This is a genomic window from Leisingera sp. ANG-M6 (assembly GCF_000813905.1).
Taxonomy (GTDB): Bacteria; Pseudomonadota; Alphaproteobacteria; order Rhodobacterales; family Rhodobacteraceae; genus Leisingera.
In genome coordinates this window covers 113,113-168,927 of sequence record NZ_JWLG01000017.1, presented here as the reverse complement: position 1 = coordinate 168,927, position 55,815 = coordinate 113,113, and the positions used below count along the sequence as shown (strand labels likewise).

The window sequence follows — 55,815 nt, the reverse complement described above, 5'->3', positions numbered from 1 at the left end:
CTGCCAGCCTCGACCAGATCCCGGCAGAGCTGTCTTTGAAAGTGCCGCTTGGCCGGGCCTTGGAACTGGCGCCGGAAATCAGCCCCTACGTCCAGGCCGGCACCAAGGTGTCGATTGTTGAGACACCCTCCGCAGGCGTGACCTCGCTGCGGTCCGGAGAGGGAAGCGCCCTCAGCCTCAGCTATGCGCCCAAGCTGACTGAGCTGCCCGCCCGCAAGGACGGCGGCCAGGTCCGCAAGGACCGGATGGTGCTGCGGCTGGCGCAGGCAGACACGGTGCGCGACGTCACCGTCAACCTGGAGATGATTGCCCGCCAATGCGATCTTGAAGCAGGCGACCTGCTGGATCCGCAAGGCGTCGGCCTGTTCCGCTTTCCCAATGAAATCGACCTCAAGGCAGCGGAAACCGCCTGCCGCGAGGCCGTCGAGGCGGCGCCAGACCTCGGGCGGCTGCATTATCAGCTGGGCCGCGCCCTGCAGGGCCAGGGCCGCCTGATGGAGGCCTACGAAGCCTTTGAGAAGGCAGCGGAACTGGGCCATGTCCGCGCCTATAACGCGGTCGCCTACCTGCATGTCACGCCGAATGTCGACCGCGAAACCGTGCCGATCCCCTACAATCCTGACAAGGCATTTTCCCTGTGGGACAAGGGGATCGAGGCCGGCGACCCGTTTTCGATGCATGCCCGCGGCAAGCGGCTCCTGCGCAAGAACGGAACGGCGGAGGAGAAACAGCGCGGCTTTGACCTGCTCAGCCGCGCGGTTGAACTGGGCCATACCTATGCGCTGAACGAACTGGGGGTGTTCTTCCTGTGGAGCGGCGATGAACTGGCGCAGCCGGAGCGCGGGCTGACCTATCTGGAAGCCTCCGCCGGGCGCGGCGACATCTACGGCACGGCCAACCTGGGCTATGTCTACCGGGATGGCGGCGCTGGCAAGGCGGTGGACAAGGAAAAAGCCCGCGCGCTGTTTGCCGAGGCCGCCCAGCTGGGCCATCCGCATGCCCCGGGTGAGATCGGCAGGATGATCATGAACGGCGATCTGCCCGGCAGCGATGCCGCCGAGGCGCTGGAATGGTATGACATGGGGCTTGCCCGCGGCGACGCTTGGGGCGGCGCCAACGGTGCTTGGGTTGCGCTGAACCGGCTGGGAGACCGCATTCCGGCCCATGCCGCTGCGGCGCGGGCCGGCAAAGCAATGGCGCTGAACGACCCGGATGCACGTGCCGCCGCACGGGAGCTGCTGGCGGGTATGAGCGCGGCTGACGTCGCCGCCGCTACCCAGTCCGTCCTGCGCGGGCTCGGCTCCAGCATTGCCGTTGACGGCCAGTTCGGCCCGGCCTCACGCCGGGAACTGGCCAACTGGGCCCGCCAGGCTGGTCTGCCCGCAACGGTTCCGGAGGACGCCATCAGCCAGCTTCAACTGGCAGCACAGGTCCATTTCGCACTGAACCCGATCCGCCAGGACCTGTTCTGATACCAAAGCGCGCCCGGAGCTTTCCGGGCGCGCGGGGGCCATTCTTAGGCCTGTTCTTCTTCGGCTTCCACATGCGCCACCCGGGCGCCCGCCTTGTTGGAAGTGACCACCCCCAGCGACTTCAGCTTGCGGTGCAGTGCTGAGCGTTCCATGCCGACAAAAGACGCCGTGCGGCTGATGTTGCCGCCAAAGCGGTTGATCTGGGTCAGCAGGTATTCGCGTTCAAACGCCTCCCGCGCCTCGCGCAGCGGCAGGGTCGCCAGCGCGCCGGACAGCACCACCCGGCCTTCCTCCTGCGGCTTTTCTTCCTCGCGCGGCAGATCCTTGGCCTCAATCGGGCCGCTGCCGTCACCCAGGATCAGCACCCGCTCCACCAGGTTTTTCAGCTGGCGCACATTGCCCGGCCACAGCATGGTCTGCATCAGCGCCACGGCCTCATCTGTCAGCTCGCGCAACGGCAGGCCCTGGGCCTCGTTGAACTGGGCGATGAAATGGCCCGCCAGCAACGGGATATCCTCGCGCCGGTCCGCCAGCGAGGGCACCGCCACCGGCACCACGTTCAGCCGGTGATACAGCTCCTGGCGGAACGTGCCGGCCTCGATCTCGGCATCCAGATCCTTGTTGGTGGAGGACACCACCCGAAGGTCGACTTTGATCTTGTCCGAACCGCCGACCCGCTGGAACTGCTGGTCCACCAGCACCCGCAGGATCTTGGACTGGGTGCCCAGCGGCATGTCAGCAACCTCGTCAAAGAACATCACGCCGCCATGCGCCTGCTCCAGCAGCCCCGGCTCCACACCGCGCTCCGAGGATTCGCGGCCGAACAGAACCTCTTCCATCCGGTCCGGTTCAATGCTGGCGCAGTTCACGGTGACAAAGGGCGCAGAGGCGCGGTTTGAATTGGCGTGGATATAGCGCGCTGCAATCTCCTTGCCGCTGCCCGCCGGGCCGGTCAGCATCACCCGGCCATTGGATTTCGTCACCTTGTCGAGCTGGCTGGTCAGGGTGCGGAACGCCGCAGAGGTACCGATCATCTCTGCCGGCCCGGTGTCCTTGCGCTTCAGATCGGTATTCTCCCGGCGCAGGCGCGAGGTTTCCATCGCACGCCGGATCACCACCATCAGCTGGTCGATGTTGAAGGGCTTCTCGATGAAGTCATAGGCGCCCTGCTTGATCGCCGCGACCGCGATTTCAATGTTGCCATGGCCGGAAATGATCACCACCGGAATATCCGGCGTGTCCCGCTTCACCGCCTTCAGGATGTCGATCCCGTCCATCTGGCTGTCCTTCAGCCAGATATCCAGGATCATCAGGGCCGGCTGGGACTCTTCCAGCCGTGCCATGCATTCGTCGGAACTGCCCGCCTTGCGGGTGGCATAGCCTTCGTCCTCAAGAATGTCCGAGACCAGTTCGCGGATGTCGCGCTCATCATCTACAATCAGAATGTCACTCATGTCAGACCTGCTTTCACTGTGCTCTTGTTAGGCGCCGCCGCTTTCTGGGCTGCGGCGGGCAGGCGGATCACCGCCATTGCGCCGTTATGCGCGTGTCCCTCGAACACCGGGGCATCTTCCAGCGTCAGCGTGCCCCCGTGCTCTTCGATGATTTTCTTGACGATCGGCAGCCCCAGCCCGGTGCCAGCATCCCGCGTGGTCACATAAGGCTCGAACAGCCGCGCCCGGTCTTCCGGCAGACCGATGCCATTGTCCGCAATCCGGACCTCATAGGCAGTGCCTGCCTGTTGGACCGACACCCGGATTTCCGGCACCAGCCCCTCCGGAGCGCCCTTTTGCTGCAGGCTTTCAATGGCTTCACCTGCGTTCTTGATCAGATTGGTCAGCGCTTGGCCAATCATGGTGGCATCCAGATCCGAGGGCATCTCCGCCTTGGGCAGATCCGCCTTGATCAGGACATCCGGCTGGCCCTGCTGCTGCAGGATCACCGCGTCCCGCACCAGTTTCACCAGATCCTCCTCGCGCCGTTCCGGTTCCGGCATGCGGGCGAATTTCGAAAACTCATCGACGATCCTGCGCAGATCATTGGTCTGGCGCACGATCACGTCAGTCATGGATTGGAGCTGATCGCTGTTCTCCTCGCCCAGCTTGGGGGCGAACTTGCGCTTGATGCGTTCGGCGCTCAGCTGGATCGGGGTCAGCGGGTTCTTGATCTCATGGGCAATGCGGCGGGCCACATCACCCCAGGCCGCCATCCGCTGGGCGCTGACCAGATCGGTCACATCATCAAAGGCCACCACATAACCTTCCAGCCTGCCCTCGCCGGAGCGGCGCGGCGACATTCTGACCAGCAGGTTCTCCAACTGGCCTTGGCGGGTCACCTTGATCTCTTCCTGTACCACCTCGGCACCGGTCTCGATCAGCTCTGCAAACAGCGGTCCGAACTCAGGCACCGCAACGGCCAGCGCCAGCGATTGCTGATCCTCCTGCCAGTCCAGCAGCCGTTCGGCAGAGCGGTTCACGAAGGTCACCCGGCCGTCAGCATCAAGGCCAACCACGCCGGAGGTCACGGAGGACAGAACCGAGTCGAACAGCCGCCGCCGCCGTTCAATCTGGCGGGTGTTGTCCAAGAGCCTGCCGTGCTGGGCCTTCAACTCCCGGGTCATCTGGTTGAAGTACTGGCCGAGCTGGGAAATCTCGTCACCGCCGTCCTCAATCGGCACCTGCACATCCAGATTGCCGGCCCCGACCCGCTGCGCCGCCACTGTCAGCCGCCCGACCGGGCGCGACAGCCGTTCTGCAAACCACATGCCCAGCCACATCGCGGCCAGGATCAGGATCACCGCAAACCCAATATACAAGAGCGCAAATTCAAACAGCACCCTTCCCCGTTCGCTTTCCAGCTGCTGGTACAGATGCGCAGTTTCCTGGGTGTCATCCAGCAGGTTCAGCAGCTCGCCGTCCACGTCCCGGCTGATATACAGGAACCGGTCGACAAAAGCGTCCAGCCGCACCAGTGCGCGAAACTCGCTGTTGTCCCAGTCCTCGATCAGCAGCAGACCGTCTTCGCGGGCAGCCCCGAGCTGCCGCTCGCTGGGCTTTTCGAAATCGAACTCATAAGACCGCTCGCCGCGCGCACGGATCAGCCCTGCGCTGTCAACAATATAGGCCTCGCGCAGTCCCCGCTGAACCTGCAACTGGCCTTGGGCCAGCACCAGCCGCAGTTCGGCATCGTTGATGAAAAAACTGCGCGACCGGCTGCTGTCGAGGTAGCGTGCCAGCGCTCGGGCATCCTCGGTCAGATCACCTTTCTGCTGCGACTGATAGGCTTCTGCAGCCTCCAGCGAGCTGCCAATCACCTGCCGCACCCGCTGCGAGAACCAGCCCTCAAGCCCGACATTCACGGTCAGCACCGCAAAGACCGCGACGATCACAGTGGGGATCAGCGCCAGGAACCCAAAGGCCCCGATCAGCCGCAGGTGCAGCCGGGAGCCCGCCGATTTCGACCGCCGCGCTGCAAACAGGCGCACGATCTGCGCCATCACCAGCGCTGCAATGGTCAGGATGTAAACGAGGTCGGCCAGCAGAATCAGCCGCAGCGACCTGGACGAGGCCCCCTGCCCCAGCGGGCCGATGATAAGAAACGTCGCCAAGGCCAGCACCGGACCCAGCAGAACCAGTCCGATGGTGCCGATATTGCGCGCCCGGCGGGTTCTCCGCCACCGGTCCAAGGCCGCAAACGGCCCGTATGCCGCCCTCAGATGTGACTTATGCGCCACTTACTGCCCTCATCCTGATGTGCGACTCTTTGCGAGTCACCGCCATATCTCGTGGTCCTGCCTAGGAAATTTACAGCAGGGCCACATTTCTGTGGCGATATTACATCAGTTTGCGGCGGCGTGTCACCTCAATATCCAGATCGGTAATCTTCTTACGCAGGGTATTCCGGTTGATCCCCAGCAAATCCGCGCATTTTGCCTGGTTTCCACCAGTCGCCGCCAGAGCAATTTCGATCAGCGGCGTCTCCACCTCGCGCAGCAGTCGCATATACAATCCCGGCGGCGGCAGCATATCGCCATGCAGGTCAAAATACCTCTGCAAGTGGCGGCCCACTGCTTCCGACAGCTTCTCATTTGTAAACCCTGCCGCTTCCGGCTGCGGTCCGGCTTGCGGCCCAAGCACCGCCTCGGCATCCGCCTTGGTGATTTCTTCGCTGCGCGAAGTCAGCGCCAGGCGGCGGACAGTGTTTTCAAGCTGCCGCACATTGCCGGGCCAGGAGAACCGGCGCAGCACCTCGCGCGCAGCTTCGCTCAGCACCCGGTGCGGCGCGCCTTCGTTTTCAGCCTTGATCAGGAAATGCTCCGCCAGCAGCGGAATATCCTCGACCCGTTCCCGCAGCGCCGGCACATGCAGTTCCGAGCCGCAGATCCGGTAGTAGAGATCCTGACGCAACCCGCCGCCTTCCATCGCCGCGCCCAGATCCTTCTGACTGGAGGCAATGAACCGCGGCGCGTGATCGCCCGGCACATCCATCATCCGCACCAGCCGCGCCTGTGCCTCTTCCGGCAGGTCGGCCAGTTCATCAATCACCAGTGTGCCGCCCTTCACTTGCGCCAGCAGCCGCGACGGGCCTTCCAGCGCGATCAGATCCGCCGCATCCGCGTGCACAAAGGGCAAGGTGCGGCGGTCCGAAAAATCATGAATTGCCTGCGCAATCAGCGACTTGCCGGTGCCGCTTTCACCGGTGATCAAGAGCGGCAGATCGGTGTTCATCACCCGTGCAATGAGCCGGTACAGCGCCTGCATTACCTCGCTGCGGCCAATCAGCGGCAGCTCCTCGGGGCGTTCCGCTGTATCCGGACGCGCAGCAGGCGCCACCCGCTTGGCCGCCAGCGCCTTGGCGGTGCGCTTCATCAGTTCCGGCAGGTCAAAGGGCTTGGGCAGGTAATCATAGGCCTCCGCCTCCTCCGCCTTGATCGCTGTCATGATGGTGTTCTGCGCCGAGATCACGATCACTGGCAGCCCGGGCCTGTCCGCCTGGATCTTGGGAAGCATCTCCAGCCCGTTCCCGTCCGGCATCATCACATCGGAGATGACGACATCGCCCTTGCCCTCTCCCACCCAGCGCATCAGCGTCGTCAGTGAAGAGGTCGCATGCACCTTGCAGCCCGCGCGCGTCAGCGCCTGGGTCAGAACGGTGCGGATGGTGCGGTCGTCATCAGCGACCAGAACGGTGCCGTCCATGGATCAGCTCTCCTGCGGTTTGGCGTCACGCGGCACGCGCGACAGCGACAGCCGGAACACCGTGCGCCCGGGAACCGAGCTTACGGAAATCCAGCCATTATGCTCCGAGACGATCTTGCTCACCAAAGCAAGGCCGAGCCCGGTGCCGTTCTCCCGGCCCGAAACAAACGGGTCGAAAATATCGTCCTTGATCTTGTCCGGCAGCCCCGGCCCGTCATCGGTGATCTCGATCTGAAGGGGCAGCAGCTTGCCGGTCCCGTCACTGCGGCGCAGCCGGAAGGAATGTTCATAGAAAGTACGTATCTGAATATTTCCGCCTTTTGGATCAGCAGCTTCCGAGGCATTCCTCAACAAATTCAGCACCACCTGCAGCAGCTGGTCCGCATCGCCCCAGGCCATCGGAAGCGAGGGATCGTAGCTCTCGGTGATGGTCATATGGGCACCAAAACCCAAGAGCGCAGACCGCCGCGCGCGGTCCAGAACATCATGCAGGTTCACCGGCTGGAACGCCGGTTCAGTCAGGTTGCCAAACTGCTCCACCTGCTCCAGCAGTTTCACGATGCGGCGGCTTTCGCTGACGATCAGGTCGGTCAGCTCCAGGTCCTCCGGTCCCAGCCCCATGCTCAGAAGCTGCGCTGCGCCGGTGATGCCCGCCAGCGGGTTCTTGATCTCATGCGCCAGCATTTCTGCCATACCGATGGCAGAGGCAGCCGCGGATTTGGCGGAATGGGTCTGGGTCATCCGCCCGGCCAGCTCTCGCGGGGTGACCATCAGCAGCATCACCCCCTCCTGCCCCTGCAACGGCGCGATCTGCACCCCGCATTGCAGCGGCGCCCGGCTGCCGGAGCCGACGTCGATATCGTTCACAAACAGCGGTGTGCTCTGCACCCGGGCCCGGGCAAAGGCCTCCTCGATCGGCGCGTCGATGGCCAGCGTGTCCCACACCGGCTGCCCCAGCAGCGCCTTGCGCGAGGTGTTGAGGAACCCTTCGCCGGCGGCGTTCACATCTGCAATCTTGTCCCAAGCGTCGATCAGAAACGCCGGCACCGGCAAAGAGGCCCAGAGAGCTGCGCTGTCCATCATGCGGCGGCCTCCGGTCTTTCGGCGCTCAGCGCCTCCGGCAGCAGCGCCAGAACTTCTTCCGGGTTCTTCTCCGTCAGCACCGCCCTGCGCATGGCGGGGGTGGTTCCGGCCTCATCCATGTACCAGCCCAGGTGCTTGCGTGCGACACGGACGCCAAGATCCTGCCCGTAGAAATCCAGCATTGCCCGGTAATGCTCTGAAACCATTTGAATAAACGCATCTCCTTGCGGAATCTCCGGCGCCGGTGTGCCCCACAGGTGATGCGCCACGTCTGCCAGCAGCCAAGGCTTTCCTTCGGCCCCGCGCCCGATCATCACGCCATCTGCGCCAGAAAGCTCCAGCGCCTGCCGGGCAGAGGCGGTATCAACGATGTCGCCATTTGCCAGCAGCGGCACAGTCACCGCGTCCTTGACGCCCCGGATCGCCGCCCAATCGGCAGAGCCCTTGTAGAACTGGCAGCGGGTGCGGCCGTGGATCGTCACCATCTGCACCCCCGCCTCGCAGGCGCGGCGCGCCACATCCGGCGCGTTCAGGCAGTTGTCGTCCCAACCCAGCCGGGTCTTCAGCGTCACCGGCACGTCGACGGCGCCGACCACCGCCTCGATCAGCTTCAGCGCATGGTCCGGCGTCTTCAGCAGGGCAGAGCCGGAATAGCCGTTGGTCACCTTCTTGGCCGGGCAGCCCATGTTGATGTCGATGATCCGCGCGCCCTGCCCGGCGACCTGTTTCGCCGCCTCGGCAATCCAGTACTCGTCCCGCCCGGCCAACTGCACCGCGGTGTTCTCCACATCCGCGCTCAGCTCAGCCCGCTCGCGCACGCCGGGCTTGGCCTGAACCATCTCCTGGCTTGCCACCATCTCGCTCACCATCAGCCCAACGCCGAAGGAGCGGACAAGATCCCGGAACGGCCGGTCGGTGATTCCCGCCATCGGCGCCAAGGCGATGGGCGGGGACATGGAGGTGGTTCCAAGCGTGAAGGACAATTGCCTAATCCTTGTGCAACTGAGAGGTTTTTACCCGAAGCTTCTGCTATGCAGCAATGAATTGCGCCTCTGCAAGCCGCTCTCGATCTTCATTTGCCTATTTTTTAATCACATTCCGCCGGGTGATTGCCACTTCCCGCGCCACCTCATAAACAATGCGGGACCTACCGGACGAGGACCGCATGACCACAGCCGCCCTGATCGTCGCCGCCGGCCGCGGCACCCGCGCAGGCGGCGGCACGCCCAAGCAATGGCGCCCGCTGAAGGGCCGCCGGGTGATCGACTGGACCCTCGAAGCCTTTGCGAATGCGGGCGTGGACCTGATCGCACTGGTCCTTTCCCCGGACGACACCGCCGCCTGGGAAGAATTCTCCGGCCGCTCCGGCCTGATCCTCGCTGAAGGCGGCGCAGAGCGGGCCGCCTCTGTCCTGAACGGGCTGAAGGCACTCAAGCCGCATGGTGTAGACAAGGTGCTGATCCATGACGCGGCACGGCCTTGTGTCAGCCCCGCCTTGATCAACAGCATTCTCAATGCCTTGGACGAAACACCTGCTGCAGCCCCGGCGCTGGCGGTAACGGACGCGCTGTGGACCGGGGCAGACGGCACCGTCACCGGCACCCAGGACCGCAATGGCCTGTTTGCCGCGCAGACGCCCCAGGGTTTCCGGTTTCAGGACATTCTGGCGGCACATCTTGCCCACCCCGGCGGAGCCGCCGATGATGTCGAGGTGGCACGCGCTGCCGGGCTTGACGTCCGCATTATCCCGGGGGAGCCGGACAATATCAAAATCACCCGCCCCGAGGACTTCACCCGGGCGGAGCGTATTCTGGGAGCAGACATGGATATCAGGCTTGGCAACGGCTACGACGTGCACCGCTTTGGCCCCGGCGACAGCGTGATCCTGTGCGGGGTGGAAATCCCGCATGAGAAAACCCTGCAGGGCCACTCTGACGCCGATGTTGGTATGCACGCCGTCACTGACGCCATCTATGGCGCGCTGGCGCAGGGCGACATCGGCCAGCACTTCCCGCCCTCGGACCCGCAGTGGAAAGGCGCGGCCAGCGAGATTTTCCTGCGCCACGCCGCCAATCTGGCGCGCGAGATGGGGTTCACCCTGTCGAACGTCGATTGCACCCTGGTCTGCGAATACCCCAAGGTTGGCCCCCACGCCGCCAAAATGCGTGCGGTGATGGCTGAGATCCTGGGCATTGATGCAGACCGTGTGTCAATCAAGGCCACCACGTCGGAACGCCTGGGCTTCACCGGCCGTGGCGAGGGGATTGCCGCCATCGCCACCGCAGCACTGGTGAAACCATGAAGAGACAACGCCTGGCCTTCCTGATCGGCACTGTCGGCGGCATCGGCTACCTGCGTCCGGCCCCCGGCACCTGGGGCTCGCTTGCCGCCCTGCCCATGGCTTATGTGCTGCATCAGCTTGGCGGGTTCCTGCTGCTGGCGCTGGCGACCGTGATCTGCATGGTGGTGGGCGTCTGGGCGGCGGAAGCGATGACCCGCAACCGCGAGAACATGGACCCCTCGGAATTTGTCCTGGACGAGGTCGCTGGCCAGTTCACCGCGCTCTGGGCGGTGTCCTACCCGGCCTGGGCACATGATATCGAGATCACCGCGCTGTGGCCGGGCTGGATCGCCGCCTTTGTGCTGTTCCGCCTGTTCGACATCCTGAAACCCGGCCCCGTCGGCTGGGCCGACCGGCAGAAGGGCGCAACCGGTGTGATGATGGACGACATCATCGCGGGCATCCTGGCCGCCATCTGCGTGGCTGCGCTCGCCTTCCTGTCGCACGGCGTCTTGGGGATGTGACCATGGACGCGGATGAGCTGATCAGACGCGCAACCGCCGCAGGCATCACCATCGCCACGGCCGAAAGCTGCACCGGCGGCATGATTGCCGCGGCGCTGACGGATATCCCGGGCTCCTCCGCCGTGGTCGACCGCGGCTTTGTCACCTATTCCAACGCCGCCAAGATGCAGATGCTGGGGGTGAAGGCAGAAACTCTGGACGCCGTGGGCGCGGTCAGCGAGGAGGTCGCCGCGGAAATGGCGGCAGGCGCGGTGCGGAACGCTGGCGTCACCCTGGCCGTCTCCGTCACCGGCATCGCAGGCCCCGGCGGCTCAGAATTCAAGCCAGAGGGCCGCGTCTGCTTTGGCCTGGCCCGCGCAGGCCAGACTGCCACAACAGAAATCGTGGAATTCGGCGCCATCGGCCGCGCCAATGTTCGCGCCGCCACCCGTGACCACGCGCTGGAGCTGCTGGCGCAGGCCGTTTCCCAAATCGAACGCGAAACGGGCAGCTGACCCGCAACGGCGCTCAATTTTTCAGCACTTGCAAAAAAGCCCCGTTTTTGTGCGCCTCCCGCACCCCTGCCGCTTTTTTCTGCGCGCAACCTGCGCTTTCTCCTGACCTCACCGGTTTTTGAGGGGAAGGAACAATCGGATGAACGGAGCGGATACCGCATGGATCATAGTGGCCACGGCCCTGGTCCTCTTCATGACACTGCCAGGGCTGGCCCTGTTTTACGGCGGCCTGGTGCGTGCCCGCAATGTGCTCAGCGTCTTCATGCATTGCTACGCCATTGCCTGTTTGATGAGCGTTCTGTGGCTGGCCTTCGGCTACACCATTGCCTTCGGAAGCGGCACCTCCGGTATCTGGGGCGGTCTGGACAAGATGTTCCTGAACGGCATCACCGCTGACAGCCTGTCCGGCACCCTGCCCGAGGTTCTGTTCTTTGCCTTCCAGATGACATTCGCCATCATCACGCCTGCTCTGATAGTCGGCGCCTATGTGGAGCGTGTGGGATTTGGCTTTGTGCTGGTGTTCTCCGGCCTCTGGATGCTCTTGTGCTATGCGCCGGTGGTGCACTGGATTTGGGGCGGCGGTTTCCTAGCGGATGGCGGCATCTTTGGCGACGTGGGCGTCAAGGACTTTGCCGGCGGCATCGTGGTGCATGAGACCGCAGGCCTCGCAGCCTTGATCATCGCCTTCTTCCTGGGCCCGCGCAAAAACCGCACCATCCCGCCGCATAACCCCGGCTATGTGATGATCGGCGCCGCAATGCTGTGGGTCGGCTGGTTCGGCTTCAACGGCGGCTCCCAGCTGGCCGCAGACGGCGGCGCGGCAATGGCACTGACCGTGACCCATATCTCCGCTGCCACCGCGTCGCTCAGCTGGGCGCTGTGGGAAAAGATCAAATACGGCAAGGCCTCCCTTGTGGGCCTGGTCACTGGCACCATTGCAGGCCTCGCCTCGATCACCCCGGCGTCAGGCTTTGTCGGCCCGATGGAAGCGCTGATCATCGGTGCCATTGCCGGCGTGCTGTGCCAGGAGATGGTCAACCTGGTGCGCAACAAAATGCAGATCGACGACACCCTGGATGTCTTTGCCGTGCACGGCGTCGGCGGCATCTTCGGCACCCTTATGATCGCCGTCTTCGGCGCTGGCGCCTGGGCCGCGCAGCTGGGTGCGCTGGTGATCGTCGGCATCTTCACCGTGGTGGTAACCATCGCGCTGGTGAAGATCTCCGCTTTGATCACATCCCTGCGCGTGGATCTTGAAAGCGAGACCAATGGCCTCGATCTTTCTGTACACGGTGAGCGCGCATACGACATGAACAGCTGACCCCGGCTATGACGGATGCCACCACTCACGGCAGACGGTGCCATTTCGCACCGGACGGGTCCCCTTGGGGGACCCGTTTTCTGTTTCAGGAGAAGGGAGTTAGCAGCCAGGCCTGTTCCAGCGCATTGCAGCGTTCGCCGATCCGGCCGTCCGCGGCGCGTTCCTCGATCAGACTGATTTCATGGCTGCCCTGATAGAGCGCCTCTACCACTGATCCCGGCACCGAAAACGGCGGCCCGTCCATCAGGGATTGATCGTAGTCGAACCCGATCAGCAGTTGTTTCGCGGTGCCGGTGATCCGGTTCAAATGCGCCGCATAGGCCTGCCGGTCCTCTGGTTTCACCGCGACCAGCGCCGCCCGGTCATAGACCGCGTCAACCGCGCCAAGATGTGCCGGGGCAAGGGCAAAGAAATCACCTGCGTAAAGGGCCAGCTCGCCTGACTGATAGCGGATTAGCCCTTCTGCTTGGGAGACGTCCGGTGTCAGCCCCAGCCGGGCAAAGACCTCCTCCACCGCGCCTTGATTGAACTCCACACCGGTCACACGCAGTCCCAGTGACAGCAGCCAGTCCAGGTCCAGCGCCTTGCCGCAAAGAGGGAGGAACACGCTTTGGCCGGCCGAAATCCCGAGCCGGGAAAAATGCTTGATCAGCAATGAGTTCGGCGCCGCTTCGTGAAAGCCGATGCGGTTCTCGCGCCAGCGCGCCTGCCAGAATTCCTGTTCCATTGCAGCTTCCCTTTCAGCTGGAAGTATCATTTCCAAAAAGTGATACGACTTGAAGCGCGCTTGAGGTCAACAGCTATCTCGCGCGGCAGTGCCTCAGCTGTACAGCTCCGCAGCGCGGCGTTCGAACGCGCGCACGATGCGCTGCATCGCCTCGTTGAAGACAACGCCGATGATGCCCTGCAGAACCGCATTCTTGAATTCGAAATCGACGAAGAAGTCGACGTCGCAGCTGCCATCCTCGCGCGGGGTGAAAATCCAGTGGGATTTCATGTAGCGGAACGGGCCATCCAGATACTCAGTATCGATTTTTCTCTCGCCCGGATAAAGGGTTACCCGGCTGCCGAACCGTTCGCGGAAGACCTTGAAGGAGATCACCAGATCCGCCTCCATCACCTCCGCCTCGCCCATCGGCGCGCGGCTGCGGATACGGGCCGCGGCGCACCAGGGCAGGAATTTCGGGTACTGCGCGACATCGGCCACCAGATCGTACATCTGCTGTGCCGAATAGGGCATCTGGCGGGTTTCCGAGTGTGTGGGCATCTGTCCGCTGATTTTCTGCTACAATTACCGGGCGTGATGTCCTATGTACGCGCGGGAAATTCAAGGGGGCAGCCATGACACAGCGTCCATATGTCATTGATGTGATGATCTCGGCCAAGGCAATCGCCGCGCGGATCGAGGAGCTTTGCGAGGAAATCCAGAAGGAATTCGGCAATACCGACAAGCTGGTCGTGGTTGGCCTCTTGCGCGGCAGTTTCGTATTCATCGCCGATCTGGTGCGGGAGCTGGATCTGCCGATCGAGGTCGATTTCCTGGAGGCGTCCTCTTACGGCGACTCGATGGAAAGCAGCCGGGAAGTGCGTATTCTCAAGGACTTGCGCGGTGCCATTGAAGGGCGCGATGTGCTGGTCGTGGAAGATATCGTCGACACCGGTCACACGCTGAACCATGTCACCCACCTGCTGCAAAGCCGCAATCCGGCGCGGCTGAAATCCATTGCGCTCTTGGACAAGCCGTCGCGGCGCGAGGTGGATTTCCGCTCTGATTGGGTTGGCTTTGAAATCCCGGACGAATTTGTCGTCGGCTATGGCATCGACTATGCGCAGCGCAACCGGAACCTGCCGCATATCGGCAAAGTGCGGTTCACCGACGAGGGCTGAATCAGCCAAAACCCGGGGGTGACGTGCGTGCACCCCCTGTACACCGCCTGTGCACCCCCTGGTGCAGCCTGCGGCGGCGCTTGTGCAAAACTGCCACAAACCACGATAAACACAGCGCAATCGGGAACCGGCGGCCCTCCGCCGGTTCCGGCCTAGCGGGTGGCGCTTTCCGGCGCAGCGGATTTGCCTTTCGCCGCAACCTGCCTCATGTGATTTCCAAACGCAGCGATCACAGGAGATCCGCCATGCAGAAGTTTTTGACCGCAGCAGCGGCAGCCGCAATGACCCTGTCCCTTGTCCCCGCAGCCACCCACGCGGGGCCGCCGAAATGGGCGCCCGGCCACAGCAAGAGCGCTGCCCATTATGCGCCGGGCCAGGTCAAGAAACGGCACCACCGCAAGCACAGCCACGATCACGATCACGATCATGACCATGATCACGACCGGTACGATGGCCGCATTCGCGGTGACGACTGGGTCTATATTGACGACTACGGCCGCTGGGGGTTGAACCCGCCGCGTGAGGGGCACCGCTATGTGCGTCAGGGCGACAAGATCTTTGAGGTCGTCAAGGACACGCTTGCGATCATCGGCGCGGTGGCCGTCGTCAATGCGCTGACCCAGTAAGGATCAGCCCAGCAGGTTTCTGAGCGTGTGCAGAAAGATCCCGGCCCCGGCCGGGATTGCGGCGTCCGGGAAGTCGAAATCGGGGTTGTGCAGCTGCGGCTGCGCCTCGCCGGAGCCCAGCCAGAACATCGCGGCCTTTGCGTGCTTGCCGAACTGGCCGAAATCCTCGGACCAGCGCTGAGGATAATCCCGCATCTGCGCCGGATGGCCTGCCGCGGCGCAGGCGGCCTGCAACAGCTCCACCGCCTCCGGGTGGTTGGTGCAGGCGTCGAACACATCGTCGAATTCTATTGAGAACCCCAGCCGCTCCGCCGCGCAGACCTGTTCCGCCAGTGCCGTGGCCTCTGCAATCAGCTGATCCATTCGGATGTTTGTAACGGTGCGCAGAGTGGCCCAAACCTCGCCCTCGCCCGGGGCGATGCCAAAGGTGGCTTCACCCAGCTTGGCGTGGGTCAGGGTGACCAGAGCGAACTCCGGCCCCAGATCACCGCCGCTGCCCAAGGCGGCAAGGCCCGGCAGAAGCCTGGAGATGGCACCGGCAGGCGACACCCCGTCCTGCGGCGCGGCAGCGTGGGAGGTTTTACCGGTCAGTTTGATCCGCATTCCGCGTGACGCGCAGTTGGCAGCGCCCGAACACAAGGCCACCTGACCCACCGGCAAGCCCGGCAGGTTGTGCAGGGAAAAGGCATAATCCGGCGCGATCTGCGCGAAACCCGGATCGGCAATCACCGCCGCTGCGCCCTTGCCGGTTTCCTCGGCGGGCTGGAACAGCAGCACGGCGCGGCCCTTCGACGGGCGCTGTACCGCGAGATCCGCGGCCAGCGCCGCCACCATCGTCATATGGCCGTCATGACCGCACAGGTGGCCGCGGCCTGCGTGGGTGGAGCGGTAGGGCTGATCCGACAGCTCCTCGATCGGCAAGCCGTCCAGCTCGCAGCGGATCAGCACCGTGGGACCGTCCGCCCTGCCCTCATAGACCGCCGCAACACCGTGGCCGCCAAGCCCTGTCAGCAATTGGTCGGGCTGATGCTGGCGCAGGTAGCCCGCCACCATGGCTGCGGTCTTGTCCTCGGCGCCGGAGACCTCGGGGATCTGATGCAGAGCATGGCGCATCGTCGTCAGCTGCGCCAGACGCTCAGGCGTCATGCCAGGCCCAGCTTCTTGTTGCGGGCCTCGCGCAGGCGGGCGAAATCATCGCCTGCGTGGTAGGAGGAGCGGGTCAGCGGGGTGGCCGAGACCATCAGGAAGCCCTTGCCATAGGCGGCTTTCTCGTAGGATTTGAATTCCTCGGGCGTCACGAAACGGTCCACCGCGTGGTGTTTCGGCGTCGGCTGCAGATACTGGCCGATGGTCAGGAAATCGATGTCGGCGGCGCGCATGTCGTCCATCACCTGTTTTACCGCCTGTGCGTCCTCGCCCAAGCCGACCATGATGCCGGATTTGGTGAACATGGAGGGGTCCAGTTCCTTCACCCGCTGCAAGAGCCGCAGCGAGTGGAAATAGCGCGCGCCGGCGCGGACCTCAGGGTAGAGGCCCGGCACGGTCTCCAGATTGTGGTTGAAAACGTCGGGCCGCGCCTCGACGACCGTTTCCAGCACCGAGGGATCGCATTTCAGGAAATCCGGGGTGAGGATTTCAATGGTGGTGTTCGGGCTGCGGTGGCGCACCGCGCGGATGGTCTGGGCAAAATGCTCTGCCCCGCCGTCCTCGATATCGTCGCGGTCCACGGAGGTGATCACCACGTGGTTGAGACCCAGTTTTTCGACCGCATGGGCGACGCGGCCCGGCTCAAACGCATCCAGCGCCTCAGGCGGCTTGCCGGTGGCGATGTTGCAGAAGGAACAGGCGCGGGTGCAGACCTCGCCCATGATCATCATGGTTGCGTGGCCCTGGCTCCAGCATTCGCCGACATTGGGGCAGCCCGCTTCCTCGCAGACCGTGGTCAGCTTGTTGTCGCGCATGATCTTGTGGGTTTCGGCATAACCTTTGCCGCCCGGCGCCTTGACCCGGATCCAGCTTGGCTTTTTGGGCTGAGCATTGTCGGGACGATGCGCCTTTTCGGGGTGGCGCTGCTCCGGGATCTTGAGGTCTCTCACGTGGGTTTCCCTTCCGGCCTTTGGCTTTGTGAGCGGTTTAACACAGCTGATCTGGCTTGGCACGGTCATATCGTCAACCCTGCCTTGCCTCCTTGTCATGGCTCAAACTCCGAAAATGTGCCGTTTTTCTTTGCCAAAGCGGCGCAGCGGGACACATAATTCCACCAAGCATCAGGATTTCGCTGCAGATCATTCAGGGAGGGACGCATGGCCAAGGAACTGGAGAAATTCAAGGCAGAGCATAAGAAGCTGGCTGCCGGCACCAAGAAATTCACCACCGCAGAGGGCGACAAGCTGAAGAAGCGGATCGGGATTTCGCTGGGCAACGCCTGGGAGGGCGAGGATTATTTCCGCGAGAGCCTGGCCAAGGCGCGCAAGGACGGGGTGAAATCGGAGAAGCTGGCCGATTTCCAGAAGAACAAGCATTTCAAGGACGGGCTGGTCACCTGGAACAAGGCGGTGGACATCCATCAGGAGGAAGTCGGCGCGATGAAGGGGTTCTGCGCTGATGCCAAGGCGCATATGGCCAAGCAGCAGGCGCTCTTGAAGGACATCGAGAAGGACCTGAAGAAACGCGGCAAGTCCTCCGCCTCGAAGAAGGATATCGAGGCGCTGCAGGGCGAGCTTGAAAAGGAGATTGCCGCCGTCAAGAAGGCGTCTGAGTATGAGGGCAAGCTGAACGCGGCGCAGAAGCTGTACGGCGCGAATTTCCAGAAGACGGTCGACAAGATCCTGAAGGAAAAGGCGGAAGGCCATGACAAGAAGAAGGACGCAACCGAGCTGCCGCAGCTGTTGGTGGACCGCAACCTGAAGAAATACACCAACCGGGTCGGCGCGCTGGTCAAGGCGATCAATGCCCATTGCGTGACCGCCATCGACAAGGCGGGCGAGGATCTGAAAGCCGCAGCGCCCGAACTGAAAGAGGCGGCGGCGAAATACAAGGATCTGAAGAAGATCAACGACCAGTATCAGACCGCCAAGAAGAAGTTCCCGGGCGCCATTGAGGATTCCAAGGACAAGAAGAAGCTTTTGGCGACGCTCAAGAAGTTCAACGACCTGACCGCCGCTGCCGAACGCAAGATCCGCGGCACCACTGTCACCATCAAGAAGGCTGCGGCGTAACGTCCCTGCCAGGGGCGAAGATGCCGTATTTGCGAGATTTTCCGGCGCCGGACTGCTGCAAGTGCGGACAGGCGCAGGAAAGCTGTGCGCAAATCACCGGGACGTGTTGATGCCAGCTTAGAATCATTTTAAGCCTGCCCGCCGAATGAAATCCGCAATCAGGAGCAAGCTGAGATGAAAGCTGGCGTTAAGCTGCCCGACGTGACCTTCCACACCCGTGTCCGCGACGAAGCGATCGAGGGCCCGAACCCGTTCCGCTGGGAAGACAAGACCACCGCTGACTACTTTGCAGGCAAGCGCGTTGTGCTGTTCTCGCTGCCGGGCGCCTTCACCCCCACCTGCTCCACCTACCAGCTGCCGGGCTTTGAAAAAGGCTTTGGTGACTTCCAGGCCGAGGGCATCGACGCGATCTACTGCATGTCCGTGAACGACAGCTTTGTGATGAACGCCTGGGCACGCGCGCAGGAGCTGGAAAACGTGGAAGTGATCCCGGACGGCTCCGGTGAGTTCACCCGCAAGATGGGCATGCTGGTCGCCAAGGACAACCTGGGCTTCGGCAACCGCTCCTGGCGCTATGCGGCCATCGTCAACAACGGCGTTGTTGAGGCATGGTTCGAAGAGCCGGGCCTGTCCGACAACCACGGCGAAGACCCCTATGGCGTGTCCTCCCCGGAGACCGTGCTGAAGCACCTGAAAGACGCCAAGGCAGAAGTCGCAGCCTAAGCTGCACTGCCCGATCTGGCATTCGAACGGGTCCGCGCTGCGGGCCCGTTTTCGTTTGAGGCATCGTGCGCCTCAACCGATCATCTCTTCCTGCTGCGGGCTGGCCTCGCCGTAGTAATCGGCCAGGTGCTGCAGGGCGATGCGCAGCACCACCTTGCCTGACCGCGCAGGCCAGCCCAGATTGCGCTCTGCGGTTTCCAGCCCCTCAAGGTGGCAACAGCAGCGCAGGGCGATGTCGCTGAGGCCGGCCCCGAGCTTCTGCAGCGCCCCAGTCATCCGCTGGTGGGCTTCTGCCGCCGCCTGGTGGCTGGTGCTGCGCATCGGGTGGGTGCCCTGGGCGAAATACAGCTCCTCCTGCATCAGGTGGCTGCTGATCTGCGCCAGTTCGAAATCCTCGCGCAGACGCCGCCCGGCCCGCACCATCGGCTGGGTCAGGAAGGACTTGCCGTCCTTGTCCGACAGCCGGGACAGCATTTCCAGCGGGGTTTCGGCGCCGCTGTAACGGGATTTGCGGCCCAGTCCGCCGCCCTCGCCCGCGTCCGGCGCCCCAAACGGTGTCTGCGCTTCGGCAAAGCCGCCCTCCAACCGGGCGCGGGCGCGGTTTTCCTGATCGGCGATGATCCGGTTCAATGCGGTGCGCCCGCCCGCGGTGATGGAATAGCGGCTGATCCGGCCCCGGCGGGAGCAGGCGATCCAGCCGGTCAGCGCCAGCGCCCCTGCCAAGGGCCGCGACACTGCCACCTTATGCCCGTCAGCCTCCTGGCCTTCGCGCACCACAACGGCCATTTCCATGCCTTCTGCTGCGGCCAGAACTGCGCCGCCGCGGCTGAGCAGGGTCAGCACGCTGGCCGCTTCCCGCTCAAACCCCGACCGCAGGCTGCGGCTTGCGGCGGAGGGCTTTTCCTCCTGCCGCGGTTTCGCTGCTTCGGACCGGTAGCGCCCGGCCAGATAGGTCAGCACCTCGTCAATCAGCGGATCGTCCCGCAGGACCTCTACCCGGCGGACCTGGCGCAGGATGGTGGATGGATGGCAGCCCGCCTTGCGGGCCAGCTGGCGGATCGGGCGGCCAGCCTCGGTGTGCTGAAGGTAGCGGCAAGTTTCCAGCGGCACCCAGCCAGGAAAGGGTGCCTGTGTCATGTTTTGCATTCGTAACCCCCGGTCGTGAGCCAGGCTGCCGGGCCAGCCGCACTCAAAGGTGCCTGCGGCATGTCCCATTTCGCCCGGCTGGATTTGGACAAAAGCGCGGATCGGACATCATTGTTTCCAGAAAAACCATAATCATCACAAAACGGACCGTTCGCCGGTCGCCCCCTTTCCGCAACACCACCTAGGGTTGTGTTATAGCAGAGCCAGATCAGAGATAGGAAAGGAGACGATCATGCAGGATGTTTTCAGCCGCGTTTCGTTGCTCCGGCGCCCGAGGATCCTGGCACGGGCCGCCCGGTTAGGCGCCCGGAATTATTGCCGCAAGCGCGACCTGCGCCGCATACTGGGATATGGAGATGTGCCCAAGCCTGCTGCCGCCGTGATGCGGCTGCTGGAACTGGAGGAGGCGCTAAACGCAGAACGCAAGATGGGCGAGGCCGGCTATTCGATGATCCGCCACGTGGATGTACTGATCGCACTGGCCGGTGAGGCAGCGTGTTTGAAGGCACGTGCGAAAACAAGAACGGCGGCCCCGCGGGACCGCCGTTTTGCTGCGGCAGAGGGTGCTGCCCCCTGCCCCTGATCTTCAGGCTCGCGCTTACATGAAGGCGTCGGGCATGGAGGCCTTCTTCTCGGCCACATACTCGTCCAGCGCCATCTTGATCGACGGATCGAGTGCGGGCTGCTCGTAAGTTGCCAGCAGCTTCTCAACCCGGCTTTCGGCCAGCGCGTAGGTGTCGCGCGCGCCTTCTTCTTCCCACTGCTCGAACGGCTTGTAGTCGAGCACTTCGGATTTCCAGAAGGCCGATTTGAAGTTGGCCTGGGTGTGGGCGCAGCCGAGGTAATGGCCGCCGGGGCCGACTTCGCGGATGGCTTCCATCGCCTGGCCGTTCTCGTCCACCGGGACGCCCTTGGCGAGGCCGTGCAGGGTGCCCAGCTGGTCCGCGTCCATCACGAACTTCTCGAAGTCGGCAACCAGGCCGCCCTCGAGCCAGCCGCAGGAGTGAAGCATGAAGTTCACGCCGGACATCAGGCCCATGTTGAGCGAGTTGGCGGTTTCATAAGCCGCCTGCGCATCCGGCAGCTTGGAGCCGCAGAAGGAGCCGGCCGAACGGAACGGCACGCCCAGGCGGCGGGCCAGCTGGCCTGCGCCATAGGTGACCAGCGATGCTTCGGGGGTGCCGAAGGTCGGAGCGCCGGAGTTCATGTCGATCGAGGACACGAAGGCGCCGAAGATCGCAGGCGCGCCGGGGCGGCACAGCTGGTTGTAGGCGATACCGGCCAGAACCTCTGCCAGCACCTGGGTCAGGGTGCCTGCCACCGACACCGGCGCCATGGCACCGCCGACGATGAACGGCGAGATGATGCAGGCCTGGTTGTTCTGGGCGTAGACTTCCAGCGAGCCCATCATCACGTCGTCGAAGGTCATCGGCGAGTTGATGTTGGTCAGCGAGGTCATCACGGTGTTGTTCTGCACGAATTCCTTGCCGAACAGGATGCCGGCCATATCGACGGAGTCCTGGGCGCGGCTGGGTTCGGTGACGGAGCCCATGAACGGTTTGTCGCTGAGGGTCATATGCGCCATCAGCATGTCCAGGTGGCGCTTGTTCACCGGGATGTCGGTGGGTTCGCAGACGGTGCCGCCGGAGTGGTGCAGCCACTTGGACATATAGGCCAGCTTCACGAACTTGTTGAAGTCGTCCATGGTCGCATAGCGGCGGCCGCCGCTGCGGGTGCGCACGAAGGGCGGGCCATAGACCGGAGCCAGAACCAGGTTGCGGCCGCCGATGACCACCGATTTCTCGGGGTTGCGGGCGTGCTGGGTGAATTCCGCAGGTGCGGTTTCGCACAGCTTGCGGGCCAGGCCGCGGGGGATGCGCACGCGCTCGCCCTGGACATCGGCGCCAGCCTCGCGCCAGCGCTGCAGCGCCGCCGGGTTGTCAACGAAATTGACGCCGACCTCTTCCAGGATCGTGTCCGCGTTGTACTCGATGATCTCCAGCGCTTCCTCGTTCAGGATCTCGAAGTTCGGAATGTTGCGCTCGATGTACTTGGCGGTTTCGATCTTGACGCTGGTGCGCTCGGCGCGGCGGGCGGCGCCGCCGCCGGAACCGCGGGCACGACGGCGCGGGGCTGCTTCTGTCATGGTTTATCCTCACCACAGGCATTTCATTGCGAAGGGTATTATAGCCCTCGCGCGCGCCGCCGCCGCAGGATTGCGGCCATTCAAGTTGAAAAGCGACATTCGCAGCACAGAGTTCGCCGGAACTCGCACCCGCCAAGCCGGTTTTACGCTTTCAGCAGCGGATCAAGACTGTCCCAATGCACCCGGATCGCGGGCATGGCGTATCCGAAAACGTCAATCTCCTTGCGCTCGCCGGCACTGCCGCCGATCCGGAAATAGAACGCCAGTGCGCGGGAATTACTCTCTGCGACCCACAGATAAGCCGAATTTGCACCCTGGGCCTGCAAACGGCGGGCGGCCTCCTTCATCAGGCGGCGGCCAAGACCTTGTGACCGGGCGGTTTCCGACACATGCAGGTTGTCGATATAGGGTTCATCACCGGTCCAGACGGTTATAAAGCCCTGTATCCCCGCACCCTCTGCAACAAGCACGACGTCACGGTCCGAAAACTGCAGCTTTTGCCAGTGCCGGGCGAGGTCGGACACGACCTGCTCCTGCAGATACGCCGACGGCAGGACACCGGCATAAACACTGCGCCAGCTGGCAATCTGCAATTGCGCAACAGCCGCGCGGTCGCCTGCCCGCATTTCCCTGATAACCACTGTGCATGCCTCCCCTGTACCGGAAGTTCAGCAGAGCAGAAGCTTTACCTGCAAGGCAAGCCTCTGCACCGAGTTTTACTGCACCGCACCCAGCCGGAGGGTTTTCAGAGCCGGGTGAGCTGTTTGCCCGGCACCCTGTGCCACTGCAAGCACCAAAGCCCTTGCGAAAAAAACCTCCTTGGCCTATGGCGCGTGCATGACCCAAGACACCCATGACCGCCTTCTCATCATCGACTTCGGCAGCCAGGTCACGCAGCTGATTGCGCGCCGCCTGCGCGAGCTGAATGTCTATTGCGAAATCCACCCCTATCAGAATGTCACCATGGACTTTGTGCGCGAACTGGCGCCCAAGGCGGTGATCTTCTCGGGCGGGCCTGACAGCGTGACCCGCGAGGGCAGCCCGCGGGCGCCGCAGGAGATTTTCGACTACGGCGTGCCGATCCTGGGCATCTGCTATGGCCAGCAGGTGATGATGCATCAGCTGGGCGGCAAGGTGGAAAGCGGCCATGGCACTGCGGAATTCGGCCGCGCCTTTGTGACCCCCACGGTTGAGACGCCGCCGCTGCTGGAGGGCTGGTTCGCAAACGACAACGACCGCGAGCAGGTCTGGATGTCGCACGGCGACCACGTCAGCAAGATCGCCCCGGGGTTCGAGGTCTATGGCACCTCCCCCAACGCGCCTTTTGCCATCACCGCCGATGTCAGCCGCAATTTCTATGCGGTGCAGTTCCACCCCGAGGTGCACCACACCCCGAACGGCGCCAAGCTTTATGAGAACTTTGTCAAACTGGCGGGTTTCTCCGGCGACTGGACCATGGGCGCCTACCGCGAGCAGATGATCGAGAAGATCCGCGAGCAGGTCGGCGACAAACAGGTGATCTGCGGATTGTCCGGCGGCGTCGACAGCTCGGTTGCGGCGATCCTGATCCACGAGGCGATCGGCGATCAGCTGACCTGCGTGTTTGTGGACCACGGCCTGCTGCGCAAGAACGAAGCGGAAGAAGTCGTCGCGATGTTCCGCGACAACTACAACATCCAGCTGATCCACGCAGATGAGAGCGATCTGTTCCTGGGCGAGCTGGACGGCCAGTCCGACCCGGAAACCAAGCGCAAGATCATCGGCAAGCTGTTCATCGACGTGTTCCAGAAACACGCCGACACCATCGACGGCGCCGAGTTCCTGGCGCAGGGCACCCTGTACCCGGACGTGATTGAATCGGTCTCCTTCTCGGGCGGGCCTTCGGTCACCATCAAATCGCACCACAACGTCGGCGGCCTGCCGGAGAAGATGGGCCTCAAGCTGGTGGAACCGCTGCGCGAGCTGTTCAAGGACGAGGTCCGCGCGCTGGGCCGCGAACTGGGTCTGCCGCAGAGCTTCATCGGCCGCCACCCTTTCCCCGGACCGGGCCTGGCAATCCGCTGCCCCGGCGAGATCACCCGCGAAAAGCTGGAGATCCTGCGCGAAGCGGATGCGATCTATATCGACCAGATCCGCAAGCACGGTCTGTACGATGACATCTGGCAGGCCTTTGTGGCGATTCTGCCGGTCCGCACCGTTGGCGTGATGGGCGACGGCCGCACCTATGACTACGCCTGCGCCCTGCGCGCGGTGACATCTGTCGATGGCATGACCGCGGACTACTATCCGTTCAGCCACGAGTTCCTGGGCGAAACCGCCACAAGGATCATCAACGAAGTGAAGGGCATCAACCGCTGCACCTACGACATCACCTCGAAACCTCCGGGAACCATCGAGTGGGAATGATCCCTGCAGTTCACGGGCTTTGAAACCGCGGTGGAAACCACGCCTGTTTTAAAGAACGTTTAAACAATTTGCGCCATCTTGAGCCAAACGCTTGGCCGCCGGTTTAACCACGGCGGCCAACTGCTTGGAGGCAAATGGAGGCGCAAAATGCCCTTGATCAAATACAAAGACGTGCTGCTGCACTTCGCGCATATTCCCAAGTGCGGCGGCACATCCATTGAGCGTTACATTCAGGGCCTGAACGGCGTCAGCCTGGCGTTTGTGGACGAGCAGTATGTCGCTAATCCGCCCCAGCAGCACTGGAACATATCCTCCCCGCAGCACATCGACGGGGAATCGATTTCGCGGCTGTTTCCCAAGGATTTTTTCACCGGCTTTTTCACCATCGTGCGCGATCCGATTGCCCGGCTTGAAAGCGCCTACAAGTTCCAGCGGCTGGTGGAACGCAGGATCGGCAGTGATGAAACCCTGGACCAGTTCGTCAAGACCCGCCTGCTGGAGAATGTGCTGACCAAGGGCTGGATGGACGGTCATTTCTACCCGCAGTCTGGCTTCTTCTATCCCGGCGCCAACTACCAGGTTTTCAAGCTGGAAGAGAACGGCGCCGAAAAAGCCAAGGCCTTCATTGATGCAACCCTGTTCGGCAACCCGGCCAGCCTGCAGATGACGCACAGCAACCACCTGCGCGTTCCCGAAGGTTTCAACCCCGGCGACCTGGTTTTGAGCGACGAAGGCTTGGCCGTTGCCGAGAAGATCTACGGCATGGACTTCGATAATTTCCAGTATCAGCGGCGCTCCGCCGTCCGGCAGCTGCCCGAAGCGGCTGCTGGCTGAGGTCTGATCGGCATCCCATGACACAAAAATACAATATTTGTTTGGCGCAACCGGATAACTACCCGCACACCGGCGCCTTTTCTGAGCTTGCTGACCTGATTCAATTCGCACTGCGGGATCTTGGCTATGAAGCGGCAATACACAAAAACAAGATCGACCCGTCAGCCCGGAATATCCTTATCGGCATTCACTTGATGACCTGCGCCATGGCCAAGGTCGTTCCAGCGGACACTATCATCCTGAACACCGAGCAGTTAGGCAGCACCCTCTCGCATTGGAACAAAAACATCGTTGAGTGGTTTTCACATGACTTCACCTTGTGGGATTACAGCGATGCCAATGTCAGCTATCTGAATGACTTTGGTGTAAAGCGGGTTGAGAAGCTTCAAATCGGATATCAAAAGGAACTCCGCCGGATCACGCCCCGGCAAAAGAAAGACATCGACGTTCTGTTCTACGGCAGCGTGAGTCCGCGACGCAAGAAAATCCTTGATGACCTTCGCGCGTGTGGTTTGACGGTCAAACAGCTGGAAGGTACTTACGGAAAGAGCCGTGATGATTGGATTTCCCGATCCCGTATGGTGCTGAATCTCCATTTCTACGACTCTCAGATTTTTGAGATCGTCCGCGCCTTTTACCTGATGACCAACGGCATCCCTCTGGCAAGCGAACTCAATAGTGGAACAATGATCGACGAATGCTACCGTGACGGCATCCTGGGCCTGCCTTATGACGGGCTTGCCGAGGGCATAGCTGAAGTGCTGCAAGATGAAGCAAAGCTGGAACGGATTGGCAAAAAAGGCAACGAGACGATTGCTCGGTATCCCCAGGCGCATTTGCTGCGCGAGATACTCTAGCGGCTGAAAATCCCACTGCTTCTGCAGGCCGCGCAGGGTTCTGCAAGACTTAGCACCTTAGCTTGATCTCACCACCCTTTCTCAATGAAATCAAAAACATATCCTGGCGGCCCGGATTGGCAAACCGGGCCGCTTTGTGTTGCTGCGGCCGGCATTTACAAGTTTTCACCCGGCTTGCAGATGGGTTACCGGCAGCCTGCGGTTAACCAATTTGTCAGGTGTTTTTGAAATAGTCTCCAGGACGCCGACGGCTTGGAGAACCCAATGATTATTTGCCACCCGCTGAAACTCATCTTTATCAAAACCAAAAAGGTAGGCGGCACGTCATTTGAAATCGCCTTGTCCAGCTTTTGCGACGACACCAGTGTGATCACCCCGGTGTCTCCCGAGGACGAAGAAACCCGCTCAGGCCTGGGCTATCCCGGGGCACAAAATCACCAGCGCCAAACCTGGCCCGACGGCACTGAAACGGAGGGGGATTTCTACAATCACATCCCCGCCGCAGAAGCCAAGGCCCTCATCCCGCAGGACATCTGGGACAGCTACACAAAGGTCACCATCTGGCGCGACCCGTATGACGCGATCATTTCCCGCTACTATTGGGAGATGGCCGAGACTGAGAGCCTGAACTTCGGGCTGTTTGTGCACAAGTTCTACGGCATGCTGACTGAAAACGCCCAAATCGCACCGCTGGAAGGGCCGGCTGCACCCGATGTCTTTTTACGATACGAGCATCTGGAAGAGGACATCGCGGCGCTTGGCGTCGAAGGCCTGTGGGAGCGGTTTTCAAGCCTGCGTGCCAAGGAAGGTGTCCGCCCGCGCACTGGCACTGATGCCGCAACGCTCTATGCCCGTTACCCGGGGGCCGCGGATGTCGTTGCAGAGCAATGCGCCGGCGAAATACGCAAGTTCGGGTATACACGCCCAGGCGCGGCACCAGCCACGCCCAAGCAAGAACAGCCTGCCAAAAGCGACTTTTTCTTCACTCTTTCGGCCGGGCGCACCGGTACCGCCTGGCTGGCGCAGTTCCTGGGTGACAATCTTCGGATCAAATCCATCCACGAGCCGCTGAACATTGAAGACTTCGGCACACAAATGCCGGAAATCAAGCACATGCGGACTTTCAACACTTATGGAATGAACGCCCGGATGCAGAAGTTCTGGAGCGACAAACTGGCGTCGCTGGAAGCGCCCTATGCCGAGTCCAACCATACTTTGGGCAAATGCGGGCTGATCGAAGCGCTGGCAGAAAGCCCCATCCGCAGCCGCACCACCGTGATCCTCCTGCGCCGCGACCTGGCCAAGCAATGCGCCAGCTATGTCGGCCGCAATGACTTCATGAATATCACCATCCGGTGGCAGTGGTACCTGGACATGGGCTACAGCAATTTGATCGTTGACCCTGCCCGTTTCCTGCCGCTGGGTCAGGTCGGCTGCGCCATCTGGTACGCGCTGGAGATGGAGGCGCGCTATGCGTACTACCTGCTGAAATACGGCGGGCAAATTAAGTTTGTCGGGGCCATGCTGGAAGAGGCCACCAAGCCGGCAGGTGCGCCCAAACTGCTGGCGGCCCTGGGCCACCGCGGCCGGGTCTTGCTGCCGGAAAAGAAAAACGCCACCCGCGACTCCTCCGGAGTGACGGAGCAGCTGACCTCAGAAATCCGCACTCTGCTGGACCGGCTGAACTTTGACCCGGTGGAGGCGGCCTCTGCCTATATCAAGTCAGGCCGCTCACTGGATGCGCAAGAAGCGCACCGCGCGGCGGCTTGAAACTGGCGCGCGGCCTCTTTCGCTTGCGCCGCGCTGTCAACTGGCAGGCCTGTAATCGCAGCTGCCGCGCCGCCATGCGCTTGACCCCGGGTGAAAATTCCGCCTTTCCTCTCCCCAGCTGAACAAGGGGGCAGGCATGGCAGAGGGCGAGACACGCGCAGGGCTGGCGGCGCTGTGGATGGTGGGGGCGATTGTCTCCTTTTCGGCCATGGCGGTTGCCGGGCGTGAGGCCGGACTGACGCTGGATACCTTTGAAATCATGGCCTACCGCAGCCTGGTGGGGGTGCTGATCGTGGTGGCCGTCCTGACAGCGGCAGGCCGCTGGCATCAGGTGCGGCGGCAGCGGCTGGGGGTGCATCTGCTGCGCAACCTGTTCCACTTCACTGGCCAGAACCTGTGGTTTCTGGCGGTGACGCTGATTCCGCTGGCCCAGGTCTTTGCGCTGGAGTTCACCTCGCCCCTGTGGGTGATCATCCTGTCGCCGCTGTTGCTGGGCGAGGCGCTGACCCGGCGGCGGATGCTGGCGGCGGCGCTTGGCTTTGCCGGCATTCTGGTCGTGGCCCGCCCCAGCCCCGAGACGCTGAACCTTGGCCTGGCGGCAGCGGCGAGCTGCGCCATCTTCTTTGCCCTCACCGCGATCCTGACCAAACGGCTGACCCGGCACGAGCACACCGCCTCAATCCTGTTCTGGCTGACCTCGATGCAGCTGGTGATGGGGCTGCTGGCGGCAGGATGGGACGGCGACATGGCGCTGCCGGACGCAACCACCCTGCCCTGGCTGGTGCTGATCGGCATTGCCGGGCTGACTGCGCATTTCTGCCTGACCACAGCCTTGTCGCTGGCGCCGGCCAGCGTGGTGGTGCCGGTGGATTTTGCCCGCCTGCCCGCCATCGCCATCCTTGGCATGGTGATCTACGGAGAGGCGCTGGACGCCTGGGTGCTGGGGGGAGCCGCCATCATCTGCATTGCAAATTATCTTAATATAGTTGCAGGCCAGCCGCGCAGAACCCCTCAAAGCTGACCGAATCCGGCTAGTTGCCGCGCGGTTAATGTTGATTTGCCGAAATCCGCCCGATTACGTTCGCGTAAAGCGGCTTCCACTGGCCGCAACTCAGGGAGGAACAATGAAACGCTATCTTGCAACCTCGGCGGCTTTGGCGCTGGTATCTGGCTCTGCCATGGCGAGCGGTCTGGACCGCACCGGCCAGCCGATCGGCATCATCTTCGAAGAAGGCAACTACGCCGAGTTCTCGTTTGCTACAACTTCGGTGGACCTGTCGGGCAACGACCGCACTTCGCTGAACCCGCTGGGGTCTGCAACCGGTGATGTCGGCGAACGGTTCAACATGTTCGGCGCGGGCTACAAGCGCGACATCAATGAGCAGCTGTCCTTTGCGCTGATCTTCGACCAGCCGTGGGGTGTGGATGTCGCATATCCCACCAGTAGTTCGCTGCTGCTTGGCGGCACGACTGCACAGGCGGATTCGAACTCGCTCACTGCGATGCTGCGCTACAAGTTCAATGACCGCTTCAGCGTCCACGGCGGCATCCGCTACCAGGAGCTTGACGGCGAGATCAATCTGCAGGGCGGCGCTTACAGCTCCATCGGTGGCAGATACAACGTGAAAGTGGACAAAGATGGCGCGTTTGGCTGGGTGGCCGGCGTCGCCTATGAGATCCCCGATATCGCCCTGCGCGTGGCACTCACCTACAGCTCTGAAATCGAACATGATTTCAACCTGAACGAAACCTTTGCCACCACCGCCACCGCCAGCACCACGACAAAAACCAAAACGCCGCAATCGGTGAACCTGGACTTCCAGACCGGCGTCGCCCAGGACACGCTGCTGTTCGGCGGCATCCGTTGGGCTGAGCACAGCGTAACTGATTTGGTGGTTCCGGGCCTGAGCACCTTGGCCGGCCGCTCCGTTGATCTGATCGACCTGGACGACTCGATCACCTACACACTGGGTGTCGGCCGCGCCTTCAACGAGAACTGGTCCGGTTCTGTGGCGCTGATCTATTCGGATTCGGACGGCGACAACCTGGTCTCTCCGCTGGCGCCGACCCACGGGTATGAGGCGATCCGCGTTGGCGTGCAGTACAAACAGGACAACATGACCGTCTCTGCCGGTGTCCGCTACACCCAGCTGGGCGATGCGGTTGCCTCCCCTGGCGGCAACCCGGTCACCAACTTCCAGGACAACGACGCAGTCAGCTTTGGCCTGAAGGTCGGCTTCCACTTCTGATCCGGGCACCTGCCGGGCAGTTTGCCCCGCTCCCGTTTGGGGGCGGGGTTTTCTTTTGCCGCGGCGCATGCGCGCATGGAATTGACCCGGCCCCCGCGGGTGGCTAGCAAGGCGTGACACCTTCAGGGACTTGGACTTTCATGCTCTACTCTTCCGCACAGGACTGGCGCGACGCCCCCAGCAAACGGGTGCTGTTCTTTGGCATGTCCGGGCTTGGCAAAACCTATGTCAGCAACGTTCTGCGCGGGGCCGGCAGCTGGTTCCACTACTCGATCGATTACCGCATCGGCACCCGTTACATGGGCGAATACATCGCCGATAATGCCAAGGCCGAGGCGATGAAAGTGCCGTTTCTGCGCGAACTGCTGCTGACGGATTCGATCTTTATCGGCTCCAACATCACCTTCGAAAACCTGCGCCCGGTCTCGGCCTATCTGGGCAAGCCCGGCGACACCGCCAAGGGCGGTTTGCCGATTGCCGAATACAAGCGCCGGCAGGAGCAGTTCCGCGTCGCCGAGATCCGCGCTCTGCTGGACACCGAGTATTTCGCGGACCGGGCACAGCAGCTGTACGGCTACCCGAATTTCATCTGCGACACCGGCGGCTCGATCTGCGAATGGGTCGACGCCAATGACCCGAACGACCAGATCCTGTCCGAGCTGAGCAAGCACACGCTGATGGTCTGGATCAAGGGCAGCGAGGAGCACACCGCAGAACTGGTCCGGCGCTTTGACCGGGCGCCCAAGCCGATGTCTTACCAGCCGGAGTTCCTGAACCGCGTCTGGCAGGAATACCTTAAGGAAAACAAGATACCTGAGGCGGATGTGGACCCCGATGCATTTATCCGCTGGACCTACTCCCAGGCACTGGCCCACCGCCAGCCGCGCTATCAGGCGATGGCGGACAACTGGGGCGTCACCGTGACCGCCAGCCAGATCTCCGCCGTCAAGGATGAGGCTGGTTTCGTGGATTTGATCGCCGAAGCCCTTGAGGACCGCGGCTAAGCCGACTATCTGACAACCTCCGCTATATCGCACAACTTTCCGCAAATCAGGATACTGACATGCCCATCAAGATCCCCGCTGACCTGCCCGCCTATGACGTTCTGACGAACGAAGGCGTGATGGTCATGTCGCCGGATCAGGCGGCACGTCAGGACATCCGGGCGCTGCGCATCGGGCTGCTCAATCTGATGCCCAAGAAGATCCAGACGGAGAACCAGTTTGCCCGGCTGATCGGGGCGACGCCCTTGCAGATCGAGCTGAGCCTGATCCGGATGACCGAGCATCAGACCAAGAACACTGCGGCTGCGCATATGGAGGAGTTCTATCACTCCTTCCAGGAGGTGAAGCACGAGAAGTTCGACGGGCTGATCATCACCGGCGCTCCGATTGAGCATCTCGACTTTCCTGAAGTTACCTACTGGGAAGAGATGCGCGAGGTGTTCGAGTGGACCCAGACCAACGTGCATTCGACCTTTGGCGTCTGCTGGGGCGGCATGGCGATGATCAACCATTTCCATGGCGTGAAGAAACACATGCTGGACCACAAGGCGTTCGGCTGTTTCCGGCACCAGAACCTGGCACCGGCCTCGCCCTATTTGCGCGGGTTCTCGGATGATTTCGTGATCCCGGTCAGCCGCTGGACCGAGATGAAACAGGCGGAAGTCGATATTGCGGAGGGGCTCAAGACGCTCCTGGGCAGCGACGAAGTCGGCCCCTGCCTGATTGAGGACAAGGCGCACCGGGCGCTCTATATCTTCAACCATTTCGAGTACGACAGCGATACGCTGAAGCAGGAATACGACCGCGACGTGGCCAACGGCACCCCGATCAACGTGCCGGGCAACTACTATCCGGACGATGACCCCAGCCGCCAGCCGCAGAACCGCTGGCGCAGCCACGCGCATCTTCTCTATGGCAACTGGATCAATGAGATCTATCAGACGACGCCCTATGACATGGATGAGATCGGCCGCTAGGATGCTGGCCTGGGCAGGCCTTGCTGTGGCAGCGGGGACTGCCCTCACGCTTTGGCAGGCGGGCCGGCGCGAGGCCGCGGCTGAGGCCCGCCATCCGCCGCAGGGGCAGATTCTGGTGGTCGGCAGCCACAGGGTGCATGTGGTGGAGATGGGCCAGCCCAAGGGCAGCGCGCCTGATCTGGTTTTGCTCCACGGCTCCAGCGGCAACATCAGTGACATGACTTTCCGTCTGGCTCCAGCGCTGGCTGATGAGTTCCGTATCCTGATCTTCGACCGCCCCGGCCTGGGATACTCCAGTCCTCTGAACGGCACGGGGGCGACCATCCGCCAGCAGGCGGATCTGCTGCGCGAAGCAGCGGCACAGATGGGGGCTGAAAAACCCGTGGTGCTCGGGCAAAGTTATGGCGGCGCCGTGGCGCTGGCCTGGGCGGTCGATCATCCAGATAGCATTTCCGCGCTGGTTTCTGTGTCCGGGGTGGCCTACCCCTGGACCACTCCGCTGGATCCGCTGTACCGCGTCACCTCCTCGCGCTTTGGCAGTGCTGTAGCAGTGCCCGTGCTGGCGGCCTATGTGCCGGACTTCGTGATCAGCCGCTCCTTGCAGGAAATCTTTGCCCCGCAGCCGGTGCCACAGGGGTATGCCGAACACTTTGGCACCAGACTGTCGCTGCGGCGCAATTCGCTGCGGGCCAACGCCCGGCAGCGGGCGAACCTGCTGGAGGAAGTGACAGAACTTTCGCAGCATTACGGCCGCATCACGGTGCCGCTGGAGGTGATCCACGGCACTGAGGATGATCTTGTGAACCTCAAGCTGCACGCCGAAGGGCTGGCACGGGATGTCGACAGTGCGCGGCTGACGCGGCTGGAGGGGATTGGCCATATGCCGCAGCATGTCGCAACAGAAGATGTCGCCGATGCGGTGCGCCGCGCGGCGGAACGCGCGCATTTGCGTTAAAGCGATTCACATTCCATACTTCCTTCCCATATAAGGGGTTGAGGATAGAAGGGTTTTGCACATGCCGCTGCCGTTTGACGGGGCCATCAGCCGCTTTTTCCAGAGCGGCGCACCGGAGGAGATCCGCGAGGCCATCAAGGGCGCGGACAAAGATGAAATCCTCAGCCCCAGCTATCCGCACAGGAAGCTGATGAAGCGCAAGGCCTATGACAAAGAGCTTGAGGCGCTGCAGATTGAACTGGTCAAGCTGCAGTGCTGGGTCAAGGCCACGGGCCAGCGGATCGCCATCGTCTTTGAGGGCCGCGATGCGGCTGGCAAGGGCGGCACCATCAAGCGGTTCCGCGAGAATCTGAACCCGCGCGGCGCGCGGATCGTGGCGCTGTCCAAGCCCACCGAAGCGGAACAGAGCCAGTGGTATTTTCAACGCTACGTCCAGCAGCTGCCGTCGGGCGGCGAGATCGTGTTCTTCGACCGCAGCTGGTACAACCGCGGTGTGGTGGAAAAGGTGTTCGGTTTCTGTACGGATCAGCAGCGGGAGCGGTTCTTTGACCAGGCTCCTGGATTTGAAGCGGCTTTGGCTGAAGATGGAATCCACCTGTTCAAATTCTGGCTCAACGTCGGCCGTGCCGAGCAGCTGCGCCGCATTCTGGCACGCGAATCCGACCCGCTGAAACAGTGGAAACTCAGCCCGATCGACGTGAAGGGGCTGGAGAAATGGGACGACTACAGCGCCGCCATTTCAGAAACTTTCGCGCGCAGCCACAGCGCGGAGGCCCCCTGGACAATCATCCGCTCCGATGACAAACGGCGGGCTCGGCTGGCGGCGATGCGCTGCGTGCTGCATGCGATTGACTACGCTCAGAAGGACGCCAAGGCGATTGGCGCCCTGGACCAAGAAATTTGCGGAGGCCCGGAAATCTGGGATGCCTAAACGCGGTTATCATCACGGCAATCTGCGCCAGGCGCTGGTCGAAGCAGCGCTGCAGCTGATCGAGGCTAAGGGGCCGACCGGTTTCACCCTGTCGGAAGCGGCCAAGCAGGCGGGGGTTACCCCGGCAGCGGTTTACCGCCATTTCGAGGGGCGCGAGGATCTGATCGCGGAGGCCTCGCGCCAGGGCTACGTGATGTTTGCCGACCTGATGCAGCATGCCTATGACAAGTATCAGCCGTCAGCACTGGCAGCGTTTGAGGCAACCGGGCGGGCCTATTTGGCCTTTGCCCGCAAGCATCCCGGCCACTATATCGCGATGTTCGAAAGCGGTATTTCGGTGAACCGCACGCCGGAACTGGCAGATGCCGCGGCACGCGCGCGCGCGATTCTGGAACGTGCAGCGGCGGACCTCAGCCAGCATATCCCTGCGGAGAAACGCCCGCCGGCCTCGATGTTCTCTGCGCATGTGCTGGCGATGAGCCACGGGGTGGTGGAGCTTTATGCGCGCAACTCGCCCGGGGCTGCATCGCCGTTCCCGCCGGAGGATCTGCTGGAAAGCGGCATCGGCATCTACCTGCGCGGTTTGGGGCTGATCGGGCCGGACAATTAGAACCGGCCGCTAAAAACGCCCGCTGGGCTGCGGGGCGCTCAGCTCGTCGCCGACGTTCACCAGGTTCACCTCGCCGATGCCCTTGATGTCTTCAGGGCCGATGTCGGTTACGTGGAATTCCTCTGACAATGCGTCCTTCATGTCCTCTGGCGCGACGATTTTCATCGGGTTGGCAAAGACTTGCAGACGGGAGGCCAGGTTCACTGCGGGGCCGAAGACGTCATAGACGTACTTCTGAATACCCACCACAGACCCCACGGCTGAGCCGGTGCCAAGGCCGATCCGCGCCTGCCATTTGTGCTGATGGCTCTGGTTGCGCCGGTCCAGATAGCGCAGGAAACGGGTGGCGCAATGGGCCACGGCGGTGGCGTGGTCCGGCGTCGGTTCCGGCATTCCGGCAACCGCCAGATAGGCGTCGCCGATGGTCTTGATCCGCTCGCAGCCGTATTGCTCGACGATGCGGTCAAACGCAGTGAAGATGTCGTTCAGCTCTCCCAGCGTGACCGTCGGATCGGTGCGGGAGGCAAAGTCGGTGAAATTCACGAAGTCCAGCATCACCACCGACACCTTGGGATAGAGCTGCGGGGTGACGACGCCGAAGGTCTTGAATTCCTCATAGACGGAGCGCGGCATCAGATTCAGCAGCAGCCGCTCCACCCGTTCCTTCTCGCGTTCCAGCTCGCGGGTGTTGCGCTCCACCATGGTGGAATAGCTGTCGATCATGCTTTCCAGCTCGCGGATGCGGGTGATGTTCTGGCATTCCACCACCAGCAGCGCCTCGTTCAGGTGGCTGGCCTGGGAAATGTTGATGGCAAACACCAGCGTGCGGCGTTTGCGCTTGATCTTCAGCTCCGCTGAATAGCGCAGGCCCTCGTCGCAGAGCGGCCCCAGGTCCTCCGGCTGCAGGCCATCGATGGCATCGGTTAGTGACGCGCCCTCCCCCGGGGTGCCGAACCATTCCGCAAAGGGCTGATTGTGAAAGACAAATCCAAGGTCTGATGCCCGCACTACGGCAACGCCGACACCAATAGCACGCAGCAGCTGTTCATTGATGGCGGCAATGCTCATGCCGCATCCCGGGTAACGATGATGCTGCGTTTGCCCTCGATGGCGCTGAGCGTGGTGCGGATGTCCGGCTCAGACAGCCCATGCTGTTCCAGCGCTTCTTTCAGCAATGCTCCCATCTCGTCGAAGTCTTCGTGGGTTATGCCGAGGGCCCTGTGCACTGCCTCCAGCCGGTCGTCGCTGAAGGACGCAGGCCCGCCCAGGAGCGAGGAAATGAACTTGGTCTGGTGATCAATGAGACGCGCCATGTCGACATCAGCGAAGTAGTCGCCGATCTGGTCAGAATCGAGCGCCAGCTCGTAGAAGGTCATTACAACCCGGCTAATGGCGCTGAACCCGCCGTATTTCTCATAGATTGTTTGCGGCATGACAGCTGTCCCCCCATCAGGAAGCGGTCCGCCCATGTTACGCTAATTTTGCGAAAAAGTTAACGCCCGGGGCCGCTCGGGGCGCCCGGGCCGGAAATCAGCTCAAACCAAGACCAGAATCCCGGCCTCCCGAGTCAGGCCGCGCTTTCATCCGTGAAGGTCACCAGATCGCTGACGATACACTGCAAACCTTCGATAAGATCCACGGTCGGCTGCGTAGACAGCAGCGGTGCCATTTCCTGGATCAGCGGCAGCGGCAGGTCCCACCAGCGCAGTTCCAGCAGTTTCTGGCACACCGCATCATCAAAGCGTTTGCGCACAAGCTGCGCCGGGTTACCGGCCCAGACCTCATAAGCGCCCACATTGCCGGTTACGGTGGCATTGGGGCTGATGACAGCGCCGTCGCCGATTTTGACGCCCCCCAACAGGGTGGCATTGGCGCCAATCCAAACGTCATTTCCGATCACCACATCGCGGCTGCCGGAGTGCGGCGCATGAGTCTCGGCTCCGCCCAGATGTTCCGTGAAGGCTTCGCCAAACGGAAAGGCGGAGATCCGGTCCAGCGCCGGAGACTGATCCAGCATGATCCGGACACTGCGGCCGATCGAGCAGAAGGAGCCGACTGTCACATTGGCACCGCCGCCCTGCCCTTCGATTTCCATATCTTCATAGCCATGAGTGAAGCGGCCGATTTCCAGTTTGCCGTCGCCGATCGGGGCAGTCTTGAATTGGTCTGGTGATGTCATGCTGTTCTGCCTTCCGTTTCCCGTCCTAGGATTTCCGTGCCACCCTAGGAAATCTTTCTAAAGGAACCCTGAAAGCATCCGGAAGCAGGCGGGCACTGGAACGAAAAAGGGCCCGCCAGCGGCGAGCCCTTCCAAAAGCATATGTTTCCAGCTTAACGCTTGGAGAACTGGAACGAACGGCGGGCTTTGGCCTTACCGTATTTCTTACGTTCCACAACGCGGCTGTCGCGGGTCAGGAAGCCGGCCGCTTTCAGAGCGCCGCGCAGCGACGGATCGTACAGCTGCAACGCTTTAGAGATGCCGTGCTTGACCGCACCGGCCTGACCGGACAGGCCGCCGCCCTTGACGGTGGCGTAAACGTCAAACTCGCCTTCGACGCCGGCAACCTGGAACGGCTGGCGCAGGATCATCTGCAGCACCGGACGGGCGAAGTACTTGTTGATTTCCTTGCCGTTCACCTCGACCTTGCCGGAGCCCGGCTTGATCCAGACGCGGGCAACAGCGTCTTTACGCTTGCCGGTGGCATAGGAGCGGCCCAGTTCGTCACGAACCGGCTCACGCGCGATGGTTTCTTCAGCCACTGCTTCCACACCGGTTGCAGCTGCGAGCTCTTCGAGAGTGTTGATCTGATCAGACATCAATATCAGCTCCGGGTGTTTTTCTTGTTCATGGATTTGACGTCCAGAACTTCAGGTGCCTGGGCTTCGTGCGGGTGCTCGGCACCAGCGTAAACGCGCAGGTTGGTCATTTGCTGACGCGACAGGCGGTTGCCCGGCAGCATACGCTTGACCGCTTGGGTCACAACGCGCTCCGGGTGTGCACCTTCCAGGATTTCCTGCTTGGTGCGCGACTTGATGCCGCCCGGGTGGCCAGTGTGCCAGTAGAAGTGCTCATCGCGCTTCTTGCCGGTCATCTGCACCTTTTCGGCGTTGATGATGATGACGTTGTCGCCCATGTCCATATGCGGAGTGAAGGACGCTTTGTGCTTGCCGCGCAGGCGCATGGCAACGATCGAGGCAAGACGGCCCAGCACCACGCCCTCGGCGTCGATGATGATCCACTTCTTCTCGATATCTGCCGGAGTAGCAGAGAAGGTTTTCATGGCAGGTCAATCCTGTTTGTCGTGAAAGGCAGAATCCCATCGGTCATCGGCCTGAATTCGATGGACGGGGTTTACGGGCATCCCAAGCCCCAGTCAACACCACCAAACAAGAATAAATCATTTGAAAACAGCGCGTTAAAAAATAGGTATAATAATACCCCACAAAATCACACGCTGATCTGCTCCGGCGGGTTGTCCAGCAGGGCGCGCAGGCGCAGCATTGCCTCCTCAAACTGTTTCAGCGGCACATGCGCGTTGATGGCAATGCGCACCGCATGGGGCGCGCGGCCGTCGCGCAGGGCGAACTCATCCGCAGAGCGGATCTGCACCCCGTTGGCCTCTGCCGCGCGGGTAAAGGCGGCGGCGCGCCAGCCGGACGGCAGTTTCAGCCAGAGGAACGGAACCTCCGGGTTCCAGGTCAGGTCAAAGCCGCCAAGCGCGTTGACAGCCACCCGCACATAGCGGGCCATCTCACTGCGCACGGATTGCACCAGCCCGGGCAGGCGCGGGTCACTGAGCAGGATCCGCACCAGTTCCGCAAGCGGCTGGGCGAGGCCGAAATAACCATACTCCGCCACCCGGCGCAGGTCCGCCGCCCGCCCCTCCGGCGCAAGGGCAAAACCGACGCGCAGGGCCGGCGTCAGAATCTTGGAGATCGAGGACACGTGCCAGGCCAGTTCCGGCGCCAGCGCCCGGTAGCTGGGGGCACGCGCCTCGCCCAGGCGGTAGCAGTCATCCTCGACAATCTGCACCCCGTGGCGGCGGGCAATGCGGACGATCTCCTTGCGCCGTTCCAGCGGTGTGAACAGCCCGGTGGGATTGTGCACTTCCGGGCTGGTGCAAATGACAGAAGCGCCGGATTTACGGATCGCCAGCTCCATCGCGTCCGGGCGGATGCCGTGTTCATCCATCGCCACCTCGACCACCTGCGCCCGCAGAAGCTCAGCCGCACGGCGGAATCCTGCATAGGTCAGGTCCTCGACAAGTATCACTGGCTGGGGGCCTTCCAGAATCGCCTGCAGCACCACCATCAGCCCGTTTTGGCCGCCATGGGTCAGCACCACGTCCTTTTCGCTGACTGGGCCGACCGGCGCCTTGGCAATCCATTCTGCAGCGGCCTGGCGTACCGGTTTATATGCATCGCGGGTCGGGTAGTTCAGAAAATTCCGCGCCTCGCCTTCCGCAACTTTGTGCAGCGCCTCGCGGACGGCAGCCACCTGCCCCATGTCGGCAATCCGCGGGCTGAACAGGCTGACATGGCCGGGATCGCGCGCCTCCAGCAGATGCAATTCCCGCGACCATACGTCATCGGGCACCGGCTTCTTCTTCTCGGCTACAAAAGTGCCACGCCCGACTTCGGCCTCCAGCACGCCCTCATCGGTCAGGATGCTGTAGGCGCGGGCGACAGTGCCGGGTGTTATGCTCAACTGATACGCGAGATCGCGGACCGGCGGCAGCTTTGTACCAATTTTCAGGCTCCCCGCTTCAACAGCAGAGCGGATTGTATCTGCGACCTTTTTGTACTTGGGACCTTTTGTCTCACCTAGGGCTTGCGGCCAAATTGTACCCATTACAATCCATCCTTGGACAACATCTCACCCCCTTTGTATCAAAACACTACGACAAATCAACAGGATTGTATCAACACAATACGAAGGAAGCCTCCCATGGCACAGCACACGCAAATGGCACAATCGAACATGTCCTTTCTGAACAGCCGCCCGGCCCTGCCGGTGCTGGCGCAGTTGGCCGTCTCCTTTGCCGTGCTGGTGACCAAGTGGAGCCTGCGCCATCGCACCCGAACCCATTTGAAACACCTGAGCGAGACGCAGCTGAAGGACATCGGGCTGAGCCGTGAGGACGCCCATTATGAAGCCACTCTTCCGTTCTGGCGCCCGTGATCCCCTGGGCAAAGGAACAACCTGACGGCCGGGGTTCGCCCCGGCCTTTTTTATTTACGCTTGCCTGGCGATAAGCGCACCACGCACAAGGACGCAGACATGGCGCACACCAACAAGGTAATCCACTCCGTCAATCTGGACGGCGATTTCGTTTGCGTTGACATTTTTCAGCGTCCGGACGGCACTTTTGGATTTGACGAGTTTCGCCGCGACCCGGAAGACGGTCGCGGCTGGTACAGTATCGGCCACTATGGGAGCCAAGTATTTGCCGACGCTGAATCCGCGATTTTGGAAGCACGGAACAGCATTGGCTGGTTCCAGGACAAGCAGGGCTAATGCACTGCCTGCTGCAAACCGCTCTTGGCGCGCCCGCCGCTTCTTGCTAGGCGCAGCGGGACGAAACCTGATTTGGCAGATTTGATGCGGCGCGACCCCATTCTTGTTGTTAACCGCGAGACCGGTGAGACCTTTGAAGAGGCCGTGCTTGGCGAGAAATGGATCCGCTGGGCCTATCAGAACGCCAGCGCACGGCCGGTGGAAAAGCTGCTGTTCCGCTCATCCCTGATCAGCCGGCTGATGGGCGCCTGGTTCGATTCCCGGTTCTCCAAGGGCAAAATCGCGGCAGTTGTCGACGAACTGTCCATCGACATGAGTGAGGCCACGGCTCCGGCAGACAGCTATGGCTGTTTCAATGACTTCTTCGTGCGCCACCTGAGGCCCGAGGCCCGCCCCTTCAGCGCGGACCCGAAGGACATTGTATCGCCCGCCGATGGCCGGGTGCTGGTGTTCCCGGAACTGGCAGAGGACGTGTTTGTGCCGGTCAAGGGCTATCCGATGTCGGTTCGCACCATGCTGCCCGGCATTGCGGAGCGGTTCATTGGCGGCGCGCTGGCAATTGTGCGGCTGTGCCCGGCGGACTACCACCGCTACCACTTCCCCGCCGCGGGCCGCATCACCGCAGCACAGGACATTCCCGGCGCGCTGCATTCGGTGAACCCGATTGCACTTGGCGCGGGGCCGGATGTGTTCGGCGAAAACAAGCGGACCTGGACCCTGATCGAAACCGAAAACCTGGGCAGCTATTGCTTCGTCGAGGTCGGCGCCTTCGGTGTCGGCTCCATCGTCAACACCCGCACCTCGGGCGCGGTGCAGAAGATGGACGAGAAAGGCTATTTCAAGTTCGGCGGCTCCACCGTGGTGGTGGTGTTCGAGCCGGGCAAAGTGCGGTTCGCCGATGATCTGGTGGCAAACAGTGCCAAGGGCCGCGAAACACTGGTCAAGGTGGGCCAGCCTTTCGCCACCGCCCTGTGAAAGCTGCCCCCTAACGCTTGGGCGGGATTGAATAGGTCATCGAGGCACGCGCCACCGGCTCTGCCATGCCCTCGGAATAGATCAGCACATCCGCCACCGCCAGCACCCGGCCCAGCTTCAGCAGCCGCGCCTCCCCGATCAGGTCTGCCCCAGCCGCAGGTTTGCGCATGAAGTCGAGCGAGCAGTTGGTGGTCACTGCCAGCGCCTCCTGCCCCAGATGCGCCAGGATCAGCGCGTAGACCGCGCAATCGGCCAGCGCAAACATCGACGGGCCGGACACCGTGCCGCCGGGGCGCAGGTGCCGCTCCGCCGTCAACAGCCGCATCCTCAGACGGTTTTCCTCCATCGCGTCGATGGCAAAGTCATCCCGCACCTGCGGAAAAATCTCATGCAGGTATTCCGTCAGACCTGCGACATCAAATGCCAGCGCCATGCTTTCCCTTTCTGTTCACCCCGCCTAGAGTTGCCCCCGGATTTGCGAGGAGGGCAAGATGGCAATTCTGGAACGTCACGACACGGGCGCAATTGCGCGGCTCACCATGAACACGCCCGAGAAGCTGAACGCGCTGTCGGACGAGATGCTGGCGGCGCTGCAGGAACAGATCGATGCCTTGCGCGAGGACAGCCGCATCAAGGTTGTGATTCTGTCAGGAGCGGGCAAGGCGTTCTGCGCAGGCCATGACATCAAGCAGATGACCGCGGGCCGCGCGTCTGAGGACGGCGGCAAGGCTTACTTCCAGGATCTGTTTGCCCGCTGCACCAGCGTGATGACGGGGCTGCAGTCCCTGCCCCAGCCGGTGATTGCCCAGGTTCACGGCATCGCCACCGCGGCGGGCTGCCAGCTGGTTGCCTCCTGCGATCTGGCGGTGGCGGCTGAGGGCACCAGATTCGGCGTCAACGGCGTGAACATCGGCTTGTTCTGCTCCACCCCAATGGTGGCGCTGTCGCGGAATATCCCGCGCAAACAGGCGTTTGAGCTGCTGACAACTGGCGAATTCGTCGATGCCGCCCGCGCTGTCGATCTTGGCCTCGCCAACCGCGCCGTGCCGCTGGAAGATCTGGAATCGGAAACAACCCGGCTTGCGGAGATCATCGCCTCCAAGCTTGGAGCTGCGGTGAAGATCGGCAAACAGGCGTTTTACGAGCAGCTGCAAATGCCGCTGGACCAGGCCTACGCCTATACCAGCGGCGTGATTGTTGAAAACCTGATGCACCGCGACACCATCGAAGGCATGGCCGCGTTCATCGAAAAACGTGCCCCTGACTGGCAAGAATGAGTTTTTCCGAAAATTTACGGAAAGCTTTAGCCTTTGTTTACCAATAGGAACGTAATGTTTCCGTAATAGGCCAAATGACCGCCTTTCAATTCGGGCGGAAAGATGGCAAAGATTGGGCACGGCCGCTGAGCAGTCACCGGCCCGCACAATTTGGGCTGCTGCTGCGGAAGGGTCCCTCCAACCGGTCTCTCACCCGGCGATCCATCCCCGCAGCGGCGGCCCCAAATTTCCCCAACCAGCCCAGACAATCCGCGCCCGGCCATCCGCCTGCGCAACTGCCAAGCCTGTTGCACGATCCCGCCCCCTGCCCTATGTGGCGGGCATGACAGATCATTCGGCACAAACACTGCATATCGTGGGCGGCGGCATGGCCGGCTCGGAAGCGGCCTGGCAGGCGGCAAACATGGGCGTTCAGGTGGTGATCCACGAGATGCGCCCCAAGGTGGAAACCTTTGCCCACCAGACCGGCAACCTGGGCGAAATGGTGTGTTCCAACTCCTTCCGCTCCGATGACGACGAGCAGAACGCCGTGGGCCTGCTGCATTGGGAAATGCGCGCCGCAAACGGGCTGATCATGACCACCGCGGATGAGCACCGCCTGCCCGCCGGCGGCGCCCTGGCGGTAGACCGCGATCCCTTTGCCGAAACGGTGACCGCCAAGCTGAAGGCGCACCCGAATGCCACTGTTTCTTATGAAGAAATCACCGAACTGCCCACCGATGGCCACTGGATCTTTGCCACCGGCCCGCTGACCTCGCCGGAACTGGGCAAGGCGATCCAGGCCGAAACCGGTGCTGAGGCACTGGCCTTCTTTGATGCCATCGCGCCGATTGTCTATGCAGAAAGCATCGACATGTCCCAGGCCTGGATGCAGTCGCGCTATGACAAGGGCGAAACCGAGGAAGAGCGCACCGCCTACCTCAACTGTCCGATGGACAAGGACCAGTACGAGGCCTTCATCGACGCGCTGCTGGCCGCCGACAAGACCGAGTTCCACGAGGGTGAGACAGCAGGCTATTTCGACGGCTGCCTGCCGATCGAGGTGATGGCCGAACGCGGCCGTGAAACCCTGCGCCACGGGCCGATGAAGCCGGTTGGCCTGACCAACCCGCACCAGCCGGAGGTCAAGGCGCATGCGGTGGTGCAGCTGCGCCGCGATAACGCGCTGGGGACGCTGTTCAATATCGTCGGCTTCCAGACCAAGATGAAATACGGCGCCCAGACGGAAGTCTTCAAGATGATCCCCGGACTGGAAAACGCCAGCTTTGCCCGGCTCGGCGGCATCCACCGTAATACTTTCATCAACTCGCCCACACTGCTGGACGCGCAGATGCGGTTGAAGTCCAAGCCCAACATCCGCTTTGCCGGCCAGATCACCGGGGTTGAGGGCTATGTGGAAAGTGCTGCCATGGGCCTGCTGGCAGGCCGCCTGGCAGCGGCGGAAATCCTTGGCCAGGAGCTGCCGGAAGTGCCGCAGGACAGCGCCATGGGCGCGCTGATCCACCACATCACCGGCGGTGCCGAGGCCAAAACCTTCCAGCCAATGAACGTGAACTTCGGCCTGTTCCGCCCGGTGGACGGCCTCAAGGGCGGCCGCCGCGGCCGCAAGGACCGTTACAAGGCCTATACCGACCGCGCCAAGGATGTCTGGCAGGAGTGGCTGAAAAACTTTTCCTAGACGAAAAGCCGTGTCCGCGCCTAAACTTTTCCCATGAGCGAAAAGTTTCTGGACAAGGCGTACGGCCTTGAAACACCGGAAGCGACCCTGGAGCACTATGACCAATGGGCCGCTTCCTATGACGCTGAGATTGCCGAAAACGGTTACGCAACACCGGGGCGGATTGCCCAGGCTTTGGCAAAATACCAAACCGACATGAGCGAGCCCGTGCTGGATTTCGGCTGCGGAACCGGATTGGCTGGTCTGGCCTTGCGGCTGCAGGGGTTTGAAACCGTGGACGGCATGGAGCCGTCGGAAGAAATGCTGGAACAGGCCCGCAGCAAGGACGCCTACCGCACGCTGACGCGGATCGATCCCGCGGCGAAACAGCCGATCCCGCACGGCGCCTACCGCCTGATCACCGGCTGCGGCGTTCTGGGCACAGGCGCAGCGCCGCCCGCGGTGTTCGACACGATCATGCACGCCCTGCCGCGCGGCGGATTGTTCGCCTTTTCCTACAACGATCACGCGCTGGCGGACCATGCCTACACCGGCAAGCTCAATGAATGGCTGGACTGTTCAGCAGCACGGCTGCTATTCCGGGAACACGGGGATCACCTCCCCGGCATCAACCTGAAGTCCACCGTTTATGTAATTGAGAAAGCGTGACATTCACCACACGTTTCGCACCGTCGCCAACCGGACCGTTGCACCTGGGCCATGCCTATTCGGCGCTTCTGGCGCATGACATGGCCGTGGCCGAGGGCGGCACCTTCCTGCTGCGCATCGAAGACATAGACCAGTCGCGCGCGCGTGCCGAATGGGAGGCGCAAATATATGAGGACCTTCACTGGCTTGGCCTCAGGTGGCCGAAACCGGTGATGCGCCAGTCGGAGCGGTTGCACCGTTACCGGGCAGCACTCAAACAGCTGACTGCGATGGGCCTCACCTATCCCTGCCGCTGCAACCGTGCTGATATCGAGGCGGCTGCCGGCGCGCCGCAGGAAGGGGTGCCGCAGTTCGGCCCGGACGGACGCATCTACCCTGGCACCTGCCGCAGCCGCCTGCCATCGGAGACCGCGGACCGGGACGTGATCCGCCTGAATATGGAGAAAGCGGTCCGCGCCGCCGGTTTGCGAAGCTTCGCGGAGACCGGGCCGGAGTTCCAGGGCGCGCATGCTTTGGACCCTGACGCGCTGATCTCAGGTGTTGGCGACATCATTCTGGTGCGCCGCAACATGGGCAGTTCCTACCACCTGTCGGTGGTGATGGATGACGCGGACCAGGGCATCACACATGCGGTGCGCGGTGCAGACCTTTTCGAGGCAACCCAAATCCACGTCCTGCTTCAATGCCTGCTGGACCTGCCCACACCCATTTACCACCACCACCATCTGATCCGCGATGAGAACGGCAAACGCCTCGCCAAACGCGACGACGCCCGCGCCATCGCCAAATACCGCGCCGAAGGGGCCACCCCGCAAGACATCCGCGAAATGGTGGGCCTGCCGCTTCTTTCTGGCTGAAAATATCCCCGCCGGAGGCACGGCCCGCCAGGGCCGTTATTCCATCGGCTTCATCAGCTCAACCTCTTCCCCGTCCCGCACCGCGGTATAGAAACAGGTCCGCCGGTTGGTGTGGCAGGCCGCACCGGTCTGGCGCACCAGTGCCAGAAGGCAGTCACGGTCGCAGTCAATCCGCAGATCCACCAGTTCCTGCACGTGGCCAGAGGTCTCGCCCTTGATCCAGAACGACTGCCGCGAGCGCGACCAATAGGTGACTTTGCCGGTCTCAAGCGTCTTCGCCACCGCATCGGCATTCATCCAGGCCATCATCAGCACCTCGCCGGAGGCGTCGTCCTGCGCAATGCAAGGGATCAGCCCGGCATCGTTGTAGGTCAGGCTGGCGGGATCAAAGGACATGTCTAAAAACCTTTTGCATCTGCTGTTCGGCTCCCTATGTATGGGGAACCTGCAAAATGGGAAAGACCGGGAAAGCAATGTCTGGCGATAGTGATCTGATCAAGCTGTATTCCTCGCGCATTCTGGCGCTGGCAGCCGACATTCCGCACCTCGACCGGTTGCAGGCGCCGGACGCCACGGTCAAGAAACGATCGCCCTTGTGCGGCTCTGCCGTGACCGTCGACGTCAAGGTTGAGGATGGCCGGATCACGGATTTCGGTCAGGACGTGAAGGCCTGTGCCCTGGGTCAGGCCTCTGCCGCGGTGGTAGGCGCCAATGTCATTGGCCGCTCGCAGGAAGAGGTTGAAACCGCCCGCAATCAGCTCAAGGCCATGCTGACCCAGGACGGACCGGTCCCTGATGCGCCGTTTGACGGGCTGGAAGTTCTGCAGCCTGCAAAGGAATTCAAGAACCGCCACGCCTCGATCATGCTGGCGCTGGAGGCAACTCTGGAAGCGATGCAGACCGCTGCCAAGGAGCAATGCGCCTGAGGCACTAGGTCCGCGGCACAAAACGCTCACAGCAATGAGCACCAGACTGCCCTGCATTCTTGCAGGGCTTTGGCTTTCTATGCCCCGCACCAATGAAAAAACCGCCGCACATCCGGGCAGATGGCGGCGGCAGTCATGCTCTGTTGTGCGGGACCCGGGCGGGCCAGGCAGGATCTTGAGGCAATTCAGTCGAAGATCGGGCCGAGGGGGATCTGTACAGGCGGTTGATCCCCTAAGAACAGTCCGGGACAGGAAAGGGCCGGCCCGGCACAGCAGAGGCATTCAGGAAAACGGTACAGGCGTCAGAACAGCCCCGGCAGGTGCAGCGCCGCCACCAGCATCACCATCAGCGAGGCCGCACCGATGGCGTCCTGCAGCAGGGTTGAATGGGCGTTTTGAATGGTGGTCTTGATCTGTGCAATCATGGCTCGGGCCTCCTCCAGTCTGTGTCGCTGCTCTCTGGCAATCTTGTTGCCTCTTTGTTCTCATTTTCAGGCGCGCCTGTAAAGAACTTTTTGAGAACATTTGCGAACACATGAGAACACCGCAGCGGAACAGTCGCGGGAGCGGAGGCTAACCCACTGAAATCAAACGGATCGCCTGATCCTGTTTCATCAGCCACAACAGAACGCGCGCCGCCTTGCCGCGCTCCCCCTCCAGCTTGGGATCAGCCGCCAGCAGCGCCCGCGCGTCGCTTTGCGCCACTGCCATCAGCCCGGCCTGTCGTTCCAGGTCGGCGATTTGGAATCGCGGCAGCCCGGATTGCGCGGTGCCGATCATATCGCCCGCCCCGCGCATCTGAAGGTCGGTCTCGGAGATCCGGAACCCGTCTTCGGTCTCGCGCAGCACCTCCAGCCGCTTTCGGCCGCCCTCGGTCAGCGGCGGCTGGTACATCAGGAGACAGGTCGACTCGGCACTTCCACGCCCCACCCGCCCGCGCAGCTGGTGCAGCTGGGCCAGGCCGAAAATCTCGGCCCGCTCAATCACCATGATCGAGGCATTGGGCACGTTCACCCCGACCTCAATCACCGTGGTGGCCACCAGAACCTTTGTCTTTCCTTCAACAAACGCCGCCATCGCCGCGTCCTTCTCAGAGGGGGGCATCTGGCCGTGCACCAGTCCAACTGTTCCTTCGCCGAGAATAGCGCGCAGGTGCTTGAAGCGTTCTTCCGCCGCCGTCAGGTCGCTCAGCTCGGATTCGTCCACCAGCGGGCAAACCCAGTAGCACTGCCGCCCCTCGGCAATCGCCTTGCGCAGGTGGTCCACCACCTCCTGCATCCGCTCCGTACTGATCACGGCTGTCTTGACCGGCTTGCGCCCCGGCGGTTTCTCATCCAGCACCGAGACATCCATGTCGCCATACTGCGCCAGCGCCAGCGAGCGCGGGATCGGTGTCGCGGTCATCACCAGAACGTCGGCGCCCTTGCCCTTTTCCGCCAGCTCCATCCGCTGGCGCACGCCGAAGCGGTGCTGTTCATCGACAATCGCAAGGCGCAGGTCACGGAATTCCACGTCATGCTGGAACACTGCATGAGTGCCGACCAGAATGTGAATATCGCCGCGCTTCAGCGCCGCCAATTTTGCCTTTCGCTCAGCGCCCTTGTCGCGGCCCGTCAGGATCTCGATCACCACGCCCGCGTCTTCGGCCAGCGGTGCAAGCCCTTCCATGTGCTGCTGCGCCAGAATGCCGGTTGGGGCCATCATCACCCCCTGACCGCCCGCTTCAACAGCAACCAGCAAGGCCATGAAAGCAACCAATGTTTTCCCGGCCCCCACATCCCCTTGCAGCAGGCGGTTCATGCGCTTGTCCGCCGCCATATCGGCAGAGATTTCCTCGATCGCGCGGGCCTGTGCGCCTGTTGGCCGGTACGGCAGCGCCTGCAGCACCTTGGACTGCAACCGTCCGGTGGCCGCACTTTGGATGCCACGCGCCTTGCGCTCCTTCTGGCGCGCCAGCGCCAGGGTCAGCTGGTGTGCAAACAGCTCGTCATAGGCCAGGCGCGCCCGTGCCGGCGCCTGCGGGCTGAGGTCATCGGGGCCTTGCGGCGTATGGGCAAACTGGAGCGCCTCATGCCAGGCGGGCCAGTTTTCCCGCAGCATCTGCGCCGGGTCGATCCACTCTGCCAGTTCCGGCATCCGCGCCAGCGCGCTTTGCGCCGCTTTGTACATAGTCTTTTGCGTGACCCCGTGGGTCAGGCTGTAGACCGGTTCAAACTCCGGGATGCCATGCGCCTCTTCCACCGGCAGCATGTGGTCCGGATGCACCATCTGCGCGAGGCCATCGAACAGCTCCAGCTTACCCGAGACCACCCGCCGGGCGCTTTCGGGCAACTGCGCCTCGAGGTAGCGGCTACGGCCGTGGAAGAAGACCAGCTGGAACTCGGTCTCCGCGTCCTCCACATGAATGCGGTAGGCCCCGCCGCGATTGCGCGCCGGGCGGTGACGGCCAATGGTCACCTCCACCGTCACAGTGGCGGGCAACTCTACCCCGAGGATGGTGTCGCGGCGGCGCCGGTCCACCACCGAATACGGCAGCGAAAACAGCAGATCCCGCGGCGTTTCGATATCAATCTGGCTGAGGCTCTGCGCCGTTTTCGGGCCGACACCCTGCAGGGTCTCAGCGCCGGCAAACAGCGGAAACAGGATCTCGGGACGCCCGCTCATGCCTCTGCGATCAGCTCCAGCCAGCCGTCTTCGTCCATAGTCCGGATACCTAGTTCCGCCGCCTTCTTGGCCTTGGAGCCAGCGCCCGGACCCGCCACCAGGATGTCGGTCTTCTTGGAGACTGAGCCGGAAACCTTGGCCCCCAGCGCCTCTGCCCGCGCCTTGGCTTCGGCCCGGGTCATCTTCTCCAGCGTGCCGGTGAAGACCACGGTCTTTCCAGCCACCGGGCTGTCCGCGGCCGGGGCATCCGGCGGCACGATGGTGAGTTTTGCCACCAGCCGGTCAAACGCCGCGCGCTCCTCTGCGTTGGCAAAGGCGTCGGACAGGGAAAGGCCCAAAACTGCGCCGATCCCGTCCACGCCAATGAGGTCGGCCCAGGCAGACGAGGCGTCCGCGGGAACATTGCAAGCCGCAACGGCTGCCGCACGGGTTTCAGAGATCTTCGCGCGCCTGCCTTCGTCAGCTGCGGCTTGACGCTCCGCCTCTTCGGCTTCATCCGCGGCCCGGTGGGCCAGCGCAGCCGGGCGGGCAGTATCAATCGCCTCCGCCATTGCCTGCCAATCCCGGTAGTGCAGCGCCAGATCGCGGCCTGCAACCTCGCCAGCGTGGCGGATGCCAAGGGCAAAAATCAGCTTGGCCAGCGGGATGGTTCGCTTTTCCTCAATCGCCGCAAACAGGTTCTCGGCGGACTTCTCTCCCCAGCCCTCGCGGTTTTTCAGCTGCTGCAGGCCAGACCCATAATTTGCTTGCAGATCAAAGATATCTGCAGGCTCCTTGATCCATTCATCACCGTGGAACTGCTCCACCTGCTTGGCGCCCAGCCCTTCGATGTCAAAGGCTGCGCGGGAAACAAAATGCTTCAGCTTCTCCACCGCCTGGGCGGGGCAGATGATGCCGCCGGAGCAGCGGCGCACCGCATCGCCCTCTTCCCGTTCCGCCGGGCTGCCGCACTCCGGGCAGATGTGCGGGAACTGGTAAGGTTCTGCGCCATCCGGGCGTTTGGCCAGATCCACATCGGCCACCTTGGGGATCACATCGCCGGCGCGGTAGATCTGCACCCAATCACCGATGCGGATGTCCTTGCCGCCGCGGATTTCCTCGCCCTTTGAATCGCGCCCCTGAATGTAGTCCTCATTGTGCAGCGTGGCGTTGGACACCACCACCCCGCCAACCGTCACCGGGGTGAGCCGCGCCACCGGGCTGAGCGCACCTGTGCGGCCGACCTGAATGTCGATGGCCTCCAGCCGGGTCCAGGCAAGTTCGGCTGGGAATTTGTGCGCAATCGCCCAGCGGGGTGTGGTGGAGCGGAACCCAAGCCGTCCCTGCAGCGCCAGGTCGTTGACCTTGTAAACCACGCCGTCGATGTCATAGCCGAGCGTCGCGCGCTGTTCCTCTATGCTGCGGTAGTGGTTGATCATCTCCTCGGTGGACGCACAGAGCCGGGTCAGCGGATTGGTCTGAAAGCCCAGGGACTTCAGCCGTTCGATTGCCTCTATCTGGGTCTCTGCCAGCGGTTCGCTCAGCTCTCCCCAGCTGTAGGCAAAGAACCGCAAGGGCCGCGCACGGGTGATTTCCGCATCCAGCTGCCGCAAGGAGCCCGCAGCCGCATTGCGCGGATTGGCAAAGGTCTTGCCGCCGCGTTCCTCGTGCCGGGCATTCAGCGCCTCGAAATCCGCGTGGCTCATGTAAACTTCGCCGCGCACTTCCAGAACGTCCGGCGCCCCTTCCAATTGCTGCGGGATGTCGGCAATGGTGCGGGCGTTGGCGGTCACGTTCTCGCCAATGCTGCCATCGCCGCGGGTCGCCGCCTGGATCAGCGTGCCGTTTTCATAGCGCAGGGACAGCGACAGCCCGTCAATTTTAGGCTCCGCCGTGAAGGCCAGGGCATCCGCCGGGCTGAGGCCGAGGTACTTGCGGATGCTGCGGTCGAAATCCGCGACGTCTTCATCCTCAAAGGCATTGCCCAGCGACAGCATCCGAACGGAATGAGTGATCTTGCCAAAGCCGGACGCGGCAGGCGCGCCGACCGCGTCCAGCTGGGTGGCCGCTTCCGCGAGTTCAGGGAAAGCATCCGCAAGAGCCCGGTAGCGGCGCTTAAGCGAATCATATTCTGCATCACTGATCTCCGGCGCGTCGTCCTGGTGATAGGTCAGATCAGCCGCCCGCAACTGCTCTTCAATCGCCTCAAATTCCGCCTTAGCGTCATCTGCTGTCAGGCTGGCCACGTCTTTTTCTGTCAATTCTGCCACGCGCGGTCCCTCTTCGTTCTCCCCTCCGGTGATAAGGCTCCACGCGCGCCGCGTCCAGCGCATCTGACAGTCGGCGCACTGCAGCCGTTAAAAACAAAAAGACCCGCCCAAAGGCAGGTCTTTGCAACCGGTGGCGCATCATCACGCGCCACCCGGGTGTTCTTCCTTTCAGGCGCCGACAGCCATCCGCTGACCGCCTGACATATGATCTTCCTGCGGATCACGCAGCACATAGCCGCGGCCCCAGACAGTTTCGATGTAGTTTTCGCCGTCTGTCGCGTTGCTGAGTTTCTTACGCAACTTACAGATGAAAACATCGATGATTTTCAGTTCCGGTTCATCCATGCCGCCATAAAGATGGTTCAGGAACATCTCCTTGGTCAGCGTGGTACCCTTGCGCAGGGACAGAAGCTCCAGCATCTGGTATTCCTTGCCGGTCAGATGCACCGCCTTGCCGCCGGCCTCCACCGTCTTGGCGTCCAGATTGACCGCGATCTTGCCGGTCTTGATGATCGACTGCGAATGGCCCTTGGACCGGCGGATAATCGCGTGGATCCGCGCCACCAGTTCCTCGCGGTGGAAGGGTTTGGTCAGATAGTCATCCGCGCCAAAGCCGAAGCCCTTGATCTTGTTGTCGGTATCGTCCGCACCGGACAGGATCAGAATGGGCGTTTCGATGCGGGACATGCGCAGCTGGCGCAGCACCTCATGGCCGTTCATATCCGGCAGCCCCAGATCCAAGAGGATCAGGTCATAGTCGTATAGTTTCGCCAGATCGATCCCTTCCTCCCCCAGATCCGTCGTATAAACGTTCAGGTTGGCATGGGTCAGCATCAGCTCGATGCTCTTGGCCGTGGTCGGATCATCCTCAACCAGCAGAATGCGCATATTATTTTCTCCGCCTGTACACTGTTTCCCTCAGGTCGCGTTAACCTTGGTGGAAAAAAGTTAATGCCTCGTTACCATGATGGTTAATTTAGAATTTCAACTCAAGGGCGGCCTGATTTATTTTGCGTCCTGATCACGGAATTTCTTGAGACGTGTGGTTTTCAGGGCCTCTTCGCCATGATCGGCAACGGCTGCAACCCAGCTGCGGAACTCTTCCTCGCTCAGGCCGTAGCGGCGCATTGCCTCCTTCTGGGGCAGCAGCCCATACAGCACACCGCGCACCACAGCTGCCTTGCGCGAGGCCACCCAGCGCTTGGTGGTTTCCGGCGGCAAATCCGCCCGGGTCATGATGGTGCCGTCCGGCAGGGTGACTGCCCGCGGCCCGTCGACTTTCTTCAAAAACATCTTTCTTCCCTCTGAAGATCTTGTTCGTTGGGTCTGGCACCAGAATTTCCCAACAGGCTTAACGCCGCATGAACCACGCCCCTTGAGAGTCCTTAGGATTTTCATATATTCTGCGGCGCCTGCCCCCTTGCCTTCAGGAGCTGCCCCATGGCGCTGGACCACGACACGGAACTCAATTCACTCGGCTTTGCCAAACCGCCCTCGGAAACCCGGGTGGTGGTGGCCATGTCCGGCGGCGTCGACAGCTCTGTTGTTGCTGCATATTTGGCCGATCAGGGCTATGACGTGGTCGGCGTGACGCTGCAGCTCTACGATCACGGCGCGGCCCTGGCGAAAAAAGGCGCCTGCTGCGCGGGCATCGATATCCATGATGCGCGGCGCGTGGCAGAGGAACGCGGCTTCCCGCACTACGTTCTGGATTATGAGAACATTTTTAAGGATGCGGTGATTGACGAGTTCGCCGACAGCTATCTGGCTGGTGCAACCCCGGTACCCTGCATCCGCTGCAATGAGCGGGTGAAGTTCAAGGATCTCCTGGAAACCGCCAAGGATCTGGAGGCCGACTGCATGGCGACCGGTCATTACATCCAGCGCAAGATGGGCGAGCACGGGCCGGAATTGCATTCTGCTGAAGACGCCAACCGCGACCAGAGCTACTTCCTGTTCTCCACCACGCCGGAGCAGCTCGATTACCTGCGCTTCCCGCTGGGCCACCTGCCTTCCAAGGACGCCACCCGCGAGATGGCGGCCCAGTACGGCCTGGCGGTGGCGGACAAACCCGACAGCCAGGACATCTGTTTCGTGCCGGACGGCAACTATGCCAGCGTGATCGAGAAACTGCGCCCCGGCGCAGCGGAGCCGGGCGAGATCGTGCATTCCGACGGCCGGGTGCTGGGCAGCCACGAGGGCGTCATCCACTATACCATCGGCCAGCGCCGCGGCCTCGGCATCGGCGGGCTCAGCGAACCGCTTTATGTGGTGAAACTGGATGTGGACACAAAACAGGTGGTTGTCGGCCCCAAGGAGCTGCTGGCCACCCGCACCATCCCGGTGCGCGAGATCAACTGGCTGGGCGATGACCCCTTCACAAGCCGCAAAGAATGGCATCTGAAGGTCAAGGTCCGCTCCACCCACCCGCCGCGCGAGGCGATCATCCGGCCGCTGACTGAGACCACTGCCGAGGTAGAGCTGCTGACGCCGGAAGAAGGCGTCTCCCCCGGCCAGGCTTGCGTGTTCTACGCCAGCGAGGGCAGCCGCATCTTCGGCGGCGGCTGGATCTGGCGCGGCTACTGATCCACTGCCCGCCGGGTCAAGGGAGGCGAAGCCTCCGCGCGGCAGGCGCGGCTTGCCCTTGACGCGGCATCTTCAAAACAAAATCGGAAGAGCGCCTTAAGGGCAGACCTGCCCTTAGGTGCTTCTCAGCAGAATATCCTGCAAAATTCTCGTGTTTCCCAGCCGTCTGCGTTCTGCGGCTGCGGAGCGGCGCACTCCGCGCGGCGGAGGCTTTGCATCCGGCGCGCTTACGGCTTACCTGCCGGGCAACCGGTCAAGAACCGCACGGGCGGCGCGCAGACCGGGCTCTTCTCCGCCCTGTCCCAAGCGCTGCATGGTCAGTTCCATCGCTTCCCGCTGAGCACTGGGATTTCCGGCAGATTCCTCCAGCCGGGCGGAGATGTTCTCCGGCGTGCAGTCCGGCCCCAGGCATTCCAGCACCACCCGCGTATCGCTCACCAGGTTGACCAACGTCACCGTGTCGATCAGCGCCATGCGCTTCATGATTTGCCAGGTCAGCCATTGAAACTTATAGGCAATCACCATCGGCGTACGGGCGGCGGCCAGTTCCAGCGAAACGGTACCAGAGGCAGCCAGCGCCAGGCTGGCGGAGGCAAAGGCGGCGCGTTTATGCGCTTTGGCACGGTCCGGAGTGTACCGGTTCGGATCAACCATGACAGTGCCCGCCGGCCAATCCTTGAGTGCGTCTTGCACCAGACCCGCGACGGGCGCGGCGGCAGGAATCACAATCCGGTAATCTGGATGCTTTGCGCAAAATTGCTCCAGAGCCCCGCCAAAGTCCGGCGCCAGCCGCGAAACTTCAGACCGGCGCGATCCGGGCAGTGCCAAGACAAACGGCGCATCACCCAAACCGAATTCACTGCGGAAGGCCTGGATCTCTGCATCCGTGGCCTGAGGCTCCGCCACAACCGGGTGGCCGACGAAGTCGCACTCCATGCCCGCCGCTTCCATGTAGGGCGGCTCGAACGGCAGTAGTGCCAGAACGTGATCAATGACTTCAGCCATTTTCCCGGCCCGTTTGGGCCGCCACGCCCAGACCGAGGGCGCCACATAATGCACGGTGCGGATTTTGCTGCGATCCTTGACCAGCCGCGCAACGCGCAAACTAAAGTCCGGGCTGTCGATGGTAATCAGCACATCCGGCTTTGTTTCGATCACGGCCTCTGCCGTTTCCCGGATCCGGCGCTTCAGGTGGCGGTACTTGGGCAGCACCTCCGCCAGCCCCATGACCGACAACTCATCCATTGGAAAGCGCGATACCAGCCCCTGCTCCGCCATCAGCGTCCCGCCGATGCCATCGAATTGTACGCCGGGTGACAGTTGTTTCAGGCCTGCCATCAGCGCTCCGCCCAGCCGGTCGCCCGAAGGCTCGCCCGCCAGGATAAAGACCCGCAGGCTCATGCCTCGCGCAGCCAGAGGAACAAGCCCAGCCGGTCGCAGGCCGCAATCACCGCGTCCTGATCCAGAACGATGACACCGCCCGCCTCCAGCACAATGCCGGACAGCCCGGCTTTAGCCGCGGCTTCGACCGTCTCCACACCAATGGTGGGCAGATCGGCGCGGCGGTCCTGTGCCGGTTTCGGCGCCTTGAACAAGAGACCGCCCTGCCCGTCCGGACGATGCTGCAGCGAGGTCAGCATCCAGTCAGTGCCAAACAGGTTTTCGACCGCAATCGCCTGCCCTTTGCGCACGGCGCAGGACTGGCCGATGTCAGCCGCAGACATG

At 62.3% G+C, this 55,815-nt stretch carries 57 protein-coding genes (2 of these 57 cut by a window edge); 30 read left to right on the top strand and 27 right to left on the bottom strand.

Annotated features, from left to right (window positions below; genetic code table 11):
* Positions 1 to 1,472, top strand: partial view of a caspase family protein gene (locus RA24_RS15885; RefSeq protein ID WP_052269612.1) — the 3' portion only. Its footprint begins 868 nt before the window's first position; 1,472 of the gene's 2,340 nt are visible here — the last part of the coding sequence; its start codon lies off the left edge, out of view; it ends in the stop codon at positions 1,470 to 1,472.
* Positions 1,473 to 1,516: 44 nt separating this feature from the next.
* Here RA24_RS15885 and ntrX read toward each other — a convergent pair whose 3' ends face one another.
* The 5 genes from ntrX to dusB all read right to left on the bottom strand — a co-directional run bounded on the left by ntrX (position 1,517) and on the right by dusB (position 8,736).
* Entirely contained in the window at positions 1,517 to 2,926 is a 1,410-nt protein-coding gene (ntrX, locus tag RA24_RS15880) for a nitrogen assimilation response regulator NtrX (RefSeq protein WP_039192820.1), read from the bottom strand.
* Positions 2,923 to 5,205, bottom strand: a complete 2,283-nt coding sequence (locus RA24_RS15875) for a sensor histidine kinase NtrY-like (protein WP_039192816.1) — start codon at positions 5,203 to 5,205, stop codon at positions 2,923 to 2,925. Before RA24_RS15875 ends, ntrX begins: the two co-directional genes overlap by 4 nt.
* A 100-nt stretch (positions 5,206 to 5,305) precedes the next feature.
* A complete protein-coding gene (locus RA24_RS15870; protein ID WP_039145809.1) occupies positions 5,306 to 6,670 on the bottom strand; it encodes a sigma-54-dependent Fis family transcriptional regulator in 1,365 nt (454 codons plus the stop codon).
* A gap of 3 nt (positions 6,671 to 6,673) precedes the next feature.
* Positions 6,674 to 7,753 (bottom strand): two-component system sensor histidine kinase NtrB, encoded by a 1,080-nt coding sequence (locus tag RA24_RS15865; protein ID WP_019296218.1) that lies wholly within the window; start codon positions 7,751 to 7,753, stop codon positions 6,674 to 6,676.
* Complete coding sequence (dusB, locus tag RA24_RS15860) at positions 7,750 to 8,736, bottom strand: tRNA dihydrouridine synthase DusB (RefSeq protein WP_039145804.1); 987 nt, start codon at positions 8,734 to 8,736, stop codon at positions 7,750 to 7,752. The genes RA24_RS15865 and dusB overlap by 4 nt, the downstream gene beginning before the upstream one ends.
* A 182-nt stretch (positions 8,737 to 8,918) precedes the next feature.
* Between dusB and RA24_RS15855 the strand changes: the two genes are divergently transcribed.
* The 4 genes from RA24_RS15855 (at position 8,919) to RA24_RS15840 (ending at position 12,373) form a co-directional block, all read left to right on the top strand.
* Positions 8,919 to 10,055, top strand: coding sequence for a bifunctional 2-C-methyl-D-erythritol 4-phosphate cytidylyltransferase/2-C-methyl-D-erythritol 2,4-cyclodiphosphate synthase (locus tag RA24_RS15855; protein WP_039193061.1), 1,137 nt, complete (start codon positions 8,919 to 8,921; stop codon positions 10,053 to 10,055).
* A complete protein-coding gene (locus RA24_RS15850) occupies positions 10,052 to 10,558 on the top strand; it encodes a phosphatidylglycerophosphatase A family protein (RefSeq protein ID WP_039145803.1) in 507 nt (168 codons plus the stop codon). The genes RA24_RS15855 and RA24_RS15850 overlap by 4 nt, the downstream gene beginning before the upstream one ends.
* Positions 10,559 to 10,560: 2 nt before the next feature.
* The gene (locus RA24_RS15845; protein WP_039170985.1) at positions 10,561 to 11,052 is read left to right on the top strand and encodes a CinA family protein; all 492 of its coding nucleotides are present in this window, start codon (positions 10,561 to 10,563) and stop codon (positions 11,050 to 11,052) included.
* 139 nt (positions 11,053 to 11,191) lie between these two features.
* Positions 11,192 to 12,373 (top strand): ammonium transporter, encoded by a 1,182-nt coding sequence (locus RA24_RS15840; RefSeq protein ID WP_039192813.1) that lies wholly within the window; start codon positions 11,192 to 11,194, stop codon positions 12,371 to 12,373.
* 85 nt (positions 12,374 to 12,458) lie between these two features.
* Here the strand turns inward: RA24_RS15840 and tmpT are convergent, their stop codons facing one another.
* Together tmpT and RA24_RS15830 are read right to left on the bottom strand one after the other, a co-directional pair.
* Positions 12,459 to 13,100, bottom strand: a complete 642-nt coding sequence (tmpT, locus tag RA24_RS15835) for a thiopurine S-methyltransferase (protein ID WP_039192810.1) — start codon at positions 13,098 to 13,100, stop codon at positions 12,459 to 12,461.
* Between the two features lie 93 nt (positions 13,101 to 13,193).
* The gene (locus tag RA24_RS15830; protein WP_019296211.1) at positions 13,194 to 13,640 is read right to left on the bottom strand and encodes a type II toxin-antitoxin system RatA family toxin; all 447 of its coding nucleotides are present in this window, start codon (positions 13,638 to 13,640) and stop codon (positions 13,194 to 13,196) included.
* A gap of 74 nt (positions 13,641 to 13,714) precedes the next feature.
* Here RA24_RS15830 and hpt point away from each other — a divergent pair, with 74 nt between their 5' ends.
* Together hpt and RA24_RS15820 are read left to right on the top strand one after the other, a co-directional pair.
* Positions 13,715 to 14,260 (top strand): hypoxanthine phosphoribosyltransferase, encoded by a 546-nt coding sequence (gene hpt / locus RA24_RS15825; RefSeq protein WP_019296210.1) that lies wholly within the window; start codon positions 13,715 to 13,717, stop codon positions 14,258 to 14,260.
* Between the two features lie 245 nt (positions 14,261 to 14,505).
* A complete protein-coding gene (locus RA24_RS15820; protein WP_039192807.1) occupies positions 14,506 to 14,886 on the top strand; it encodes a hypothetical protein in 381 nt (126 codons plus the stop codon).
* A 3-nt stretch (positions 14,887 to 14,889) separates the two neighbouring features.
* Here RA24_RS15820 and RA24_RS15815 read toward each other — a convergent pair whose 3' ends face one another.
* Positions 14,890 to 16,032 carry an amidohydrolase gene (locus RA24_RS15815; protein WP_039192804.1) on the bottom strand — a complete coding sequence of 381 codons (1,143 nt, stop codon included), beginning with the start codon at positions 16,030 to 16,032 and terminating at the stop codon, positions 14,890 to 14,892.
* Entirely contained in the window at positions 16,029 to 16,982 is a 954-nt protein-coding gene (gene lipA, locus RA24_RS15810; RefSeq protein ID WP_039146484.1) for a lipoyl synthase, read from the bottom strand. The genes RA24_RS15815 and lipA overlap by 4 nt, the downstream gene beginning before the upstream one ends.
* 207 nt (positions 16,983 to 17,189) lie before the next feature.
* Here lipA and RA24_RS15805 point away from each other — a divergent pair, with 207 nt between their 5' ends.
* Together RA24_RS15805 and RA24_RS15800 are read left to right on the top strand one after the other, a co-directional pair.
* The gene (locus RA24_RS15805) at positions 17,190 to 18,104 is read left to right on the top strand and encodes a hypothetical protein (protein ID WP_019296206.1); all 915 of its coding nucleotides are present in this window, start codon (positions 17,190 to 17,192) and stop codon (positions 18,102 to 18,104) included.
* 174 nt (positions 18,105 to 18,278) lie between these two features.
* On the top strand, positions 18,279 to 18,827 hold the full coding sequence (locus tag RA24_RS15800) for a peroxiredoxin (RefSeq protein ID WP_039145788.1): 549 nt from the start codon (positions 18,279 to 18,281) through the stop codon (positions 18,825 to 18,827).
* Between the two features lie 72 nt (positions 18,828 to 18,899).
* Here the strand turns inward: RA24_RS15800 and RA24_RS15795 are convergent, their stop codons facing one another.
* The gene (locus RA24_RS15795; protein ID WP_019296204.1) at positions 18,900 to 19,973 is read right to left on the bottom strand and encodes a DUF6456 domain-containing protein; all 1,074 of its coding nucleotides are present in this window, start codon (positions 19,971 to 19,973) and stop codon (positions 18,900 to 18,902) included.
* A gap of 232 nt (positions 19,974 to 20,205) precedes the next feature.
* On the opposite strand from RA24_RS15795, the gene RA24_RS15790 reads away from it, so the two are divergent.
* Positions 20,206 to 20,556 carry a DUF6477 family protein gene (locus RA24_RS15790; protein ID WP_039192800.1) on the top strand — a complete coding sequence of 117 codons (351 nt, stop codon included), beginning with the start codon at positions 20,206 to 20,208 and terminating at the stop codon, positions 20,554 to 20,556.
* Between the two features lie 15 nt (positions 20,557 to 20,571).
* Here RA24_RS15790 and RA24_RS15785 read toward each other — a convergent pair whose 3' ends face one another.
* Positions 20,572 to 22,119 (bottom strand): trimethylamine methyltransferase family protein, encoded by a 1,548-nt coding sequence (locus RA24_RS15785; protein WP_039192798.1) that lies wholly within the window; start codon positions 22,117 to 22,119, stop codon positions 20,572 to 20,574.
* Positions 22,120 to 22,262: 143 nt separating this feature from the next.
* Positions 22,263 to 22,760, bottom strand: a complete 498-nt coding sequence (locus RA24_RS21815) for a GNAT family N-acetyltransferase (protein WP_152612169.1) — start codon at positions 22,758 to 22,760, stop codon at positions 22,263 to 22,265.
* A gap of 196 nt (positions 22,761 to 22,956) precedes the next feature.
* Here RA24_RS21815 and guaA point away from each other — a divergent pair, with 196 nt between their 5' ends.
* The 11 genes from guaA (at position 22,957) to RA24_RS15725 (ending at position 34,712) form a co-directional block, all read left to right on the top strand.
* A complete protein-coding gene (guaA, locus tag RA24_RS15775) occupies positions 22,957 to 24,525 on the top strand; it encodes a glutamine-hydrolyzing GMP synthase (protein ID WP_019296200.1) in 1,569 nt (522 codons plus the stop codon).
* A 147-nt stretch (positions 24,526 to 24,672) separates the two neighbouring features.
* The gene (locus RA24_RS15770; protein WP_039192796.1) at positions 24,673 to 25,359 is read left to right on the top strand and encodes a sulfotransferase family 2 domain-containing protein; all 687 of its coding nucleotides are present in this window, start codon (positions 24,673 to 24,675) and stop codon (positions 25,357 to 25,359) included.
* 17 nt (positions 25,360 to 25,376) lie between these two features.
* Positions 25,377 to 26,216, top strand: a complete 840-nt coding sequence (locus RA24_RS15765) for a glycosyltransferase family 1 protein (RefSeq protein ID WP_039192793.1) — start codon at positions 25,377 to 25,379, stop codon at positions 26,214 to 26,216.
* A 339-nt stretch (positions 26,217 to 26,555) separates the two neighbouring features.
* Positions 26,556 to 27,986 (top strand): hypothetical protein, encoded by a 1,431-nt coding sequence (locus tag RA24_RS15760; RefSeq protein WP_241480953.1) that lies wholly within the window; start codon positions 26,556 to 26,558, stop codon positions 27,984 to 27,986.
* Between the two features lie 136 nt (positions 27,987 to 28,122).
* On the top strand, positions 28,123 to 29,007 hold the full coding sequence (locus tag RA24_RS15755; protein ID WP_039192788.1) for a DMT family transporter: 885 nt from the start codon (positions 28,123 to 28,125) through the stop codon (positions 29,005 to 29,007).
* 103 nt (positions 29,008 to 29,110) lie between these two features.
* Positions 29,111 to 30,235 carry an OmpP1/FadL family transporter gene (locus RA24_RS15750; RefSeq protein ID WP_039192786.1) on the top strand — a complete coding sequence of 375 codons (1,125 nt, stop codon included), beginning with the start codon at positions 29,111 to 29,113 and terminating at the stop codon, positions 30,233 to 30,235.
* 140 nt (positions 30,236 to 30,375) lie between these two features.
* Positions 30,376 to 31,239, top strand: coding sequence for a hypothetical protein (locus tag RA24_RS15745; protein WP_019296194.1), 864 nt, complete (start codon positions 30,376 to 30,378; stop codon positions 31,237 to 31,239).
* Positions 31,240 to 31,298: 59 nt separating this feature from the next.
* A complete protein-coding gene (gene metA, locus RA24_RS15740; protein WP_039192783.1) occupies positions 31,299 to 32,216 on the top strand; it encodes a homoserine O-acetyltransferase MetA in 918 nt (305 codons plus the stop codon).
* 1 nt (position 32,217) lies between these two features.
* Complete coding sequence (locus tag RA24_RS15735) at positions 32,218 to 33,171, top strand: alpha/beta fold hydrolase (RefSeq protein ID WP_039192781.1); 954 nt, start codon at positions 32,218 to 32,220, stop codon at positions 33,169 to 33,171.
* A 61-nt stretch (positions 33,172 to 33,232) separates the two neighbouring features.
* Positions 33,233 to 34,102 (top strand): polyphosphate kinase 2, encoded by an 870-nt coding sequence (gene ppk2 / locus RA24_RS15730; protein ID WP_039192779.1) that lies wholly within the window; start codon positions 33,233 to 33,235, stop codon positions 34,100 to 34,102.
* On the top strand, positions 34,095 to 34,712 hold the full coding sequence (locus RA24_RS15725; protein ID WP_019296190.1) for a TetR/AcrR family transcriptional regulator: 618 nt from the start codon (positions 34,095 to 34,097) through the stop codon (positions 34,710 to 34,712). The genes ppk2 and RA24_RS15725 overlap by 8 nt, the downstream gene beginning before the upstream one ends.
* A gap of 9 nt (positions 34,713 to 34,721) precedes the next feature.
* On the opposite strand, the gene RA24_RS15720 is transcribed toward RA24_RS15725, so the two are convergent.
* From RA24_RS15720 to RA24_RS15695, 6 genes are all read right to left on the bottom strand, one after another.
* Positions 34,722 to 35,780, bottom strand: a complete 1,059-nt coding sequence (locus RA24_RS15720) for an adenylate/guanylate cyclase domain-containing protein (protein ID WP_019296189.1) — start codon at positions 35,778 to 35,780, stop codon at positions 34,722 to 34,724.
* Entirely contained in the window at positions 35,777 to 36,145 is a 369-nt protein-coding gene (locus RA24_RS15715; RefSeq protein ID WP_019296188.1) for a group I truncated hemoglobin, read from the bottom strand. The genes RA24_RS15720 and RA24_RS15715 overlap by 4 nt, the downstream gene beginning before the upstream one ends.
* A gap of 134 nt (positions 36,146 to 36,279) precedes the next feature.
* On the bottom strand, positions 36,280 to 36,891 hold the full coding sequence (locus RA24_RS15710) for a CatB-related O-acetyltransferase (RefSeq protein WP_052269611.1): 612 nt from the start codon (positions 36,889 to 36,891) through the stop codon (positions 36,280 to 36,282).
* Positions 36,892 to 37,043: 152 nt separating this feature from the next.
* Positions 37,044 to 37,529, bottom strand: coding sequence for a 30S ribosomal protein S9 (rpsI, locus tag RA24_RS15705; protein WP_019296186.1), 486 nt, complete (start codon positions 37,527 to 37,529; stop codon positions 37,044 to 37,046).
* A gap of 5 nt (positions 37,530 to 37,534) precedes the next feature.
* A complete protein-coding gene (gene rplM, locus RA24_RS15700) occupies positions 37,535 to 37,993 on the bottom strand; it encodes a 50S ribosomal protein L13 (RefSeq protein ID WP_019296185.1) in 459 nt (152 codons plus the stop codon).
* Positions 37,994 to 38,160: 167 nt separating this feature from the next.
* The gene (locus tag RA24_RS15695) at positions 38,161 to 39,564 is read right to left on the bottom strand and encodes an aminotransferase-like domain-containing protein (RefSeq protein WP_039145773.1); all 1,404 of its coding nucleotides are present in this window, start codon (positions 39,562 to 39,564) and stop codon (positions 38,161 to 38,163) included.
* A 96-nt stretch (positions 39,565 to 39,660) separates the two neighbouring features.
* Here RA24_RS15695 and RA24_RS15690 point away from each other — a divergent pair, with 96 nt between their 5' ends.
* The 3 genes from RA24_RS15690 to asd all read left to right on the top strand — a co-directional run bounded on the left by RA24_RS15690 (position 39,661) and on the right by asd (position 41,205).
* A complete protein-coding gene (locus RA24_RS15690) occupies positions 39,661 to 39,894 on the top strand; it encodes a DUF1127 domain-containing protein (protein ID WP_039145766.1) in 234 nt (77 codons plus the stop codon).
* 99 nt (positions 39,895 to 39,993) lie between these two features.
* A complete protein-coding gene (locus RA24_RS15685) occupies positions 39,994 to 40,230 on the top strand; it encodes a hypothetical protein (RefSeq protein WP_019296182.1) in 237 nt (78 codons plus the stop codon).
* An 84-nt stretch (positions 40,231 to 40,314) separates the two neighbouring features.
* Positions 40,315 to 41,205, top strand: coding sequence for an archaetidylserine decarboxylase (gene asd / locus RA24_RS15680; protein ID WP_019296181.1), 891 nt, complete (start codon positions 40,315 to 40,317; stop codon positions 41,203 to 41,205).
* 10 nt (positions 41,206 to 41,215) lie between these two features.
* On the opposite strand, the gene RA24_RS15675 is transcribed toward asd, so the two are convergent.
* Entirely contained in the window at positions 41,216 to 41,638 is a 423-nt protein-coding gene (locus RA24_RS15675; protein ID WP_039145759.1) for a PaaI family thioesterase, read from the bottom strand.
* A gap of 58 nt (positions 41,639 to 41,696) precedes the next feature.
* On the opposite strand from RA24_RS15675, the gene RA24_RS15670 reads away from it, so the two are divergent.
* The 4 genes from RA24_RS15670 (at position 41,697) to gluQRS (ending at position 45,665) form a co-directional block, all read left to right on the top strand.
* Positions 41,697 to 42,482, top strand: coding sequence for an enoyl-CoA hydratase (locus tag RA24_RS15670; protein WP_039192778.1), 786 nt, complete (start codon positions 41,697 to 41,699; stop codon positions 42,480 to 42,482).
* Between the two features lie 322 nt (positions 42,483 to 42,804).
* A complete protein-coding gene (gene trmFO, locus RA24_RS15665; RefSeq protein WP_039192776.1) occupies positions 42,805 to 44,160 on the top strand; it encodes a methylenetetrahydrofolate--tRNA-(uracil(54)-C(5))-methyltransferase (FADH(2)-oxidizing) TrmFO in 1,356 nt (451 codons plus the stop codon).
* 33 nt (positions 44,161 to 44,193) lie between these two features.
* Entirely contained in the window at positions 44,194 to 44,808 is a 615-nt protein-coding gene (locus tag RA24_RS15660; protein ID WP_039145756.1) for a class I SAM-dependent DNA methyltransferase, read from the top strand.
* Positions 44,805 to 45,665: a tRNA glutamyl-Q(34) synthetase GluQRS gene (gene gluQRS / locus RA24_RS15655; RefSeq protein WP_039192773.1), complete on the top strand. Its 861-nt coding sequence runs from the start codon at positions 44,805 to 44,807 to the stop codon at positions 45,663 to 45,665. The genes RA24_RS15660 and gluQRS overlap by 4 nt, the downstream gene beginning before the upstream one ends.
* Positions 45,666 to 45,701: 36 nt before the next feature.
* On the opposite strand, the gene hisI is transcribed toward gluQRS, so the two are convergent.
* Positions 45,702 to 46,061, bottom strand: coding sequence for a phosphoribosyl-AMP cyclohydrolase (gene hisI / locus RA24_RS15650; RefSeq protein ID WP_019296175.1), 360 nt, complete (start codon positions 46,059 to 46,061; stop codon positions 45,702 to 45,704).
* A gap of 77 nt (positions 46,062 to 46,138) precedes the next feature.
* Between hisI and RA24_RS15645 the strand changes: the two genes are divergently transcribed.
* Positions 46,139 to 46,591 carry an iron-sulfur cluster assembly scaffold protein gene (locus RA24_RS15645; protein ID WP_019296174.1) on the top strand — a complete coding sequence of 151 codons (453 nt, stop codon included), beginning with the start codon at positions 46,139 to 46,141 and terminating at the stop codon, positions 46,589 to 46,591.
* Positions 46,592 to 46,893: 302 nt separating this feature from the next.
* On the opposite strand, the gene RA24_RS22925 is transcribed toward RA24_RS15645, so the two are convergent.
* From RA24_RS22925 to sciP, 5 genes are all read right to left on the bottom strand, one after another.
* On the bottom strand, positions 46,894 to 47,016 hold the full coding sequence (locus RA24_RS22925) for a hypothetical protein (protein ID WP_019296173.1): 123 nt from the start codon (positions 47,014 to 47,016) through the stop codon (positions 46,894 to 46,896).
* Between the two features lie 148 nt (positions 47,017 to 47,164).
* On the bottom strand, positions 47,165 to 49,255 hold the full coding sequence (gene recG, locus RA24_RS15640; protein WP_039192770.1) for an ATP-dependent DNA helicase RecG: 2,091 nt from the start codon (positions 49,253 to 49,255) through the stop codon (positions 47,165 to 47,167).
* Positions 49,252 to 51,504 (bottom strand): NAD-dependent DNA ligase LigA, encoded by a 2,253-nt coding sequence (ligA, locus tag RA24_RS15635; protein ID WP_052269610.1) that lies wholly within the window; start codon positions 51,502 to 51,504, stop codon positions 49,252 to 49,254. Before ligA ends, recG begins: the two co-directional genes overlap by 4 nt.
* A gap of 168 nt (positions 51,505 to 51,672) precedes the next feature.
* On the bottom strand, positions 51,673 to 52,392 hold the full coding sequence (gene ctrA / locus RA24_RS15630; RefSeq protein ID WP_019296170.1) for a response regulator transcription factor CtrA: 720 nt from the start codon (positions 52,390 to 52,392) through the stop codon (positions 51,673 to 51,675).
* A gap of 117 nt (positions 52,393 to 52,509) precedes the next feature.
* Positions 52,510 to 52,797, bottom strand: coding sequence for a CtrA inhibitor SciP (gene sciP / locus RA24_RS15625; RefSeq protein WP_019296169.1), 288 nt, complete (start codon positions 52,795 to 52,797; stop codon positions 52,510 to 52,512).
* Between the two features lie 147 nt (positions 52,798 to 52,944).
* Here sciP and mnmA point away from each other — a divergent pair, with 147 nt between their 5' ends.
* Positions 52,945 to 54,090, top strand: a complete 1,146-nt coding sequence (gene mnmA, locus RA24_RS15620) for a tRNA 2-thiouridine(34) synthase MnmA (protein WP_039192767.1) — start codon at positions 52,945 to 52,947, stop codon at positions 54,088 to 54,090.
* Positions 54,091 to 54,324: 234 nt separating this feature from the next.
* Here mnmA and lpxB read toward each other — a convergent pair whose 3' ends face one another.
* Together lpxB and RA24_RS15610 are read right to left on the bottom strand one after the other, a co-directional pair.
* Positions 54,325 to 55,491, bottom strand: coding sequence for a lipid-A-disaccharide synthase (gene lpxB / locus RA24_RS15615; RefSeq protein ID WP_039192765.1), 1,167 nt, complete (start codon positions 55,489 to 55,491; stop codon positions 54,325 to 54,327).
* Positions 55,488 to 55,815: the final stretch of an LpxI family protein gene (locus RA24_RS15610; protein ID WP_039192762.1), read on the bottom strand. Its footprint extends 461 nt past the window's final position; 328 of the gene's 789 nt are visible here — the last part of the coding sequence; the start codon falls outside the window, past its right edge — the gene reads right to left on this strand; it ends in the stop codon at positions 55,488 to 55,490. The genes lpxB and RA24_RS15610 overlap by 4 nt, the downstream gene beginning before the upstream one ends.

Bases quoted from the DNA above. Each gene is read 5' to 3' on its own strand.
- RA24_RS15770 (WP_039192796.1), top strand. From the start codon at position 24,673: ATGCCCTTGATCAAATACAAAGACGTGCTGCTGCACTTCGCGCATATT.
- RA24_RS15675 (WP_039145759.1), bottom strand. From the start codon at position 41,638: ATGGCGCTGGCATTTGATGTCGCAGGTCTGACGGAATACCTGCATGAG.
- asd (WP_019296181.1), top strand. From the start codon at position 40,315: ATGCGGCGCGACCCCATTCTTGTTGTTAACCGCGAGACCGGTGAGACC.
- RA24_RS22925 (WP_019296173.1), bottom strand. From the start codon at position 47,016: ATGATTGCACAGATCAAGACCACCATTCAAAACGCCCATTCAACCCTG.
- RA24_RS15755 (WP_039192788.1), top strand. From the start codon at position 28,123: ATGGCAGAGGGCGAGACACGCGCAGGGCTGGCGGCGCTGTGGATGGTG.
- metA (WP_039192783.1), top strand. From the start codon at position 31,299: ATGCCCATCAAGATCCCCGCTGACCTGCCCGCCTATGACGTTCTGACG.
- ppk2 (WP_039192779.1), top strand. From the start codon at position 33,233: ATGCCGCTGCCGTTTGACGGGGCCATCAGCCGCTTTTTCCAGAGCGGC.
- RA24_RS15735 (WP_039192781.1), top strand. From the start codon at position 32,218: ATGCTGGCCTGGGCAGGCCTTGCTGTGGCAGCGGGGACTGCCCTCACG.
- RA24_RS15830 (WP_019296211.1), bottom strand. From the start codon at position 13,640: ATGCCCACACACTCGGAAACCCGCCAGATGCCCTATTCGGCACAGCAG.
- RA24_RS15865 (WP_019296218.1), bottom strand. From the start codon at position 7,753: ATGATGGACAGCGCAGCTCTCTGGGCCTCTTTGCCGGTGCCGGCGTTT.
- RA24_RS15795 (WP_019296204.1), bottom strand. From the start codon at position 19,973: ATGCAAAACATGACACAGGCACCCTTTCCTGGCTGGGTGCCGCTGGAA.
- trmFO (WP_039192776.1), top strand. From the start codon at position 42,805: ATGACAGATCATTCGGCACAAACACTGCATATCGTGGGCGGCGGCATG.
- RA24_RS15725 (WP_019296190.1), top strand. From the start codon at position 34,095: ATGCCTAAACGCGGTTATCATCACGGCAATCTGCGCCAGGCGCTGGTC.
- ctrA (WP_019296170.1), bottom strand. From the start codon at position 52,392: ATGCGCATTCTGCTGGTTGAGGATGATCCGACCACGGCCAAGAGCATC.
- RA24_RS15695 (WP_039145773.1), bottom strand. From the start codon at position 39,564: ATGGGTACAATTTGGCCGCAAGCCCTAGGTGAGACAAAAGGTCCCAAG.
- RA24_RS15790 (WP_039192800.1), top strand. From the start codon at position 20,206: ATGCAGGATGTTTTCAGCCGCGTTTCGTTGCTCCGGCGCCCGAGGATC.
- RA24_RS15845 (WP_039170985.1), top strand. From the start codon at position 10,561: ATGGACGCGGATGAGCTGATCAGACGCGCAACCGCCGCAGGCATCACC.
- lpxB (WP_039192765.1), bottom strand. From the start codon at position 55,491: ATGAGCCTGCGGGTCTTTATCCTGGCGGGCGAGCCTTCGGGCGACCGG.
- RA24_RS15820 (WP_039192807.1), top strand. From the start codon at position 14,506: ATGCAGAAGTTTTTGACCGCAGCAGCGGCAGCCGCAATGACCCTGTCC.
- RA24_RS15660 (WP_039145756.1), top strand. From the start codon at position 44,194: ATGAGCGAAAAGTTTCTGGACAAGGCGTACGGCCTTGAAACACCGGAA.
- RA24_RS15690 (WP_039145766.1), top strand. From the start codon at position 39,661: ATGGCACAGCACACGCAAATGGCACAATCGAACATGTCCTTTCTGAAC.
- RA24_RS15815 (WP_039192804.1), bottom strand. From the start codon at position 16,032: ATGACGCCTGAGCGTCTGGCGCAGCTGACGACGATGCGCCATGCTCTG.
- recG (WP_039192770.1), bottom strand. From the start codon at position 49,255: ATGAGCGGGCGTCCCGAGATCCTGTTTCCGCTGTTTGCCGGCGCTGAG.
- RA24_RS15800 (WP_039145788.1), top strand. From the start codon at position 18,279: ATGAAAGCTGGCGTTAAGCTGCCCGACGTGACCTTCCACACCCGTGTC.
- RA24_RS15750 (WP_039192786.1), top strand. From the start codon at position 29,111: ATGAAACGCTATCTTGCAACCTCGGCGGCTTTGGCGCTGGTATCTGGC.
- RA24_RS15710 (WP_052269611.1), bottom strand. From the start codon at position 36,891: ATGACATCACCAGACCAATTCAAGACTGCCCCGATCGGCGACGGCAAA.
- RA24_RS15645 (WP_019296174.1), top strand. From the start codon at position 46,139: ATGTCTGGCGATAGTGATCTGATCAAGCTGTATTCCTCGCGCATTCTG.
- rpsI (WP_019296186.1), bottom strand. From the start codon at position 37,529: ATGTCTGATCAGATCAACACTCTCGAAGAGCTCGCAGCTGCAACCGGT.
- RA24_RS15720 (WP_019296189.1), bottom strand. From the start codon at position 35,780: ATGAGCATTGCCGCCATCAATGAACAGCTGCTGCGTGCTATTGGTGTC.
- RA24_RS15670 (WP_039192778.1), top strand. From the start codon at position 41,697: ATGGCAATTCTGGAACGTCACGACACGGGCGCAATTGCGCGGCTCACC.
- RA24_RS15870 (WP_039145809.1), bottom strand. From the start codon at position 6,670: ATGGACGGCACCGTTCTGGTCGCTGATGACGACCGCACCATCCGCACC.
- sciP (WP_019296169.1), bottom strand. From the start codon at position 52,797: ATGTTTTTGAAGAAAGTCGACGGGCCGCGGGCAGTCACCCTGCCGGAC.
- RA24_RS15765 (WP_039192793.1), top strand. From the start codon at position 25,377: ATGACACAAAAATACAATATTTGTTTGGCGCAACCGGATAACTACCCG.
- tmpT (WP_039192810.1), bottom strand. From the start codon at position 13,100: ATGGAACAGGAATTCTGGCAGGCGCGCTGGCGCGAGAACCGCATCGGC.
- RA24_RS15855 (WP_039193061.1), top strand. From the start codon at position 8,919: ATGACCACAGCCGCCCTGATCGTCGCCGCCGGCCGCGGCACCCGCGCA.
- RA24_RS15745 (WP_019296194.1), top strand. From the start codon at position 30,376: ATGCTCTACTCTTCCGCACAGGACTGGCGCGACGCCCCCAGCAAACGG.
- hisI (WP_019296175.1), bottom strand. From the start codon at position 46,061: ATGTCCTTTGATCCCGCCAGCCTGACCTACAACGATGCCGGGCTGATC.
- RA24_RS15785 (WP_039192798.1), bottom strand. From the start codon at position 22,119: ATGACAGAAGCAGCCCCGCGCCGTCGTGCCCGCGGTTCCGGCGGCGGC.
- RA24_RS15685 (WP_019296182.1), top strand. From the start codon at position 39,994: ATGGCGCACACCAACAAGGTAATCCACTCCGTCAATCTGGACGGCGAT.
- RA24_RS15850 (WP_039145803.1), top strand. From the start codon at position 10,052: ATGAAGAGACAACGCCTGGCCTTCCTGATCGGCACTGTCGGCGGCATC.
- RA24_RS15805 (WP_019296206.1), top strand. From the start codon at position 17,190: ATGGCCAAGGAACTGGAGAAATTCAAGGCAGAGCATAAGAAGCTGGCT.
- hpt (WP_019296210.1), top strand. From the start codon at position 13,715: ATGACACAGCGTCCATATGTCATTGATGTGATGATCTCGGCCAAGGCA.
- rplM (WP_019296185.1), bottom strand. From the start codon at position 37,993: ATGAAAACCTTCTCTGCTACTCCGGCAGATATCGAGAAGAAGTGGATC.
- mnmA (WP_039192767.1), top strand. From the start codon at position 52,945: ATGGCGCTGGACCACGACACGGAACTCAATTCACTCGGCTTTGCCAAA.
- ntrX (WP_039192820.1), bottom strand. From the start codon at position 2,926: ATGAGTGACATTCTGATTGTAGATGATGAGCGCGACATCCGCGAACTG.
- RA24_RS15715 (WP_019296188.1), bottom strand. From the start codon at position 36,145: ATGCCGCAAACAATCTATGAGAAATACGGCGGGTTCAGCGCCATTAGC.
- guaA (WP_019296200.1), top strand. From the start codon at position 22,957: ATGACCCAAGACACCCATGACCGCCTTCTCATCATCGACTTCGGCAGC.
- RA24_RS15840 (WP_039192813.1), top strand. From the start codon at position 11,192: ATGAACGGAGCGGATACCGCATGGATCATAGTGGCCACGGCCCTGGTC.